The 56332-nt window shown below is 71.5% G+C and carries 53 protein-coding genes (2 of these 53 cut by a window edge); 28 read left to right on the top strand and 25 right to left on the bottom strand.

Annotation, left to right across the window (positions count from 1 at the left end; genetic code table 11):
• A protein-coding gene (locus IOD14_RS27585) for a lactonase family protein (RefSeq protein ID WP_123987510.1) crosses the window boundary here: on the top strand, positions 1-333 show its final stretch. 699 nt of this gene lie to the left of the window's left edge; only the last 333 of its 1032 coding nucleotides appear in the window; its start codon lies off the left edge, out of view; it ends in the stop codon at positions 331-333.
• Positions 334-411: 78 nt separating this feature from the next.
• Here the strand turns inward: IOD14_RS27585 and IOD14_RS27580 are convergent, their stop codons facing one another.
• The 4 genes from IOD14_RS27580 to IOD14_RS27565 form a co-directional block, all read right to left on the bottom strand.
• Positions 412-1335, bottom strand: a complete 924-nt coding sequence (locus tag IOD14_RS27580; RefSeq protein WP_123987509.1) for a hypothetical protein — start codon at positions 1333-1335, stop codon at positions 412-414.
• A 95-nt stretch (positions 1336-1430) separates the two neighbouring features.
• On the bottom strand, positions 1431-2459 hold the full coding sequence (locus IOD14_RS27575) for a BadF/BadG/BcrA/BcrD ATPase family protein (RefSeq protein WP_123987508.1): 1029 nt from the start codon (positions 2457-2459) through the stop codon (positions 1431-1433).
• Complete coding sequence (locus IOD14_RS27570; RefSeq protein ID WP_123987507.1) at positions 2456-3133, bottom strand: uracil-DNA glycosylase; 678 nt, start codon at positions 3131-3133, stop codon at positions 2456-2458. Before IOD14_RS27570 ends, IOD14_RS27575 begins: the two co-directional genes overlap by 4 nt.
• A 72-nt stretch (positions 3134-3205) precedes the next feature.
• Positions 3206-4348, bottom strand: coding sequence for an exo-alpha-sialidase (locus IOD14_RS27565; protein ID WP_123987506.1), 1143 nt, complete (start codon positions 4346-4348; stop codon positions 3206-3208).
• A 228-nt stretch (positions 4349-4576) separates the two neighbouring features.
• On the opposite strand from IOD14_RS27565, the gene IOD14_RS27560 reads away from it, so the two are divergent.
• Positions 4577-5164 (top strand): hypothetical protein, encoded by a 588-nt coding sequence (locus IOD14_RS27560; protein WP_123987505.1) that lies wholly within the window; start codon positions 4577-4579, stop codon positions 5162-5164.
• Positions 5165-5214: 50 nt separating this feature from the next.
• On the opposite strand, the gene IOD14_RS27555 is transcribed toward IOD14_RS27560, so the two are convergent.
• Both IOD14_RS27555 and IOD14_RS27550 read right to left on the bottom strand, forming a co-directional pair.
• Positions 5215-7236 (bottom strand): HEAT repeat domain-containing protein, encoded by a 2022-nt coding sequence (locus IOD14_RS27555; RefSeq protein WP_212671829.1) that lies wholly within the window; start codon positions 7234-7236, stop codon positions 5215-5217.
• A 137-nt stretch (positions 7237-7373) separates the two neighbouring features.
• Positions 7374-9029: an acyl-CoA dehydrogenase family protein gene (locus IOD14_RS27550; protein ID WP_212671828.1), complete on the bottom strand. Its 1656-nt coding sequence runs from the start codon at positions 9027-9029 to the stop codon at positions 7374-7376.
• A 65-nt stretch (positions 9030-9094) separates the two neighbouring features.
• On the opposite strand from IOD14_RS27550, the gene IOD14_RS27545 reads away from it, so the two are divergent.
• Positions 9095-9853 (top strand): PaaX family transcriptional regulator C-terminal domain-containing protein, encoded by a 759-nt coding sequence (locus IOD14_RS27545; protein ID WP_212671827.1) that lies wholly within the window; start codon positions 9095-9097, stop codon positions 9851-9853.
• A gap of 63 nt (positions 9854-9916) precedes the next feature.
• On the opposite strand, the gene IOD14_RS27540 is transcribed toward IOD14_RS27545, so the two are convergent.
• Positions 9917-10720 (bottom strand): pectate lyase, encoded by an 804-nt coding sequence (locus IOD14_RS27540; RefSeq protein ID WP_212671826.1) that lies wholly within the window; start codon positions 10718-10720, stop codon positions 9917-9919.
• A gap of 59 nt (positions 10721-10779) precedes the next feature.
• Complete coding sequence (locus tag IOD14_RS27535; protein WP_212671825.1) at positions 10780-11757, bottom strand: polysaccharide lyase family 1 protein; 978 nt, start codon at positions 11755-11757, stop codon at positions 10780-10782.
• A gap of 449 nt (positions 11758-12206) precedes the next feature.
• On the opposite strand from IOD14_RS27535, the gene IOD14_RS27530 reads away from it, so the two are divergent.
• Complete coding sequence (locus tag IOD14_RS27530) at positions 12207-13499, top strand: PHB depolymerase family esterase (protein WP_249126085.1); 1293 nt, start codon at positions 12207-12209, stop codon at positions 13497-13499.
• A 140-nt stretch (positions 13500-13639) separates the two neighbouring features.
• Here IOD14_RS27530 and IOD14_RS27525 read toward each other — a convergent pair whose 3' ends face one another.
• Positions 13640-14719, bottom strand: a complete 1080-nt coding sequence (locus tag IOD14_RS27525) for an NADH:flavin oxidoreductase/NADH oxidase (RefSeq protein ID WP_212671824.1) — start codon at positions 14717-14719, stop codon at positions 13640-13642.
• A gap of 161 nt (positions 14720-14880) precedes the next feature.
• Between IOD14_RS27525 and IOD14_RS27520 the strand changes: the two genes are divergently transcribed.
• Entirely contained in the window at positions 14881-15234 is a 354-nt protein-coding gene (locus IOD14_RS27520) for a helix-turn-helix domain-containing protein (protein ID WP_212671823.1), read from the top strand.
• On the opposite strand, the gene IOD14_RS27515 is transcribed toward IOD14_RS27520, so the two are convergent.
• Together IOD14_RS27515 and IOD14_RS27510 are read right to left on the bottom strand one after the other, a co-directional pair.
• Positions 15154-16530, bottom strand: a complete 1377-nt coding sequence (locus IOD14_RS27515) for a nucleobase:cation symporter-2 family protein (RefSeq protein WP_212671822.1) — start codon at positions 16528-16530, stop codon at positions 15154-15156. The two genes, IOD14_RS27520 and IOD14_RS27515, sit on opposite strands and share 81 nt — an antisense overlap.
• A gap of 101 nt (positions 16531-16631) precedes the next feature.
• Positions 16632-17966 (bottom strand): FAD-dependent oxidoreductase, encoded by a 1335-nt coding sequence (locus tag IOD14_RS27510; protein WP_212671821.1) that lies wholly within the window; start codon positions 17964-17966, stop codon positions 16632-16634.
• Between the two features lie 159 nt (positions 17967-18125).
• On the opposite strand from IOD14_RS27510, the gene IOD14_RS27505 reads away from it, so the two are divergent.
• A complete protein-coding gene (locus IOD14_RS27505) occupies positions 18126-18590 on the top strand; it encodes a DUF6214 family protein (protein WP_212671820.1) in 465 nt (154 codons plus the stop codon).
• Positions 18591-18613: 23 nt separating this feature from the next.
• On the opposite strand, the gene IOD14_RS27500 is transcribed toward IOD14_RS27505, so the two are convergent.
• A complete protein-coding gene (locus tag IOD14_RS27500; protein WP_212673409.1) occupies positions 18614-19282 on the bottom strand; it encodes a DUF305 domain-containing protein in 669 nt (222 codons plus the stop codon).
• Between the two features lie 96 nt (positions 19283-19378).
• On the opposite strand from IOD14_RS27500, the gene IOD14_RS27495 reads away from it, so the two are divergent.
• Positions 19379-20881 carry a hypothetical protein gene (locus IOD14_RS27495; protein ID WP_123987494.1) on the top strand — a complete coding sequence of 501 codons (1503 nt, stop codon included), beginning with the start codon at positions 19379-19381 and terminating at the stop codon, positions 20879-20881.
• On the opposite strand, the gene IOD14_RS27490 is transcribed toward IOD14_RS27495, so the two are convergent.
• From IOD14_RS27490 to IOD14_RS27475, 4 genes are all read right to left on the bottom strand, one after another.
• On the bottom strand, positions 20869-21543 hold the full coding sequence (locus tag IOD14_RS27490; RefSeq protein WP_212671819.1) for a TetR/AcrR family transcriptional regulator: 675 nt from the start codon (positions 21541-21543) through the stop codon (positions 20869-20871). The genes IOD14_RS27495 and IOD14_RS27490 overlap by 13 nt on opposite strands.
• A gap of 226 nt (positions 21544-21769) precedes the next feature.
• Positions 21770-22462, bottom strand: a complete 693-nt coding sequence (locus IOD14_RS27485) for an HAD-IA family hydrolase (RefSeq protein ID WP_212671818.1) — start codon at positions 22460-22462, stop codon at positions 21770-21772.
• A 286-nt stretch (positions 22463-22748) separates the two neighbouring features.
• Positions 22749-23420: a phosphatase PAP2 family protein gene (locus IOD14_RS27480; RefSeq protein ID WP_212671817.1), complete on the bottom strand. Its 672-nt coding sequence runs from the start codon at positions 23418-23420 to the stop codon at positions 22749-22751.
• 115 nt (positions 23421-23535) lie between these two features.
• A complete protein-coding gene (locus tag IOD14_RS27475) occupies positions 23536-24066 on the bottom strand; it encodes a DUF5134 domain-containing protein (protein ID WP_212671816.1) in 531 nt (176 codons plus the stop codon).
• Between the two features lie 167 nt (positions 24067-24233).
• On the opposite strand from IOD14_RS27475, the gene IOD14_RS27470 reads away from it, so the two are divergent.
• From IOD14_RS27470 to IOD14_RS27460, 3 genes are all read left to right on the top strand, one after another.
• The gene (locus IOD14_RS27470; RefSeq protein WP_212671815.1) at positions 24234-25829 is read left to right on the top strand and encodes an FUSC family protein; all 1596 of its coding nucleotides are present in this window, start codon (positions 24234-24236) and stop codon (positions 25827-25829) included.
• Positions 25826-26365: a MarR family transcriptional regulator gene (locus tag IOD14_RS27465; RefSeq protein ID WP_123987488.1), complete on the top strand. Its 540-nt coding sequence runs from the start codon at positions 25826-25828 to the stop codon at positions 26363-26365. The genes IOD14_RS27470 and IOD14_RS27465 overlap by 4 nt, the downstream gene beginning before the upstream one ends.
• A 125-nt stretch (positions 26366-26490) precedes the next feature.
• Positions 26491-29085, top strand: a complete 2595-nt coding sequence (locus IOD14_RS27460; RefSeq protein WP_212671814.1) for a cellulosome protein — start codon at positions 26491-26493, stop codon at positions 29083-29085.
• 7 nt (positions 29086-29092) lie between these two features.
• Here IOD14_RS27460 and IOD14_RS27455 read toward each other — a convergent pair whose 3' ends face one another.
• Both IOD14_RS27455 and IOD14_RS27450 read right to left on the bottom strand, forming a co-directional pair.
• Complete coding sequence (locus IOD14_RS27455; RefSeq protein ID WP_212671813.1) at positions 29093-30415, bottom strand: diacylglycerol kinase family protein; 1323 nt, start codon at positions 30413-30415, stop codon at positions 29093-29095.
• A gap of 110 nt (positions 30416-30525) precedes the next feature.
• Positions 30526-30918, bottom strand: coding sequence for a glyoxalase superfamily protein (locus IOD14_RS27450; protein ID WP_123987485.1), 393 nt, complete (start codon positions 30916-30918; stop codon positions 30526-30528).
• Between the two features lie 71 nt (positions 30919-30989).
• On the opposite strand from IOD14_RS27450, the gene IOD14_RS27445 reads away from it, so the two are divergent.
• Positions 30990-31526: a GNAT family N-acetyltransferase gene (locus IOD14_RS27445; protein ID WP_123987484.1), complete on the top strand. Its 537-nt coding sequence runs from the start codon at positions 30990-30992 to the stop codon at positions 31524-31526.
• Between the two features lie 15 nt (positions 31527-31541).
• Here IOD14_RS27445 and IOD14_RS27440 read toward each other — a convergent pair whose 3' ends face one another.
• Positions 31542-32225 carry a glycerophosphodiester phosphodiesterase family protein gene (locus IOD14_RS27440; protein WP_123987483.1) on the bottom strand — a complete coding sequence of 228 codons (684 nt, stop codon included), beginning with the start codon at positions 32223-32225 and terminating at the stop codon, positions 31542-31544.
• Positions 32226-32496: 271 nt separating this feature from the next.
• Between IOD14_RS27440 and IOD14_RS27435 the strand changes: the two genes are divergently transcribed.
• From IOD14_RS27435 to IOD14_RS27410, 6 genes are all read left to right on the top strand, one after another.
• Complete coding sequence (locus IOD14_RS27435) at positions 32497-33894, top strand: DUF6421 family protein (RefSeq protein WP_123987482.1); 1398 nt, start codon at positions 32497-32499, stop codon at positions 33892-33894.
• Between the two features lie 35 nt (positions 33895-33929).
• Positions 33930-34679, top strand: a complete 750-nt coding sequence (locus IOD14_RS27430; protein ID WP_123987481.1) for an SDR family oxidoreductase — start codon at positions 33930-33932, stop codon at positions 34677-34679.
• Positions 34676-35746 (top strand): low specificity L-threonine aldolase, encoded by a 1071-nt coding sequence (locus IOD14_RS27425; RefSeq protein WP_212671812.1) that lies wholly within the window; start codon positions 34676-34678, stop codon positions 35744-35746. Before IOD14_RS27430 ends, IOD14_RS27425 begins: the two co-directional genes overlap by 4 nt.
• Positions 35747-35849: 103 nt before the next feature.
• The gene (locus tag IOD14_RS27420) at positions 35850-36362 is read left to right on the top strand and encodes a GNAT family N-acetyltransferase (protein WP_212671811.1); all 513 of its coding nucleotides are present in this window, start codon (positions 35850-35852) and stop codon (positions 36360-36362) included.
• Between the two features lie 61 nt (positions 36363-36423).
• Positions 36424-36996, top strand: a complete 573-nt coding sequence (locus IOD14_RS27415) for a transglutaminase domain-containing protein (RefSeq protein ID WP_212671810.1) — start codon at positions 36424-36426, stop codon at positions 36994-36996.
• A gap of 8 nt (positions 36997-37004) precedes the next feature.
• A complete protein-coding gene (locus IOD14_RS27410) occupies positions 37005-37694 on the top strand; it encodes a phenylalanine--tRNA ligase beta subunit-related protein (protein WP_123987477.1) in 690 nt (229 codons plus the stop codon).
• A gap of 87 nt (positions 37695-37781) precedes the next feature.
• On the opposite strand, the gene IOD14_RS27405 is transcribed toward IOD14_RS27410, so the two are convergent.
• The gene (locus IOD14_RS27405) at positions 37782-38510 is read right to left on the bottom strand and encodes a lysophospholipid acyltransferase family protein (protein ID WP_020137079.1); all 729 of its coding nucleotides are present in this window, start codon (positions 38508-38510) and stop codon (positions 37782-37784) included.
• A gap of 181 nt (positions 38511-38691) precedes the next feature.
• The gene (locus IOD14_RS27400; RefSeq protein ID WP_212671809.1) at positions 38692-39108 is read right to left on the bottom strand and encodes a DUF4395 domain-containing protein; all 417 of its coding nucleotides are present in this window, start codon (positions 39106-39108) and stop codon (positions 38692-38694) included.
• A gap of 75 nt (positions 39109-39183) precedes the next feature.
• Between IOD14_RS27400 and IOD14_RS27395 the strand changes: the two genes are divergently transcribed.
• From IOD14_RS27395 to IOD14_RS27380, 4 genes are all read left to right on the top strand, one after another.
• On the top strand, positions 39184-39597 hold the full coding sequence (locus IOD14_RS27395) for a thioredoxin family protein (RefSeq protein ID WP_123992513.1): 414 nt from the start codon (positions 39184-39186) through the stop codon (positions 39595-39597).
• Between the two features lie 208 nt (positions 39598-39805).
• On the top strand, positions 39806-40315 hold the full coding sequence (locus IOD14_RS27390; RefSeq protein ID WP_123987475.1) for a flavin reductase family protein: 510 nt from the start codon (positions 39806-39808) through the stop codon (positions 40313-40315).
• Between the two features lie 226 nt (positions 40316-40541).
• Positions 40542-41330, top strand: coding sequence for an electron transfer flavoprotein subunit beta/FixA family protein (locus IOD14_RS27385; RefSeq protein ID WP_123987474.1), 789 nt, complete (start codon positions 40542-40544; stop codon positions 41328-41330).
• A gap of 71 nt (positions 41331-41401) precedes the next feature.
• A complete protein-coding gene (locus IOD14_RS27380) occupies positions 41402-42364 on the top strand; it encodes an electron transfer flavoprotein subunit alpha/FixB family protein (RefSeq protein WP_123987473.1) in 963 nt (320 codons plus the stop codon).
• Positions 42365-42422: 58 nt separating this feature from the next.
• Here IOD14_RS27380 and IOD14_RS27375 read toward each other — a convergent pair whose 3' ends face one another.
• A complete protein-coding gene (locus IOD14_RS27375; RefSeq protein WP_249126084.1) occupies positions 42423-43286 on the bottom strand; it encodes an endonuclease/exonuclease/phosphatase family protein in 864 nt (287 codons plus the stop codon).
• A gap of 220 nt (positions 43287-43506) precedes the next feature.
• Between IOD14_RS27375 and IOD14_RS27370 the strand changes: the two genes are divergently transcribed.
• On the top strand, positions 43507-44811 hold the full coding sequence (locus tag IOD14_RS27370) for an aldolase/citrate lyase family protein (protein ID WP_123987471.1): 1305 nt from the start codon (positions 43507-43509) through the stop codon (positions 44809-44811).
• Between the two features lie 121 nt (positions 44812-44932).
• On the top strand, positions 44933-46990 hold the full coding sequence (locus IOD14_RS27365; protein WP_212671807.1) for a serine/threonine-protein kinase: 2058 nt from the start codon (positions 44933-44935) through the stop codon (positions 46988-46990).
• Here IOD14_RS27365 and IOD14_RS27360 read toward each other — a convergent pair.
• Positions 46936-47736: a hypothetical protein gene (locus IOD14_RS27360; protein ID WP_212671806.1), complete on the bottom strand. Its 801-nt coding sequence runs from the start codon at positions 47734-47736 to the stop codon at positions 46936-46938. The two genes, IOD14_RS27365 and IOD14_RS27360, sit on opposite strands and share 55 nt — an antisense overlap.
• 7 nt (positions 47737-47743) lie before the next feature.
• Positions 47744-48793: a LacI family DNA-binding transcriptional regulator gene (locus IOD14_RS27355; RefSeq protein ID WP_123992512.1), complete on the bottom strand. Its 1050-nt coding sequence runs from the start codon at positions 48791-48793 to the stop codon at positions 47744-47746.
• Between the two features lie 195 nt (positions 48794-48988).
• On the opposite strand from IOD14_RS27355, the gene IOD14_RS27350 reads away from it, so the two are divergent.
• Positions 48989-49939, top strand: coding sequence for an ROK family protein (locus tag IOD14_RS27350; RefSeq protein WP_212671805.1), 951 nt, complete (start codon positions 48989-48991; stop codon positions 49937-49939).
• Between the two features lie 80 nt (positions 49940-50019).
• On the opposite strand, the gene IOD14_RS27345 is transcribed toward IOD14_RS27350, so the two are convergent.
• Entirely contained in the window at positions 50020-52032 is a 2013-nt protein-coding gene (locus tag IOD14_RS27345; protein WP_212671804.1) for an NPCBM/NEW2 domain-containing protein, read from the bottom strand.
• Between the two features lie 155 nt (positions 52033-52187).
• On the opposite strand from IOD14_RS27345, the gene IOD14_RS27340 reads away from it, so the two are divergent.
• The 4 genes from IOD14_RS27340 to IOD14_RS27325 form a co-directional block, all read left to right on the top strand.
• Complete coding sequence (locus IOD14_RS27340; protein ID WP_123987467.1) at positions 52188-52382, top strand: hypothetical protein; 195 nt, start codon at positions 52188-52190, stop codon at positions 52380-52382.
• Between the two features lie 142 nt (positions 52383-52524).
• On the top strand, positions 52525-53565 hold the full coding sequence (locus tag IOD14_RS27335; protein ID WP_212671803.1) for an NUDIX domain-containing protein: 1041 nt from the start codon (positions 52525-52527) through the stop codon (positions 53563-53565).
• A 378-nt stretch (positions 53566-53943) separates the two neighbouring features.
• Positions 53944-54972 carry an ABC transporter permease gene (locus IOD14_RS27330; protein WP_123987465.1) on the top strand — a complete coding sequence of 343 codons (1029 nt, stop codon included), beginning with the start codon at positions 53944-53946 and terminating at the stop codon, positions 54970-54972.
• Positions 54973-55052: 80 nt separating this feature from the next.
• Positions 55053-56332: the 5' portion of an ABC transporter substrate-binding protein gene (locus IOD14_RS27325; protein WP_123987464.1), read on the top strand. The gene runs 388 nt beyond the window's last position; only the first 1280 of its 1668 coding nucleotides appear in the window; the start codon lies at positions 55053-55055; its stop codon lies beyond the right edge, outside the window.

Below are 56332 nucleotides of genomic sequence, written 5' to 3'. Positions count from 1 at the left end.
GGCGAGACCCAGGTGCTGGCGGGCGCCCCCTCGGGCGACGCGTACCCGTCAGGGGTCGTCACGTCCCCCGACGGCCGGTTCGTGTGGACCGTCACCCGGGGCGAGGACGTCCTGTCCACCTTCGCCGTCGAGGGCGACGACCTGCGGCTGGTCGGCACGGTCATCTGCGGCGGCCACTGGCCCCGGGCCCTCGCGGAGTCCGGGGGCTTCCTGTACGTGGCGAACGAACGCTCCGGCGAGGTCACCTGGTTCGCCGTGGACCCGGCGACCGGCCTGCCCCGCTACGAGGGGTCGATCGAGGTGCCGGCCGCGTCCTGCGTGGTCTTCGACTGAACCGGGACTCCGCACGCCGAAGGGCCCGCTCCGGAAACGGAGCGGGCCCTTTCGGTGTCGCGGTCGGGGCGCGTGCGCTCAGCGCACCGGCGCGCCCTGTGCCTGCTGCGGGGCGATGCCCAGCGCGGTCGTGTACTTGGCGAGGACGAGCTTGCCGATCGCCGGGTAGGGGCCGAGCGGCTCGGCGGCGGAACAGCCGGCCTCCCTCGCGGCCTCCTCGATGACGGCCGGGTCGATCTCGGGCCCTATCAGGTACGGCGCGAGCGCCAGCTGCTGCGAACCGGAGGACCGCAGCTGATCGGCGATGGACGCGATCGAGCCGTCCTGGTCGAGCGCGGCCGCCATCACCGGCACGGCCAGCCGCGCGGCGAGCAGCATGCCGGTGATCCCGGCCGCCTGCACGGCCTCCTCGCCGCCCACCGCGCCGAGGATGATGCCGTCCGCGGCGGTCGTCACGGCGAACAGCCGAGCGCGGTCGGCGCGGGCCAGCCCGGCCTCCGACAGCCGCACGTGCAGCGCCTCGGCGAGCAGCGGGTGCGGGCCCAGCACATCGGTGAGGTCGGCCGCGATCCGGCTGTCCATCACGGCCTGGCGGATCCGGCGCAGCAGCGCGCTGTCCGGACCGGCGAGCAGCGGCACCACGACGGCGACGGGGCCCTCGGGCTCCTTGACGTCCATCCCGGCGGCCTTGGCCTGCTCATAACGCGCGGTGCGCTCGTCGGCGGCGTGGGCCAGCACGGCCTGGAGCGTGGGGAACTCCGAGTCGTCCCCGTCCAGATACCCGATCCGCGCGTCGAGGCCGGGCAACTCGGAGCGGGCGATGCTCACGACCTCCTCGGCGAGGCTGCGCGTGGCGGCGCCTGGCGTGCCCGGCACCGCGAGGACGAGCGCGGGCGCGCCCTCGGGAGCCGCCAGGGGCTCGGGTCGGCGGTGCCGCCCGGGCTGGCGAGGTCGCGGCATTCGTACTGGCAGGCCGGACGCGGGCCCAGTGGGGGAGCTCATGGCGACGCATGTTACTGGCTTCCTGGGCTTCCCTGTTCGGGGAGGGTGCAGGTGAGCGGTATCCGTCCGGTTTTGTCTGATGAGTTACGTCCGCTTCAGCCCCTCTTTGGGGCCACCACGTACAGCATCGACGCATCACTCGGCAGGGTGAGCGAACTCCGCGCCAGTTCTGTGGCGATCTGTACGGATCCCTCCAACGGCCCGCCCGCCGCAGAGACCCGCCGCGCATGCGGCAGCCGCCGCTCCAGCTCCTCCTCCAGCGGTACGACGAGGGCGTCACCCAACCTGAACAAGCCACCGGTGAGGCTGACATGCACCTCACCCTCGGCCGGACAGACCGCCGCCGCGGACTCGGCCATGTGCCGGGCGGCCTCGCGCAGGATTCCCTCGGCGACCGGGTCGCTGCCGGCGCCGGCCGCCACCTGGGGCGCGAAGGAGGCCAGCACGGCGGGCCGGTCCGTGCGCGGGTAGAGCCTGCCGGGCAACTCCTGAGCGGGGCCGAACGACTCCTCGGCCCGGGCCAGCAGCGCCGCCGAGCCGCCGGGCCGCCCGTCGTGGGCGCGCAGCGCGGCCTCGAGCCCGGCCCGCCCGATCCAGGCGCCGCTCCCGCAGTCGCCCAGCAGATGACCCCAGCCGTCCGCCCGCCGCCAGGACCTGAGATCGGTGCCGATCGCGACAAGACCGGTGCCGGCGGCGACCACGGCACCCGGGCGCGGTCCGAGAGCACCGGTGTAGGCGGTCACCGCGTCCGCGACGAGCGCGACGGTCCGGATCCCGAACTCCCGCTCCAGCGCGCCGGGCAGCTCGGCCCGCAGGCCCTCGCCCAGCGTCGCGAGACCCGCCGCCCCGACGACGGCGGTACCCAGCCCGCTCACCCCGAGCTCGGGCAGCAACGCCCGCACCATGGGCACCAGTTGCTCCATCAGATGCCCCGGGTCGATCCCTTTCGGGCCCGTACGCACGGGCTCCCGGGACGCACGCGGGGTCGTGGTCCCACGGCCGGGGGCGCCCAGGACGACCCGCAGCCCGGACCCGCCGGAGTCGACGGCGAGGAAGCCTTCCCCCGTGTCCGCCCCCGCCGCACCCGTCCCCGACCCGGCACCGGCCCCCGTCGAACCGGTCACGGCAGACGCCAGTCGACCGGCTGTCCCCCCTGCCTGACCAGCAGGTCATTGGCCCGGCTGAACGGACGCGAGCCGAAGAAGCCACGGTCGGCCGACATGGGGGAGGGGTGGGCGGACTCCACGGACGGGAGATCTCCCAGCAGCGGACGGAGGTTGCGCGCGTCGCGGCCCCACAGAATCGACACCAGCGGCTTCCCGCGCGCCGCGAGGGCCCGTATGGCCTGCTCCGTGACTTCCTCCCAGCCCTTGCCGCGGTGCGCCGCGGGCTTGCGGGGGGCCGTCGTCAGCGCCCTGTTGAGCAGCAGCACGCCCTGCCGGGTCCACGGAGTCAGATCCCCGTTGGACGGCTGCGCCAGCCCCAGGTCGGTGTTGAGCTCTCGGTAGATGTTGATCAGACTGCCGGGCAGCGGCCGGACCTCGGGCGCGACCGAGAAGGACAGCCCCACCGCGTGTCCGGGTGTCGGATACGGGTCCTGACCGACGATCAGTACCCGCACCTCGTCGAAGGGCTGCTGGAAGGCCCGCAGGACGTTCGGCCCGGCCGGGAGGTAGGTGCGTCCCGCGGCGATCTCCGCGCGCAGGAAGTCACCCATCCGGGAGATCTGCCCGGCGACCGGTTCCAGGGCCTTCGCCCAGCCCGCTTCGACGATTTCATGCAAGGGTCGTGGTGCCACGGCGTCACCCTACTGCCGTACGGCAGACGGAGATCAACCGGTGGCCAGGGCCCCGGCGTGACCCGGTCGGGATCACGCGACCACCGCCGCCCGCACGCACAGCACGTCCGGCAGATGCGAGGCCAACTGCCGCCAGCTGTCGCCGTCGTCGGCCGAGGCGTACACCTCGCCGTTGCGGTTGCCGAAGTAGACGCCGGCCGGGTCCGCGTCGTCCGTGCACATCGCGTCCCGCAGCACGGTGCCGTAGTGGTCCCCCTGCGGCAGGCCCGCCGAGAGCGGCTCCCAGCTCTTGCCCGCGTCAGCCGTGCGGTAGACCCGGCAGCGACGGCCGGCCGGAACGCGGTCGGCGTCGGCGTTGATCGGGAAGACGTACGCCGTCTCACCGCGGTGAGGATGAGCGACCGCCGCGAAGCCGAAGGTGGACGGCAGGCCCTCGCCGATGTCCGTCCAGTGCGTCCCCGCGTCGTCGCTTCTGTACACACCCCAGTGGTTCTGGAGGTACAGACGGTCCGGATCGGCCGCGTCCCGGGCGACCTTGTGCACGCACTGGCCGAACTCCGGGTCCGGGTCGGGCAGGAACACCGCGGAGACACCGGAGTTGGACGGCTCCCAGCTCGCGCCGCCGTCCTTGGTGCGGAACACCCCCGCCGTGGAGACCGCCACCGTCACCGCGCGCGGATCGCGCTTGTCGGTCAGGACGGTGTGCAGGCCCTCACCACCGCCGCCCGGCACCCATTTCGAACGGGTCGGGTGCTCCCACAGGGGCCGGACCAGCTCGAAGCTCTCCCCGCGGTCCTCGGAGCGGTACAGCGCGGCCGGTTCCGTGCCCGCGTACACCACGTCCGGCTCGGCCGCCGCCGGGTGCAGCTGCCAGACCCGCTCCAGGGAGGCCCCGGTGTCCTTGGGGAACTTCACGGCCGGCTGGGCCGGCTCGGTCCAGGTGCGGCCCAGGTCGTCGGAGTGGAACACCGACGGCCCCCAGTGCGCGCTGTCGCCGCCTGCCAGCAGACGCGGACGCTCGCCCCGGGTGTCGATCGCGACCGAGTACACGGCCTGCGCGTTGAAGTAAGGGCTCTCGTCGAACTCCCAGGTGCCGCCGTGCTCGCGCCCGATGAACAGGCCTTTGCGCGTGCCTACGGCAAGCAGCTTCTCGGTCATGCCGATCACCTCCGTGACGTCTTTGTCCCAGACACCGGCCAGTCTGCACCCCGCCACTGACAGTCACCTCCGGGAAGGGCTCCGCCGCAGGTCAGGGCGGGGATGGTAACCGGCTGCGGCGATTGACGGGCGGCTTTGGCCAAGATGCCCGCGGCGGTGGGAGGCCGGTGGGACCGTCGTGACGGAGAACTCGCCCCGAGCCGTGAGCACCGAGGCGGCCTCCGCCGTATGGGAGGTCGGTCCGGCATGTTCGTGCGCCCGTCGCTCATGAGGAGGATGCCCTCGATGGCGTTCCGTGGTCCCAAGGTCTGGCTGTGGCGCTGGCGGCGCAATCCGCTCAGACGCCGCGCCGACGTCCTCGAGGCGTGGGTCGTGCTCGGTGCCTGGCTGCTCACCGTGGTGGCCGGGGTGCTCGCCGGTCTGGGGGTGTGCCGGGCCGTGGAGCATCAGATGGCGCGGGAGCGCGTCGAATGGCGGCCTGTCGTGGCCCATCTGTCCCAACGGGCTCCTGGCACGGCCGACCCGGGCACGTCGAGCGGCGAACGGGTGTGGGGCGAGGTGGCATGGATCGGGGCCGACGGTTCCGCCCACACGGGGCAGGTCCGCGTCGACCCCGGGAGCACCCAGGGCACCGCGGTCACCGTCTGGACCGACGCCCGGGGCCGTCTGATGACCCAGCCCGCCACCGAGGGCCAGGCCGAGATCCGGGGAGCCATGATCGGCGGCCTGGTCGGCATCAGCACCGCGGCCGTCCCCTTCGTCGGCGGCCGGGTCCTGCGCGGCCGCATGGAACGCCGCCGCCTCGAACGGTGGGACACGGACTGGGCGCACTTCGGACCGCTGTGGGGCGGCAGGCGGGCCGACGGGAGGTAGCCCCGGCGGGCTGGCCTCTCGCTCTCGGCGCGGGGGCCGCCCCCGGCCTCCTACCCGGCCCCCAGCACTTCCCCGCAAGCCCGCACCAACCGTTCGTCGTCCAGCACGTCACGGCTGCCGTGCCCACCGGACGGCGATGCCAGATGACGTCTTCGGGCGGCCAGTTCGGCACGCACGAGATCGTGCAGGGGCGCTCCGGCAGGCCCCAGGGCGGCGAGGCAGGCGGTGATCGTGCGACGCGCCGACGGGTGCTCCCTCCAGGCGGTCCGCAGGACCGGCGCGGACAGCTCCGCGTCCCCGCAGACCCGCCACACCGCGCACGCGGCGGACACCCGCTCCCACGGATCCTCGGCCCGAACCATCCGCCGCAGCTCCGGCAGTGCCCCACGGGCCTCGGCCCCGATGCGCGCCAGCGCCGCCGCGGCCGCCCGTCGCCGAGGTCTCCCGTCGCTCAACTCGGCGGTCAGCGTGGGCAGTACGGCCGACGTGTCCCCTTCCACGGACCACAGCGCGCCCGCGGCGAGTGCCGCGTACTCCGTCTCCAGCAGTTCCCGCAGCACGGGTGCCACCACGGGGGCCGCCTCCCGCCCTAACGTGGCGAGAGCGCCGACGGCGGATTCCAGCACGGCGTCCCGCGACGGCAGCCCCACCGGCACGCCCCGCAGCAGCCGCAGCACCTCGGGTACGGCCTCCGCGTCGCCCAGAGCGGTGAGCGCCGACAACAGCGGTACGGCCCGCTCGAAGGTCTCGGCGGCTCCGGGCAGGACCTCGCCCAGCCGACGGCGCAGTGCGGGCGCGAGCGGGGCCGCCGTGGGGCCCAGGTGGCCGATCACCCGGCCCAGGTCGTCGGGTACGACCGGACCGGCGAGCACCTCCGCGAGCACCGGTGCGGCTCGTGGATCGCCGCTCCGGGCAAGGGCCTTGAGCGGTCCGCCCAGCGCCGGCCCCCCGCGCTCCCGGTGTCGGACCCACAGGTCGGGCCGGGACGTCACCAGGGCGGCAAGGTCGTCGGCGGCGGGAGCGGCCAGGTCGAACAGGTCCCCCAGGACGCACACTGCGGCGTCCCGCAACCTGCCCTCCTCGGACGCCAGCTGAGCACCGATCAGGGCGACGGGCTCGGCCCAGTCGGCGCGCCACTCGCGGAACAGGCCCGCCGACATCCATACGGCGTTGCACCGGTCGAGGGCGTCCGGACTGGTCAACTGCCCTTTCAGCAGGGCGGTTCGCTCGTCGAGCCGGGCGCCGAGAGCGCGGTGCAGGGTCCGCAGCAACTGTGAGCCCTCTTCGTCCGAGGGCCGCAGCCGACGCAGCCGACGGGCGAGGGTGTCGGAGTGGGGGCAGCCGACGGCGTCGCGTCCGGCGGACCGCCGCGCGGAGCGTTCTCTGAGCAGCCCGACGGCGACGGCCACCAGGTCCGGCGGGAGCCGGTCGGGGGCGCAGCCGGCGAGCTGGCCGAGGGCGGCGAGGCGCAGCCCGGGGTCGTGCGGCGCGCTGCTCTGTGCCGTCAGCAACTCCAGCGCCCCGGCCGCGTGCCCGGGATGCCGCCGTACGAAGTGCCCCAGGCTCTCGGTGAGGGCGTGCAGGACCCGGTCGTCCCGCTCCAGCGCGCAGCGTTCCCGCAGCAGGGCCAGCACGCGGGCCGGTTCGTCCAGGAAACGCACCAGGGCCTCCGGGGCGGCCCGGCGGACGGAGGGGTCGGCGTCCCCCGCCAGCCGGACGAACACCTCGGCGCCGGCGCGCACTCCCACCCGGGCGCGCGGATGGAGACCCGACTCGTCGAGATCCTCCCGGCTCGCGCTCTCCGCCCCGATGCTGACGAGGAGTTCGACGATGCCGGCCCGGTCCGCGATCTCCCCGCTCGCCACGAGCGCGAGCAGAAACGGAACGCAGGCCAGGGTCGAGTCGTACACGTCTCCCTGGTGGTGCACGGCGCCGTACAACCCGTCCAGGGCGGTCTCCCGCTCGGCCCGGTCCGCGGAGGCGAGCCCCCGCAGCAGCCCGGGCACATCCTCCGCACTGCCGTACGCATGTCGCAGCGAGGCCCAGTCGACCTCGTCGATCCCCGTGAACACGTTGTCCTCCCCAGGCGAAGTACCAACTGACCGGAGTCTGCACCACGGGACCGACAACCAAGCGGAATCAGTGTGTGACGGTGAGCGATCCGGACAGGGAGGTGGTGCGGTTCTCGCCAGGGGGGCCTGGAACGGCCTCAGTCGTCGCCGGGCAGTGCCCTTCCGAGGACCGCGTCCACGTCCGCGGAGTCCGGCAGCGTGCCGAAGGCGTGCCCCCAGTCGCCGCCGAGCCGGGTGGCGCAGAAGGCGTCGGCGACCGCGGGCGGGGCGTGCCGGACGAGGAGCGAGGCCTGAAGTGTCAGGGCCATGTGCTCCACCAGCCGGCGCGCACTCGTCTCGGACGCCGTGGCCAGCAGGTCCTTCAGCCGGGCGACGGACCCGTCCAGACGGGCGTCCGCCCCCTGCGCCAGGGCGAGTTCGCCGAACAGTGCCTGAGCGGTGTCCGGCTCCCGGCGCAACGCCCGCAGCACGTCGAGGGCGTTGACGTTCCCGGACCCCTCCCAGATGGACAACAGGGGCGCCTCCCGGTAGTGCCGGGGCATGCCCGAGTCCTCCACGTAGCCGTTGCCACCGAGGCACTCCAGGGCCTCCGCGGTGAAGGCCGGGCCCCGCTTGGTGACCCAGTACTTGCCGACCGCGGTGGCGATACGGCGGAACGCCTGCTCCCCGGTGTCCCCGCGCACGGCCCGGTCGGCGGCGCCCGCCAGTCGCAGCGTGAGCGTGGTGGCGGCCTCGGACTCCAGCGCGAGGTCGGCCAGGACGTTGCGCATCAGCGGCTGGTCGATCAGCCGGGCGCCGAACGCGCTGCGGTGGCGGGCGTGGTGTCCCGCCTCGACGAGCGTCCTGCGCATCAGGGTCGCCGACATCATCACGCAGTCCAGCCGCGTGCAGTTGACCATCTCGATGATCGTCTTGACGCCCTGCCCCTCGGGGCCGACCAGCCAGGCGACGGTGGCGTCGAACTCGGGCTCGGAGGAGGCGTTCGACCGGTTGCCGAGCTTGTCCTTGAGGCGCTGGATGCGGAAGGTGTTGCGGCTGCCGTCCGGCAGGATCCGCGGCACGAGGAAGCACGACAGTCCGCCGGGTGCCTGCGCCAGCACCAGGAAGACGTCGCACATCGGCGCCGACGTGAACCACTTGTGGCCGCGCAGGGTGTACACCCCGGGCTCCGCGGTGGGTGTGGCCGTCGTGGTGTTCGTGCGGACGTCGGAGCCGCCCTGCTTCTCGGTCATCCCCATGCCCGCGAGCAGGCCCGGCTTCTCGGTCGGCACCCTGAGCTCAGGCTCGTACTCCCGGCCGGTCAGCAGGGGCTCGTAGACCTTGGCCAGCTCCGGCTCCTTGCGCAGCGCCGGGATCGCCGCGTACGTCATCGAGGTGGGGCAGCCGTGGCCCGCGTCCGTGTGGCCCCACACCAGGCCGCCCGCCGTACGGGCGACATGGGCGCCGCCGCGGTCCTCCGACCAGGGCGTGCCGGCCAGTCCCTCGGCGACGGCGGTCCGCATCAGGTGGTGCCAACTCGGATGGAAGTCGACCTCGTCGACCCGGTTGCCGTACCGGTCGTGGGTGCGCAGCACCGGCTCGTGCCGGTTGGCCAGATCCGCCCACTCCTGCGCCTCGGCACTGCCGGCCCGCAGACCCAGGCGCCGGATGCCCTCCTCGGCCCAGTCGGCGCCCTCGCGGCGCAGCCCCTCCAGCAGGACGGGGTCGTCGGAGGCGTCGTACGGGGCCAGGGGAGGGGGCTGGTTGGTGACGGCGTGGGTGGCGGACTGTTCCGGCGCGGGGAGGGAGGCCATGGAGTCCATGTTGCACTTATTCTGCGGACGTAGCAATAGTGCAACACGACGTACAGTGACTGCCCATGCGGAGGAACGTGTCGGTGCAGCCCGGTGAGGTCGACCTGCGGCCGTTGTCCGCGCGGTCCGTCGTGCTGAGCCTGCTCCTGGGCGCCCATCCGCCGGAGATGCCGGTGAAGGACCTGATCCGCGCGGTGGAGCCGTTCGGGGTCGGCGGCTCCACGCTGCGTGCCGCGCTCAGCCGCATGGTGAGCGCCGGCGACCTGCGACGCGCCGACACCGTCTACGGCCTGAGCGAGCGGCTGCTCGCCCGTCAGCGCCGCCAGGACGACGCCGTGCACCCCTCCACGCGCGCGTGGAACGGCGACTGGGAGACGGTCGTGATCACGACGACCGGCCGCGGTCCCGCGGAACGTGCCGAACTGCGCGCGGGGCTGACCGCTCTCCGGCTCGCCGAACTCCGGGAGGGCGTCTGGATGCGCCCCGCCAATCTGCTGCGGCCTCTCCCGGACGGCCTCGACGCGGTCGCCCTGCGCTGCACCACCCGCCCCGAACGCCCGGCGTCCGAGCTCGCCGCCGCGCTGTGGCCCCTCGACGCCTGGGCGGCCGACTCCCGGGCGCTGCTCGCCCATGTCGCCCGCGCGGAGCGGCCCGCGGACCGGCTCACCGGCTTCGCGGCGGTCGTACGCCGGCTGCTGACCGACCCGGTGCTGCCGCCCGAGCTCCTGCCGCCCGACTGGCCGGGCGCCGAACTGCGCTCCGCCTACGCGGCCTACCAGCGGGAGCTGGCGGACACGGTCCCGCAGGACCACCTGCGCCCATGACACGGCGGCCGTGCGAAGCGCCGTGCGGGGACGCTTCGTACGGCCGCCTTCACCGCCGGGCGGCTACCTGTAGGTGATGTCGGAGCTCGCGTACTTGCAGTACGTACTGTCGGGTCCCGAGCCGTTCGTGGTCGGCTCCTTGCCCGTGTTGTTCCCGATGTACTTCTGGCACGGGACGATCTTCTTGCCCGAGTCGCCCACGATCGTGATCTTCTTCAGGGTCGCGCTGTCGCCGTAGTTGGTGTTGATGCCGACCAGCTTGTTCCCCGAGTAGGTCGCCTCGATGGTGTTGAGGTTGATCGTCCGCTTGTACTGCGTCGAGCAGTTGCCGCAGGAGCGGACGAAGGTCCCGAAGTTCTGCACCGCGAAGTTCGAGATGTTGAGCGTCCCGGCGCCGTTGAACTGGAACACCTTGTCGCTGGCCGACCGGGCGCCACCGCCGGAGACGGTGTACACGTTCGACGACGAGGAGCCGCGGAAGGTCGCCGCGTCCTCGCCGACGTCCTCCCACCACACGTTCTGGAGCGTGCAGCTGCCCGCGCAGTGGATGCCGTCGGCGGCGGGGGCGCCGATGATGACGTTCTTCAGGACGGTGCCGGCGGCCAGGTTCAGGATCGGCCCCTGGTCCTCGTCCTGGCTGCCGCTGCCCAGGTCGCCCGTGCCGTACAGGCGCTTCATCCCGTAGTCCTTGGTGCCGGACAGCTGGATGGTCGAGGAGACCGCCTGGCTGCCGTTCGCGCTCGGCCAGGTGGCGGCACTCGCCGTCGGCGCATTGAGTGTCATGATCATGCCAACCGAGAGGCCGAGTGCGGCCGTGGCGCCCGTCAGTGCGCGGATACGCGCGCGTGGGCGTGCCGAAGAAGTCATGTCCCGAATCCTTCTTCCTGTGGGGGTGGACGGGTTGGGGGTGGACAGGTTGGGGGTGGTCAGAGCTTTCCGGCGCCCGCGCCGCCCGTCACCGAGGCGACGACGGAGGAGGCGGGCTCGGCGGTGTAGCTGTACGGAGCGCTGGTGAAGGTGCCGACCCTGGAGACCTCGGTGGCGGCTCCGCCGAGGTCGTTGCCGCGCAGGTTGGCGTATCCGTCGACGTCACTGCTCCGGTTCGTGGTGACACCGACTCCGGTGGCGCGGAAGACGTTGTTCTCCACGAGCATCTGGGCGCCCATGCGCGAGTGCACCGCGGTCTCGGCGCCGACGACGTAGTTGTCGTAGAAGTGCCCGGTGCCGAAGCGCAGGCTGGGAATGCGCGAGTTGACGTTGTTGAACCAGTTGTGGTGGTACGTCACCTTCAGATGGCCGGTGTCCTCGCCGGCGTTGTTGTCGCTGTGGCCGACGAGCGAGCCCTTGAAGTGGTCCTTGAAGGTGTTCCAGGACACCGTGACGTTGTCCGAGGCGTGGTTGATGTCCAGCAGGCCGTCGTAGTAGTCCTTGTCGTGATCGCGGTCCGCCGAGAAGGAGTTGTGGTCGATCCACACCTTCGTCGAGGCCTGCACCTCGATGCCGTCGGCGGGCGCCAGGGGCTTGCTGATGTTGAGGTTGCGGACCACGACGTTCGTGACCTTCTTCAGTCGCAGCCCGCCGCCGGTGAACCCGGACGACGAACCGACGCCCAGCACCGTGGTGTTGGAGCCGACGTCGACCGTGCCGCTCAGCGAGATCAGGCCGTTGACCTTGACGACCTTGACCGCGCTGCCGGTGACGGCCGTCCTGAAGGCGCTCAGCGTGGAGACGGTGACCGCGGAAGCGCTGCCGCCGCCGGTCGTTCCGGCGCCGAAACCGATGGGGGAGGTCTCGGCGGCCCCGGCCGACTGCGGGACGGCCAGGACGGCCACCGTCGCGAGCGCGGCCGCACCGGCGGCCAGAGCGGATCTTTGCGCGTGTGTACGTGGGGGGCGAGTACGCATGCGGGTGCGTCCCTTCGTGGTGCCTGCCTGGTGCTCGGTTGGACATGTACGTGAAAGATGTTCGTCATGTTGAACGCTGTACGCAGGGCAGTGCCGCAATGTGCGACCGCTGTGGGGAGGGCCGGTCACATCGCTGAACGGAACGTAGAGGGTAAGCGCTTTCTGGTCAACGCTTTGCGCAGAAGACATTCGGCCGGGCAGGTGGGGGAGGTGGAGGCGGGCGCGAGCGAATTCTTTCGACGTGTGGGAGCGCTTCCACGGTGGCCATGTGCATGCCACCATGCTCGTCCTGGGGGCACGTGCGGCCGTGGAGGGCGGGGCCGGCAGTTCGCCCCGCTGACCGGACCGGCGGTGCGCCCCGCTGACCCGGACCGACTCATCGTGCTGGTCCTCCCGAAAAGCCGATCCTCCCGAAAGAGCTGATCCTTCCGAAAGAGAGGGGCAAGGACGTGTCCATCACCCCCAGGAGACCGCTGCGTTCGGTACTGCTGGCCCTGCTGTCGTTACTCGCGGCGGCGCTCGTGGCCGCCCCCACCGCAACGGCCCGCACCGAGGCCGCTCCCACGGCGACCCTCACCGAGATCACCGGCTTCGGTACGAACCCCAGCAATCTCCAGATGTACCTGTACGTGCCGGCCAACGTCACCGCGCACCCCGCCGTCGTCGTGGCCGTGCACTACTGCACCGGCTCCGGACCGGCCATGTACAACGGCACCGAGTGGGCCCAACTGGCCGACACCTACGGCTTCGTGGTGGTCTACCCCTCGGTCACCCGCGCCAGCAAGTGCTTCGACGTGTCCTCGCCGCAGGCGCTGAGGCGGGGCGGCGGCAGCGACCCCGTCGGCATCAAGTCGATGATCGACTGGACGGTGAACACCTACTCCGCCGACACCACCAGGATCTACGCCACCGGCATCTCCTCCGGCGCGATGATGACGAACGTCCTGCTCGGGGACTACCCGGACGTGTTCGCGGCGGGCGCGGCCTTCTCGGGCGTCCCGTTCGGCTGCTTCGCCACGACGGACGGCTCGGAGTGGAACAGCGCGTGCTCGGGCGGCACGGTCACCCGCACCCCGCAGGAGTGGGGCAACCTCGTCCGCGCGGCCTACCCCGGCTACACCGGCACCCGGCCCCGCATGCAGGTGTGGCACGGCACCGAGGACGACGTGCTGCGCTACCCCAACTTCGGGGAGGAGATCAAACAGTGGACGAACGTCCTCGGCGTCAGCCAGACGCCCGCCGCCACGGACACCCCCGTGTCCGGCTGGACCCGCACCCGCTACGGCGCCACCGGTGACCGGGCCCCCGTCGAGGCGATCAGCCTCCAGGGAGTCGGCCACAACCTCTACAGCTGGGGCATGGCCGACCGCGCACTGACCTTCTTCGGCCTCAAGGGCGACGGCCCCGCGCCCCAACCCCAGCCCGGCGCCTGCAAGGTGACGGCCACGACGAACGCCTGGAGCACCGGCCTCACCGCATCGCTGACCATCACCAACACGGGCTCGACCGCGATCAACGGCTGGCAGCTGGCCTTCACCCTCCCCACCGGTCAGACCATCACCAACGGCTGGGGCGCCACGTACAGCCCGCCCTCCGGATCGGTGACGGCGACGAACGCGACGTACAACGGCACGATCGCACCGAACGCGAGCGTGTCCGTCGGGTATCAGGCGAACCACAGCGGCAACAGCGCGGTGCCGAGTGGGTTCAAGCTCAACGGGACGTCCTGCACGACGGGTTGACGGCTCGACGGGTGATCGCCCGACGGCTTGATCGCTCGACGGTCGCCAGGGCTCCACCGGCGGGATGTTCCGGCGCACGGCGCGGAACTCCCGCCGGACGGCGGCCGGGAGCGCGGCGGCCCACCCGGGCGTGACCGGCGTCAGACCGACCGGTGGTATTGGTCCGGCACATGCACGTCCCCGCCCAGTTCCCGCGCCGCATGCCGTGCCCAGGACGGGTTCCGCAGCAGCTCGCGGCCCAGCAGGACCGCGTCCGCCTCGCCGTTGGACAGGATCTTCTCGGCCTGTCCGGGGTCGGTGATGAGGCCGACCGCGGCGACCGGGAGGGCGGTCTCCGCCTTGACGCGGGCGGCGAAGGGGACCTGGTAACCGGGGCTTACCGGGATGCGGACGCCGGAGGCGTTGCCGCCGGTGGAGACGTCCAGGAGGTCGATGCCGTGGGCCCGGAGGTCGTGGGCGAAGCGGACGGTGTCGTCCGGGGTCCACCCGCCCTCCTCCAGCCAGTCGGTCGCCGAGATGCGGAAGAAGAGGGGCTTGTCGTCGGGCCAGACCTCGCGCACCGCGTCGACGACCTCCAGGGCGAAGCGCGTGCGGTTCTCGTACGAGCCGCCGTACTCGTCGGTGCGGTTGCTGTGCGGGGAGAGGAAGTTGGCGATCAGATAGCCGTGGGCGCCGTGGATCTCGGCGACTTCGAAGCCGGCGGCGAGCGCGCGGCGGGCCGCGTCCGCGAACTGCGCGACGACCTCGGCGATCTGAGCGACCGTCAGCTCGGTCGGCACCGTGTGGTCCTCGTCGTGGGCCACCGCGCTCGGGCCCAGCGGCTGCCAGCCCAGCGCGTCCGACGGGGCGAGCGGCGCGCCGCCCTTCCACGGTCGGTCGGTGGAGGCCTTGCGGCCCGCGTGAGCGAGCTGGATTCCCGGGACCGTGCCCTGGGAGACCAGGAAGCGCGTGATGCGGCGGAACGCCTCGACCTGGGTGTCGTTCCAGATGCCGAGGTCGTAGGGGGTGATGCGGCCCTCGGGGCTGACGCCGGTGGCCTCGACGATGATCAGGCCCGTGCCGCCGGCCGCGCGTGCCGCGTAGTGCGCGAAGTGCCAGTCGTTCGGGGCGCCGATCCCGGGGCCGTCCGGAGCGGCCGAGTACTGGCACATCGGCGGCATCCACACCCGGTTCGGGATCGTCACGTCGCGGAGGGTGCGGGGCTCGAAGAGTGCGCTCACGGCGGGCTCCATTCGTCACGGGACCGTTGGCGGTCGGCTCGTACGATAGGCATCGTAGTACGTCGAGTGTCAAACTACGAAAGGTCTCGTACAATGAGGCCGTCCAGGGGTCGGTCGCCCGGTCCGTGGGCCCCGGCAAGCCTGGAGAAGTGGAGCCCGCCGTGACCTCCCCCGCCGTCAGCACTCGTGCCCTCCCGCACCCGGAGCGCGGCGAGATCCGGCTGGAGGGCGTCCTGCACGCCCTCTCCGACCCGATGCGCCTCCGGATCGTGCGAGAACTCGCCGCGGCGGGCGCCGAGCTCTCCTGCTCGCACTTCGATCTGCCCGTCACCAAGTCGACGACCACCCACCACTTCCGGGTGCTGCGCGAGAGCGGTGTGATCCGGCAGATCTACCAGGGCACGGCCAAGATGAACGGGCTGCGCCGGGAGGCCCTAGAGGATCTCTTCCCGGGGCTTCTCGACGCCCTTCTCGCCGCCGCCGCCCGCCAGGCCGACCGGCTCGGGAGCGGCTGAAGCGGCTTTCGCGGGCAGGTGGTTGAAGAGCAGGTTCAGGGCGATGGCCGTCAGGCAGCCCGCGCTGATCCCGCTGTTCATCACCGTCTGGAACCAGTCGGGGAACTTCTCGTAGATCGTCGGCACCCCGACCGGCAGCACCCCCATGGCCACCGACACGGCCACCACCGTCAGATTGTGGTTGCCCCTGAAGTCCACCTGGGCGAGGGTCCGCAGGCCGCTCGCCGCGACGGTCCCGAACATCACCAGGCCCGCCCCGCCGAGCACCGGCGCCGGTATCGCCGCGACCACCGCTCCCAGCTTGGGCAGCAGTCCGAGCAGGACCAGGATGCCGCCGGCCGTGGCGACGACCCAGCGGCTGCGCACCCTGGTCATGCCGACCAGGCCCACGTTCTGGGCGTACGCCGTGTACGGGAAGGTGTTGAAGACGCCGCCGAGCACGGTCGACAGCCCGTCGGCGCGCAGGCCGTCGGAGAGGGAGCGCGGCTCGACCGCCCGGTCCGTCATCTCGCCGACCGCGATCAGGTCACCGGTCGTCTCGGTCATCGTCACCAGCGCCACGACCAGCATCGACACGATCGCCGAGAACTCGAAGGTCGGTGCCCCGAAGTGGAACGGCGTGCTGATCCCGACCCAGTCCGCGTCCCCGACCCCGCCGAAGTCCGTGAACCCGAAGGGGACGGCCACCGTCAGGCCCACCGCGATGCCGATCAGTACCGCGATCCGGCTCAGGAACGCGGGCGCGAACCGCTGCACCCCCAGCACCACCGCCAGGACGAAGACGGCCAGCGCGATGTTCTTCGGTGCGCCGAAGTCGGCCGAACCGACCCCGCCCGCCGCCCAGTTGCCCGCGACCGGGAGCAGGGAGATGCCGATGATCAGGATCACCGTGCCCGTGACCAGCGGCGGGAAGAAGCGCAGCAGCCTGCCGAAGACCGGTGCGAGCAGCATGATCGCGAGGCCCGCGACGATGACCGAGCCGTAGATCGCCGGGAGCCCGCCGCCCGTCGTGCCGATCAGGACCATCGGGGACACGGCCGCGAAGGTGCAGCCCTGCATGATCGGCAGGCGTACGCCGAAGCGCCAGAAGCCGACGCACTGGATGAGGGTGGCGATACCGCACACCAGGAGGTCGGCCGTGATGAGATACGCGAGGTCCGCCGGTGACAGCTTCATCGCGCTGCCGACGATCAGGGGGACGGCCACCGCACCGGCGTACATCGCGAGGACGTGCTGGAGGCCGAGGGCGGCGAGTTGGCGTACCGGGGGGACTTCGTCGACAGGGTGCTTGGTCATGGGAGGACCGTAAGCTCCTTGCACAGTTTGTTGATTTCGGCCGGGTTGCCGGTTCGTTGCCCGGTGCGGGTCCGCCGTGGCCGGCCGCACGGTTCCGCAGGCTAGGAGCCGCGAGCGGCGTCCAGAAGGGACTGCCAGTCGGGGAGTTTCACCGTGCCCCGGCCCAGTGACGCGCCGAGCTCCGCCTCCGCCCGCTCGATCGCGCACCAGCCCGTCCACTCCACCGCCTCGACACCGTACGCCCGCAGCGCGTCCAGCGGGTCTCCGCGCAGTTCTCCGTGCACGAGCACGGGAGCGTCCTCGAGCAGGGAGGTCACCGTCTCCTTGGCGTCCGGGCGGTTGGTGCCGATGACGCCGGTCGGGCCGCGCTTGATCCAGCCGGCCACGTACTGTCCGGGGACGGCCGAACCGTCCTGCACGACACGGCCGCCGACGTTGGGCACGGTCCCGCTCTCCGCGTCGAAGGGCAACCCCTCCACCGGCATGCCCCGGTAGCCCACCGAGCGCAGCACCAACTGCGCCTCGATCTCCTCGAACTCACCGGTGCCGCGCACCCCGCCGCGCCCGTCCGGCACCGTCCGCTCGAAGCGGACCGCGCCCACCCGGCCGCCGTCGGCGAGGACCTCGACGGGACGCAGGAAGAAGCGCAACGCGATCCTGCGGGTGGACGGTCGTGACTGCGCGGCCGCCCAGCCGCGCAGCACCTCCACGTTCCGGCGCTGCGGTGCCGACAGGGGAGAAGGGTCGAGGTAAGCCGGGTCCAGCGCCAGTTCCTCGGCGCTCACGTCCACTTCGGTGTCCGGGAGCGAACCCAGCTCGCGCAGCTCCTTGGTGGTGAAGCGGGCCTGGGAAGGGCCGCGCCGACCCACCATGTGGACCTCCCTCACCCGGCTGGCCGCCAGCGCGGTCAGTGCCGGATGCGGGATGTCGGTCGGGCTGAGTTCCGTCGTCCCGCGCGCGAGCATCCGCGCCACGTCGACCGCGACGTTCCCGACGCCGATGACCACCGCCGACCGCGCCCCGGCCACGAAGCCGTCGGCCGCGGAGTCGGGGTGCGCGCTGTACCAGGACACGAACTCCGTCGCCGACCAGCTGCCCGGCAGATCCTCGCCCGGGATCCCGAGATGCCGGTCGGTCGCGGCGCCCACGCAGTACACGACGGCGTGGTACAGCTCGCGCAGCCGAGCGGCCGGCACCCCGCCGGGGCCGATCCCGACCCCGCCGAGAAACCGCACCCGCTCGTGCTCCAGGATCGCCCGCAGGTTGTTCTGGAGCGATTTGATCTTCTCGTGGTCCGGTGCCACGCCGTAGCGCACCAGACCGTAGGGACAGGGCAGCCGGTCCAGGACGTCGACGAGCACGTCGGGATCCTGCTGTACGAGGCTCTGGGCGGTGTAGCACCCGCTCGGCCCGGAGCCGACGACGGCGACACGCATGCCTCCAGGATCGCACCGCCGCCGCTCCGCTGACAGGGTGCTGCGCGTGGCATACGCACGCGTGTCCGTTCGTATGGAATGTGATCATGCGGTTACGTTGCGTATGTGCTAGAAGCATCCTTTCTTAATCTTTCTGATCGTTGTCCGACGGACGGCAGCGTGTCCGTGTGGCCCGCGTGGGAAGTGCGGGAGGAGGACGGCGCGACGGCCTGGTGCCACGTCCGGCTGGCCTTCCCCGACGGTGCCCGGGTCGACGCGCTCGCCGTGGTGTCCGAAGGGGGCGTCTGCCTGGAGGACGTACGGGCGATGCCCGCCCTGTCCCTCGACGACCTGGGTGTCCTCGCGGACTGGATCGAGGAGCCGCTCTTCGAGGCGTGCGGAGTGGAACCCGCGACGGGGGCTGAAGCAGGGGCGGGCGCCTCGCGTCGGGCTCGCCCGGCCTGGCCGCGCGGCATGGAGGGACGGTGGCAGGTGGCGCAGGAGTATCGGGCCGCCCAGGGGGACGGCGTCGACCCGGTCCTCGCCGTGATGTGCGCGACCGGGCACAGCCGCCGCAAGTCGCTCCGGCTCATCTCCCAGGCGCGTGACGCGGGCTTCCTGACGCCACGTCACGCACGGCGCTGAAGCGACCGGTTCCCGCACGCGGTTCAGAGCATGTTCCGCATCCGGTTGATCTCGCTCGTCTGCTGGGCCACCACGTCGTCCGCCATCTCCTCGATCCGGACGTTGTTGCCCTGCCCCTTCACGTCCGTCGCCATGGTGATCGCCCCCTCGTGGTGAGTGATCATCAGGGTGAGGAAGAGCTCGTCGAAGGCCTTTCCCTTCGCCGCGCGCAGCTTCTTCAGCTGTGCCTCGGTCGCCATGCCCGGCATCGCGGCGTGCGTGTGGTCCTTGCTCTTCTCGGACTGGCCGTAGTCCTTCAGCCAGGCCCGCATCGCGGCGATCTCCGGTCCCTGGGCGGCCGAGATCCGTTCGGCGAGCGCCTTGAGTTTCGCCGACTCGGCGCGTGACGGGGCCAGTTCGGTCAGTTCCAGGGCCTGGGCGTGGTGCGTGATCATCATCCGGGCGTACGAGACGTCCGCCGAGTTGGGCGTGTCGTCGTCGGCCCGCTGCTCCTCGGCGTCCTGTGCGGACAGCGTGCGGTTCGCCTCGCCCGGTTTGCCCGGCACCAGCACCGAAGGCCCGGTCGCCGAGGCCGACTTCGGGTCCGCCTCGGATTCGCAGCCGGCGAGGGCCAGGGCTGCGAGAGCGACCAGGGCCGCTGTCATCAGGGGCGCGCGGCGGAAAAGCACAGGGGTCACCCGTGGTCCCTTCATTGCGAGTTCGTTGCCCTCTGTTGATCTGTGCATGATGAAGACGATACTGCGGTGACGCGTGAACCGTTCCACATGAACGGCACAGGGAGGAAAACAGTGATCCTGTTGAGAGAGTCCCGAACCCGGCACAGACGACTGGGAGTTGCCGCGGCCGCCGCGGGTCTCCTGGCCGCGCTGCTGACCGCCGGTCCGGCCGTCGCGACCCCCGATCCCGGGGACGGTCCGGCCACGGGCAAGGGCGTGTCGAAGAGCACCGAGGCCGAGGTGAAGGCGGCGATCGCCGACGGCGAGATACCCGGCCAGGACGAGATCGTCCACTCCGACAACATCGAGCACCTCGTCAACATCCCCAAGGACGCCCTGCCCGGCACCAATTCGGACCTGGCCTTCCAGGGCCGGTACGCCTTCTCCGGCAACTACGACGGCTTCCGCATCTTCGACATCAGCAACCCGAAGGCCCCGAAGACGGTCGCCCAGGTGCTCTGCCCGGGCTCGCAGAACGACATCTCCGTCTCCGGCAACCTGCTGTTCCTGTCCACCGACTCCTCGCGCAGCGACAGCAGTTGCAGCAGCACCACCCAGCCCGCGACCGAGAAGTCGTCGTGGGAGGGCATGAAGGTCTTCGACATCAGCGACAAGCGGAACCCGAAGTACGTCGCCGCCGTCGAGACCGCCTGCGGCTCGCACACCCACACGCTGGTGCCCGAGCGCAGGAACGTCTACATCTACGTCTCCTCGTACTCCCCGAACGCCGCCTACCCCGACTGCCAGCCGCCGCACGACGGCATCTCGGTCATCAAGGTGCCGCGCAACGCCCCCGAGAAGGCGGCGGTCGTCGGCTTCCCGGTGCTCTTCCCGGGCGAGGGCCCCGACGGCGGCGGCAACCCCGGCGGACCCACCAACCCCGGCGTCTCCAAGACCACCGGCTGCCACGACATCACGGTGCTCCCGGACAAGGACCTGGCGGCGGGCGCCTGCATGGGTGACGGCATCCTGTTCTCCATCAAGGACCCGGAGAACCCGAAGGTCATCGACCGGGTGCAGGACAACGTGAACTTCGCGTTCTGGCACTCGGCGACCTTCAACCAGAAGGCGAACAAGGTCGTCTTCACCGACGAGCTGGGCGGTGGCGGTGCGGCCACCTGCAACGCGGAGATCGGCCCGAACCGCGGTGCGGACGGCATCTACGACATCGTCGGCAAGGGGGACAAGCGCAAGCTGGTCTTCCGCAGCTACTTCAAGATCCCCCGCTACCAGGCGGACGTCGAGGTGTGCGTGGCCCACAACGGCTCGCTGATCCCGGTCAAGGGCAAGGACATCATGGTCCAGGCCTGGTACCAGGGCGGTGTCTCCGTCTGGGACTTCACCAACTCCTCGAAGCCCAAGGAGATCGGCTACTTCGAGCGCGGCCCGGTGACCACCGAGCGGCTGACCACCGCCGGCCCCTGGTCGGCGTACTACTACAACGGCTACATCTACTCGAACGACATCGCCAAGGGCTTCGACGTCCTGAAGCTCAGCGACAAGCGGACGGATCCCGCCAAGAAGGTGCGGATCGGAGAGCTCAACGTCCAGACGCAGCCGGACTACTTCGACTGATCCTCGGACTCCCGGCCCGTCTCGAAGAACCGCGACAGATCGGTGTCGCACGTCCCGCCGGGTGCCTCGGCGCCCGGCGGGACGCCCTGCTCCCAGTCGAGCCGGTAGCGCGTGAACAGCTCGGCGCGCAGGATCGTGACCGGCATCGGCACGTTGGGCACCACCATCGCGTAGACCGCGCCCATGAGCTGCGAACGCAGCATGGGGTAGTCGGTCTCGACCGTCTGGGAACCGTGCCGCTCCATCGTGTCCCGCAGCAGTTCGGCGAGGCGCTGCTGCTCGGGGCACTCCACGAAACCGTCGGTGTCCAGCAGGCCCGCCATGTGCTGGCGCATGAGCACGGTCCGGTCCCGGGCCAGGCCCAGGATCGCGTCGATGGCCCGCGCCATCCGCTCCCGGCCGTCCTCGGTGCGCGGCTCGCGTTCCAGCGCCTCCTGCAGGGTGCGGTGCATGAGCCGGTGCACGGCCGACTGCACCAGCTGACGCTTCCCGGGGAAGTAGTACGACACCAGACCGCGCGCCGAACCGGCCCGGTCCGCGATGTCGCCGAGGGTCGTGGCCTCGTAGCCGCGCTCGGAGACGAGTTCGATGGCCGCCTGCAGGAGCCGCTCCCGGGAACGGCGGCGCAACTCTTCATTGACCGAGGCGCTGCGCGGGGACATGCTGTAACTCCTGCGTTGACTGGCTATCAGCCAACTATACTCAGTGCGTCCGGACCGGCCCGCGAAAGGCCTGGTCAGGACTGCCGCCTGCTCTGGGCGACGCGGGGGATCGTCCAGGGTGGGCGAGCATACGCTCCGATGGTGTCCTCAGGCGACCTTCCAGCGGGGTGACCACCCCGTTTTCGGACACCTTTTTCTGTGTCGGTTCAGGCGTCGGCCCGGGGGCTCAGTCCACCAGGCCGAGTACCGGCCGCAACGCGTCGGGACGCTGTGCCGCCGGCAGATGGTCCACGAAGTGCACCGCGCAGCCCAGGGCTGCCGCGCCGCCGTCCGCCCGCCGGTCGTCGCCGACCATCAGGACGTCCCCCGGCTCACTGCCGAGCGCCGTGCAGGCGGTCTTGAACAGACGGGGGTCCGGCTTCTGGATGCCGTGCTCGTACGACAGCACATACACGTCGACGTACGGATCGAGCCCGTGCGCGCGGAAGACCGGGCGCAGGTCCCAGCCGATGTTGCTCACCACGCCCACCCTGATCCCCCGCTCGCGCAGTGCGTGCAGCACCTCGGCGGCGTCGGGGTACGGCTCCCAGGCGTCGGGGAGCATGTGCCGGTCGTACAGGGCGTCGTGCAGGGCGGGATCCGGCAGCGGGACGAGTCGGGAGAGACCGGTGTACGCGGCCCGGTGCAGCTCCGCGCTCTCGTCCCGGACTCCCCACACGGCGGCGAGTTCCTCCGGCATCGACACCCGGGGCGCCACCCCACCGGGCAACGCCCCCACGCTCTCCAGCTCCCGCACGGCCCGCGTCAACTCGGCCTCGGTCAGGGCGAGTCCGGCTTCGTCCAGGACGGCACGCAGCCAGGACTCGGTGGATTCGATGCGGAAGAGGGTTCCCGAGAAGTCGAACAGAACGGCAGCCATACGAAGATCCTACGGGCCGCTGTTCCGGTCGACGGGGAGCCCGGTTGGCGGGGGCGGGGTGAAGCCCACCTCACCGGCGGCCGGAAGCGCATCCCCCGCGGCCGGAAGTGCATCTCACCGGCGGCCGCCACGTCCGCGCAGGCCACGTGCTCGCTCCCGCGGGACGCCACGCGCCCGTCCGGCCAGGTGCCGAGCTCGGCGGCGGACGCGATGGTCCGGCCCCGCGCCGTCCCGCCGTCCCGCCGTCCCGCCGTCCCGTCGAGCGGAGCCCGGCCGGGACCGTCGTTCACGGCCGGTAGCGCTGGTGGACCGCCATCGCCAGGGTCACGAGCATCGCGCCCAGGAGCCAGCCGCCGAGGACGTCGGAGGGCCAGTGGACGCCCAGCCAGATGCGGGTCAGGCCGACGCCCACGACAGAGACCACGGCGAGGGTCAGAGCCGAGAACCACAGGGTGCGGCCGACGCCGTAGTGGTGGAGCAGCCACAGGAGGAGACCGCAGACGACCGTCGCCGTCAGGGCGTGTCCCGACGGGTAGGCCGCGAAGTGGGCCGTGTCCACGGGGTCGGGCCACACAGGGCGTTCGCGGCCGACCGCTGCCTTCATGACCTGCTGAACCAGTGTGCCCACTGCACATGTGGCCACCAGCCATGCGGCGGTCCAGCGGGCATTGCGCCGCCACACCAGCCAGATCGCCGCGGCCGCGGCCAGCAGGCGCATCGCCCAGGGGTCCCAGACCCAGTCCGTGAGGATGCGGAAGGCGTGGGTGAGTCCCGGCTCGTCGACCGCCCAGCGGTGCGTGGTGTCGGCGATGTCGCCGTCCACGGTGAGCAGTGGCCGCCACTCGACCACGACCAGGACGAGCAGCAGGAGCGAGCACAGGGCGAGGGCACCGGTCGCGCGGGCGGCGGTCCGGTGCTCCGGCGGACGGGGCGGGGAGTCGACGGACGGCGAGTGCATACTGCGATCCTCGCCGACCGGTGTGCCTTGAGGCGAATTCCGGTGCGGGCGGTGGATCGCCGCACCCGGCAGCCACGCAGTGAGACGCGAGCGGCGGGGGCGTGCGTCGCCCGCCTCAGAGCGTCAGCAGCATGGCCACCATCGCGATGCCCATCGACAGGCGGCAGGCGCGCGCCAGTTCGGGGCGGTCGCCCCAGCCGACGGTGCCGCCGCCGGCGGTCACCGGTATCAGGCGGGCGCCTGCCAGCAGGACGTATCCCGCGAAGTAGAGCAGGAGGACGCCCGTCACCGCGGGGACCCCGGCACCGCCGTGGTGGCCGGGGGAGGACGCCATCACCACCGCCATGTAGACCATGGCCCCCGCGCCCACCAGGTGGTGCAGATGATGGGTGCTCGTGCGCGCAGCCCACAGCGCGTGCAGCGCGGCCCCGGCGAACACGGCCGAGTAGAGCGGCCAGGCCCATGGCGGAGGTGTGAACACGGCGGCCGGTACGGCCATCGCGGCCATCCCGAAGCCCATCAGCGCCTCGCCGCCCGCGGTCCGGCGCTGCTCCTCGACGCTGCTGCGCATCCGCAGCAGGCAGTACGCCCCGGTCGCCGCGCAGAGCGCCACCAGCAGCCAGCCGGGCGAAGCCGGTCCGTGCACGCCCACCTCCCCCTCGACCCCCTCGACGGTCGGTCAAGGAATGCCCGGGCCATGCGGCGCGCAATCGAGCGCAAGGGTGTACACGGGGAGCGTGCGACGGAGCACAGCAGGTCAGGGCGCCGTTCCCGTATTTTTTACGGGTAAAACACCTGCTAAGGTTGTTGTTCATGAACGCTCGTCTCCCGCTGGCCGGTGTGCTGCGCCTGGGCAGGCCCTCCGACATCTGGTTCAAGCCCGCCCTGAGCGTGGTGGTCGCGGTCGCCCCGCCCAACCTGACCCTGCTGGCCCTCGGCCGGCTCGACCTGGCGATGTACACCATGGCCGGGTCCCTGTGCGCGCTGTACGCCCACAACCGGCCCTACGCCGCCCGGGCCCGCGCGCTGGCCGGGGTGGTGCTCGGCATGGTCGCAGGACTCGGCGTCGGCCTGGTCGCCGCCTCCCTCACCGGCAGCGCGGTCGTGCTGGTCACCGTCGGGGCGCTCGTGGCCGCCGTACAGAAGACGCTCTGCGACGCGACCCGGATCGGCCCGCCGGGTCATGTCGTGCTCACCTTCATCAGCTCCGCCTCCCTGTTCGTCCCGCAGACCCTCCCCCAGGTCCCCGGCCACCTCGCCCTGGCCCTCGCGGCGGGCGGCTGGGCCTGGCTGGTCGGCATGGCGCCGGGCCTGTTCCGGCCGCACGGCCCGGAGCGCCGGGCCACCGCCCGTGCCCTCGACGCGGCTGCCGCGCACGCCGAGAACCCGCGCTCCCCGGTGAGCGCAACCGCCCACGCCGCCGTCCAGGCCGCCTGGCAGACCCTGCTCTCCGCCGGAGCCCGCTCCGAGACCCGGCGTGCCCTCGAACGCCTCGTCGTGCGTGCCGAGGTCGCCCTCGCCGCCCCGGCCGACGCCGACCGGGCCCGCCTGCGCGCCTGGGCCCGCGCACTGCGCGGCACGGCACCGGTCCCGCGGACGGAAGGCGAGGAACTCCTCGCCGCCGACGAACTCCTCGGTGCCGAGGCCGAACTCACCGCTCCCGCCCATCCGGTGTGGCGCATGCTCGCCCCGATCGCCGTGCGCACCGCCCTGGGCTGCGCCCTCGCCGGGTACGCCGCCCTGGCGCTCGGCGTCGGTCGCCCCTACTGGGCCCTGGTCACCGCGGCCTCCCTCTACCAGGCCAATGTCACCCTCACCTGGAGCCGGGCTGTGCAGAGGGTCGTCGGCAACCTCGTCGGGGTGCTGGTGTTCGCCGCCCTGGTCCCGCTCGCCCACCTCGGGCCCGCTGCCCTCGTCCTGTGCTGCCTCGCCCTCAACTTCGGCGCCGAGGCGCTCATCGGCCGCAACTACTGGCTCGGCAGCATCTGTGTGACCCCGATGGCCCTGCTCATCACCGAGTTCGCCGGGTACCAGGAGCCGGGCCGGCTGATCACCGACCGGGTCGTGGACACCCTCGTCGGGGCGCTGGCCGGATTCGTCGCCGCCCTGGCCGTCACCAACCGGCGCGCGGGCGACCGTGTCGAGCTGTCGCTGGCCGCCGTGGAACGCGCCCGGGACCACGCGGCCCGTCTCCTGGCCGAGCCGCACCCCGACTTCGGCGCCCTGGACACCGCCCGCCGCGCCCTCGCCACCGCCCTGGTCGACCTGCGCGCGACCGTCGAGGCGGCATCCGGCGAATGGTGGCTGCGCGCCCTGCCCCTGGAGAGGGTCGTGCACGCCGAGCGGGCCGGACACCGTACGCTCGCCGCGACGATCCGGCACCACAGAGCGGAGGGCGTACGTCCATGACGGCACCGAACGGCCGACCGGCGGACCCGACGAGAAACGACACCGTCGCCGCCGTCGTCCGGCAGTGGCAGACCGTCCACCCGGGCCTCGACACCGGCCCCATGGAGATCATCGGCCGCGTCAACCGCTGCGCCGCCCTCCTCCAGCAGGCCGAGGACGCCCCCCTGCGCCGGGCGGGTCTCAGCCGCCCCGAGTTCGACCTGCTGGGCGCTCTGCGCCGCACCGGCCACGAGCTCACCCCCGGCGACCTGGCCCGCGAGACCTTCTCCTCCGGCGCCGCCGTCACCAAGCGCCTCAAGCAGCTGACCGAACGGGGCCTGGTCGAGCGCCGGGGCGACACCCGCGACCGGCGCGTGGCCCACGTCCGGCTCACCGAGGCCGGACGTGACCTGGTCGACGGGATCCTGCCCGAGCAACTGGCCTACGAGACGGCCGTCCTGGCCGTGCTGACCCCCGAGGCGCGGGACGAACTCGCCGCCCGGCTCGGCGAACTGCTCGGCCGGCTCGAGGGCAGCCTGGGCGTGCTCCGCGCCTGACGCCCCCGACCTGCGGTTTCGGAAGTTTCGAAGCCCGCCGCCTGTTGACGCGGTCCACCCGCGCTTCCTACGTTCGTCCAGGTCGGTGCGGATCATCGACTGTCGTACGGAATGTCGAACGAAGGATGGATGCCGTGGCAGCCGAAGGTCCCGCCCGCGAGAAGCTCACCATCGACCTCGGCACCGAGACCGGCCCCTTCCACGGAGGGGCGAGCGGCACGCTCTACGGCCTCTACGGCGACGGCGTGCCCAGCCGTGTGGTGGTCGAGGGCATGTACCCGCGCACGGTGACGACCAAGGCCCAGGACGGCGCCCAGCACCCCGGCGGCGACGCCCTGGAGATCCTGCCCCCGTTCGTCGCGGCGGGCGGCAAGGACGTCTACGTCTACCTGCCCGACTTCTACCGGGGGTTTCCGTACGAGTGGCCGGGCGCCACCGGTGCGGAGCGACTGGCCGGACACCTGGACGTGATCCGCCGCCAGGTCGAACACGTCCTGGCGCTGGGGGAGTCGAGGTCCCACATCGTGTACGTGCCGTTCAACGAACCTGAGGGCAACATGTTCGGCGAGGGGGAGTGGAGCTACGACCGGGTCTCCTGGCGGACCGCACCGGAGCACTACTTCGCCGCCTGGGAGGCCGCCCACCGCCTCATCAAGGACCTCGACCCGCACGCGCGCGTGGCCGGACCCAACACCTGCGTCCTGTACCCCGAGGTCAGGGACTTCCTGGAGTTCGCGAAGGCGCACGACGTGCTGCCCGACATCGTCACCTGGCATGAACTGTCCTCGCCCGCCGAGGTCCGCACCAACGTCGCCAAGTACCGGGAGCTGGAAAGGGAGTTGGGCATCGGCCCGTTGCCCGTCAACATCAACGAGTACGCGCACAACTACCACGTCTCAGTCCCCGGCCAGATGATCCAGTGGATCGCCGCGATCGAGGAGTCGAAGGTCGACGCCGACCTCGCCTACTGGAACATCGCGGGCAATCTCAACGACTCGGCGGTGGAGGCGAACAAGGCCAACGGCCAGTGGTGGCTGTACAACGCCTACGGACAGCTGAGCGGGAACACCGTGCGGGTCGTCGCCCCGCACCCCAACGTGCAGTACACGCTTCAGGGCGTCGCCACCCTCGACCGGGACAAGCGCCAGGCCCGGGCGCTGCTGGGAGGAGCGGACGGCACGGCGGACATCGTGTTCGAGGGCGTGGACGCCGAGGTGTTCGGGGACGTGGTCCACGTACGGCTCACAGAGATCCGCTGGACGGGCCAAGTGGGCGCCGGAGCACCGCCCCTGCGGCTGCGGGACGAGGAACTCCCGGTCCACGACGGCGAGGTGACGGTGCGTCTGGACGGCCTCGACGCGATGTCCGCCTACCAGGTGATCCTGTCGCCGGGCGGCAACGGGGCCGAGTCCTTGCCGCCCGCGGTGCGCTGGCGGCACACGTACGAGGCCGAGGACGCCCGCTACACGGGCGGCGGTTACGCGAGGAACGGGCCCGAGGGGTCGCCGTCCGCCGTCGACCGGTTCGCCACCTCCGGCGGCTACCACGTGGGCGGACTGCGCACCGGCTCCGACGGTGTGCTCGCCTTCGACGTCGAGGTCCCGCAGGCCGGGACGTACGACCTCATGGTGTTCGCGGGCTCGCACAACCTGGCCGACCTGGTGCGCGAACAGGGGCCCACCAACGTCTTCCTGCGCGTCGACGGCGAGAACCCGCGCGAACTGCGGCTGCCGCTCGGCTACAAGCCGGCGGTCTGGGGCCACACCGACACCCGCGCGGAGCTCACCGCGGGCCGCCACCGGATCACCCTCGCGGCCCAGGACCCCGACCTCGGGGCGACCAGGGGCGACGCGGCCGTCGACAAGCTGGACCTCGTGCTGCGGGAGGAGGACGACATCGCGCTGTACGACGCCGAGTTCGCGGACCTCGCCGGTGGCGCCCGGGTCAGCCACGCCCACCGCGGTGCCTCGGGACCCGGGGTCGCCGTGCTCCCGCGGGGAGGCACCGTCACCTTCTGGGTGCACGCGACCGACGACGGCGAGGCCTCCGTGACCGTCGACGCGCTCGGGCCCGGGGAGGGCGTGCTGAGCGTCAACGGCGAGGAGACCGGGCGTGTCGAGCGCGGCGCGGTACCGCTCTTCCTGGCCGGAGGCGTCAACAAGGTGACCGTCACCGGGACGTCGGACCGGCTGATCGTCGACCGGCTGCGGATCGGCCCCTCGCGCGGTCTCCTGCCGGCCACCGTGTACGCCGCCGAGGAAGGCGTCATGACCGGCGCGGCGAGGGTGGCCGGGTTCCCGTACGCCGTGGGCGGCAAGGCGGTCGACGGCGTCGGTGCCGGACCCGCGAACGCGCTCACCCTGACCGTCACGGCGGACCGCGCCGGCCGCCACGCGCTGACGATCCGCTACTCCAACGGCGAGCAGCCCCCCTCCACCCACTACAACCCGGACCCGGTCTGCCGTCACGCCGACATCGGCGTCAACGGGGCGCCCGCCCGGCGCGTCCTGTTCCCGACCACCTTCCACTTCAACAACTTCTGGAACCTGTCCGTGCCCGTCACCCTGCGGCCGGGCCCGAACACGCTCACCTTCACCGCGGACGAGCTCCCGGACTTCGCCGGCGACGTCGGGGACACCAGGAACGGGTTCGGCCGGCGCTCCGCCTACGCCCCCGTCATCGACCAGGTCACGGTGACACCGCTGGCCCTCGGGGACTGAAAGCCCGTCACCCCCGGCCGGCCGGCGCCGCCAGCTTGCGCAACCGCCGCCAGTTCAGGCGCGGTTGCCTGGCCGGCACACCTGGTCGCTTCCTCGGGACACGGACCCTTAGCGCCCCGGGCGCGATGCGGCAGTGGACCGGGGTGGGCAGCACCAGGGCCTCGCCGTCGACGCCGACCTCGATCTCCGGACGGTCGGCGTCGACGACGACCTCCCGGGCGGACAGGACCGCCAGACCCTCCGGATCGGGGTCGAGGAGCAGGGCCGCCGCCTCGGCGGCGCTGTCCACCCTGACGCCGAGGATGCCGAGCAGCCCGGAGTCGAGCCGCTCACGGCGGCCGAGGCCCACCGGGTCGCCGGTGCGGTAGGCGTTGTTGCTCACCAGTACGGCCTGCGGACCGTCGATCGTGGTGGCGTCGACCCGCGCGGTCAGATGCGGGCCGCGCTGCCGGGTGAGCAGGTCGGGGAGCAGCTCCAGAGTCGTGCCGATCTTGTCGTCGCGGTAGGCGGGACTCTGGACGACGGCCGCGTACGCGCCGAAGGAGGCGTTGTTGACGAACGGGTGGTCCGCGACGAAGCCGAGATCCACGCGGAGTTCGACACCGTCGGTGAGCGCCTCCAGACAGGTCGCGGGGTCGGTGCGGTCGAGACCGAGGTCCATGGCGAAGTGGTTGCGGGTGCCGGCGGAGACGACGAGGAACGGCAGGTCGTGTTCGGCGGCGACGGCGGCCACCAGCGCCTGGGTGCCGTCCCCGCCCGCGACGCCCAGCAGGTCGGCGCCCTCGGCCACGGCCGCCCGGGCCAGCGCGGTCACGTCCTGCTGCTCCTCCGGGTCGAGCAGGACGACCCGTGCGCCCAGCCGTTCGGCCTTCTCCCGCAGCCCGAACTGCTCGACCTTCCCGCCTCCGGAGCGGGGGTTCATGATCAGGAAGGGCCGCCGCACGGACCGCGCCCGGTGCTCCTTCATGCGCTTCGGGCGGGTACCGGCGCTGCGCAGTGCGTAGCGCCCGCTCCACACGGCCATGCTCCACAGCACCGGCGACAGCACGATCACCCATCCCAGGGTGATGACGAAGAGGACCAGGACCAGGGCGGGCGTGACGACCGCCAGCGCCGCCGCCAGCCAGCGTTCCGGGCCGCGTCGCGTCAGCGTCCACCACATCGCCGCCGCCGTGACGGCCGCGCCCGCGAGCCCGGCCGCCAGCAGCAGGACGCCGCCCAGACCGCCGTAGGCGAGGGGGAGCAGTACCGCGAGGGCGGCCGTCGCCAGGGACGTCCTGGCCGCCCATCTCTGCCTGCGAAAGGCCGGGGCGTTCACGTCCACGCTCATGTGCTCCTCCACTGCTCGACGCCCTGGGGCCACGGCGGTCGGCGGAGCATATCCAAGTGGTCGCAACGGCAGGCACCGCGCGTGATGCCGGCGGCCGGTGGACGGTGGGTTCAGATTCCCGGGCGACTGCGGATCGGATGGTCCGCCGGGACCTCCACCAGCACGATTTGCGTCCCGTCCGGGTCCGCCACCCACATCTCGACCAGTCCCCACGGCTCCTTCACCGGTGGCCGCACGATCTCGACGCCCTTGTCCAGCAGTTCCCGGTGCGCCGCGGTCACGTCGGCGACCTGGAGCCACAGCCGGACGTCCGCGGCAGGCGGCGCCTCGGAGCGCCCGGACAGCTCCAGGAACCCGCCGCCGAGGAAGTAGACGGTGCCCCGCTCCGGCCCCGTGCCGAACTCGCGGTACACGGCGAGGCCCAGCTGATCGCCGTAGAAGACTCGGGAACGCTCCGGATCCGTGGGCCGCAGCAGGACGCGGCCGCTCAGTACGTGCACCATGCGGGCGAGCCTATCCGGGGCGCTACTCTCGAGCCTGCCCGAGTTGTGCCCCCGAAGTGGAGATGCGCCCCATGGACACCACCGCCGGCCTCACCTTCCGTGATGCCACCGACGCCGATGTGGACGCGCTGGTCGCGTTGGTCGAGTCGGCGTACCGCGGGGACGCCAGCCGGGCCGGGTGGACCACCGAGGCGGACATCCTGGAGGGGCAGCGGACGGACCCGGAGGGTGTGCTCGCGGTCATCAAGTCGCCCGACAGCCGGTTGCTGACGGTGGAGCGGGACGGACGGGTCGTCGCCTGCTGCCAGCTCGAACACCGGGGCACCCACGCGTACTTCGGGATGTTCGCGGTCAGCCCCGTGCTCCAGGGCGGCGGTCTCGGCAAGGTGATCATCGCCGAGGCGGAGCGGATCGCGCGGGAGACCTGGGGCGTCACCGAGATGCACATGACCGTGATCTCCGTGCGCGAGGACCTCATCGCCTGGTACGAGCGCCGCGGCTACCGCCGTACGGGAGAGATGACGCCCTTCCCGTACGGCGACGAGCGCTTCGGTGTGCCGCAGCGCGACGACCTTCGGTTCGAGCTGCTGGTCAAGCCGCTGGTGTGACGTTCCTGCCGCGGTTCAGGCGGTGAAGCGTCCGGTGCGTTTGATCTCCGGGTAGTCGGTCGTCGCGCCGTCCAGCTCCAGGGCCCGCACCAGCCGAAGGTGGTCCTGGGTGTTCACCACCCAGCCGATGATCCTCAGGTCCGCCTTGCGGGCCGCCTCGACGACCTCCAGGGTCAGCCTGCGGATGTTCAGGCAGACCGTCCCCGCACCGGCCTCGACGGCGCGGTCGACGATGTCGGGGCCGAACCGGCTGCCGATCAGCGCGGTCCGTACGCCGGGGACCAGCCGGCCGATCTCGGCGATCGCCTCGTCGTGGAACGAGGACACCTCGACCCGGGAGACGAGATCCCTCCGGAGCATGACCTCGGCCAGCGCACGGGCGGCCGCGATGTCCTTGATCTCGGCCTGGAGCGGCGAGCGCACCGCGTCCAGGACCTCCTCGAACGTCGGGACGCGCTCGCCGCGGCCCGCGTCCAGGGCGCGCAGTTCGGCGAGGGTCTTCTCGGCGATGGGGCCGGTTCCGTCGGTCGTGCGGTCCACGTCGGTGTCGTGCATGACGACGAGGGCGCCGTCCTTGCTCAGATGCAGATCGAGTTCGATGACGTCGAGGCCGGCCTGCTGGGCGGCGACGAAGGAACGGAGGGTGTTCTCGGGTTCGGTACCCATGACTCCGCGATGACCGATGGTAAGGAAGTTCAAGGTTCAACTCGCTTCCGTCGACGGCGGCTCGGTGCAGAGCCGCAGCCTAATGGCTACGCCGTGTGATGTACCCGTGCGTACGCGAGGGATCGCGGTGACGTACGGGGAAACGATCTCCCGTACCCGGAATCGCTGTGTTCATGGCACTCGACAGGAAAAAGTTCGGTGACCATTGGGTCGCGCAGGATAACTTCCCGTAACCGCTCTTGCTGGACGGAAGCTCGTATGTATACGGTCTCCATACGCGAGGTTCTCCTGTGGAGGATGGGACATGACGGAAATTCTTGTGCAGGCGGCGTCGGAGGACCTGGTTCCTCCCGTGACCAGGGTGGTGGAGCACCCGGCATGGCCCGTGCTCAAGGATGCCGTGGAGCGGATCCGGCCATGGCAGTCCAAGGACGGGTCGATCGACTTCGAGGCCGAGGGTGCGCCCGCGCGCGCGGACGCCGAGGAGGCCGTACGGCGTGTCGCCGACGCGGTGCAGGAGCTGTCGCCCCTGCTGCCGCACGACGCCGACTACCACTCGGCCCTGGTGAAGGACCTCGGGCGCTGGTCCGAGGGCGGCTTCGAGGTGCCCGACTTCCTCGACTCCCTGCTGGCCTTCCAGCCCGCCGCCAACCGCGCGGACGGCCTCCAGCACCTGGTCGTCTTCCCGATGTACACGCAGAACGGCAACCCGGACCGCAACCTGGAGGCGGTCGTGCTGCGCATGGTCTGGCCCGAGTGGCTGGCCGAGCTGGAGCGCACCCGCTACGACAACCCGCTGTTCTGCGGCATCAAGTTCGAGGACTTCACGGCCGGCTACGACACCAACTCGGCCGTCCTGTTCCCGGAGACCATCGCCGTGCGCGAGGCGCCGGAACGGTTCTCCTGGGGCGGTATCTTCTGCGACCGCGAGGCCGCCCGCTTCCGCCGGGTCACCGACGCCGCCGTCGACATCCTGGGCCTGGAGCTGCCCGAGGACGTCGCCGCGATGGTCCACGACCAGAAGCGCTGCGAGGAGGCCTTCGTCCTGTGGGACATGGTCCACGACCGCACCCACAGCCACGGCGACCTGCCCTTCGACCCGTTCATGATCAAGCAGCGTCAGCCGTTCTGGATGTACGGCCTCGAGGAGCTGCGCTGCGACCTCACCGCCTTCAAGGAGGCCGTGAAGCTCCAGGAGGACGGCGTTCCGCAGGCTCGTGACGTGCAGTACGCGGTCCTCTTCGACCGCATGTTCCGCTTCCCGGTCACCGGTGAGCGCGTGCGCAACTACGACGGTCTCGGCGGCCAGCTCCTCTTCGCCTACCTGCACAAGCACGACGTCGTCCGCTGGACCGACAACAAGCTGTTCATCGACTGGCAGCGCGCCCCGCAGGTCACCAACCAGCTGTGCGCCGAGATCGAGGACCTGTACCGAGCGGGCATCGACCGCCCGAAGCTGGTCCACTGGTTCGCCGCGTACGACCTGGTGTCGCAGTACCTCGCCCCGCACCCGGGCTCCAGGTGGGCCAAGGGTCCCGACGCCCTGGACCTGTCGCTGCCGCCCCGGAAACTCGTCGATGACGTGCTTCCGGACGAGTTTCCGCTGAGCATGTTCTATGAGGCCCTCTCCAAGAAGCTCAAGAACGTGATCGCCTCCACGCGGGGCATCACGGCGGAGAGTGCCGAGCGGGTCGCCGCGTGAGCGACCGCACCACAACAGCTCAGGAGGCGAAGCGCATGGTGGGGAACGGAGCTCTCAGCGGTGCGGTGATCGCGGTGGCCGGCGCGGGCGGTCCCGCGGGCCGCGCGGCGCTGCTGCGACTGGCCGAGGCGGGCGCGACCGTCGTCGGCGCGGACAACGACCCGGAGCGGCTCGCGGAGGCCGTGGACGCGGCACGCTACGCCTCGGGCGGCGCCACCGTGACCGGCGAACCGGTCGACCTGCTCGACCTGGACTCCACCCGCGACTGGGCGGCGCACATCGAGAAGGACTTCGGCCGAATCGACGGCCTGGTCCACCTCGTCGGCGGCTGGCGCGGCAGCGAGACCTTCGTCAAGTCGAGCCTGGACGACTGGGACTTCCTGGAGCTGCTGCTCATCCGCACCGTGCAGCACACCTCCCTCGCCTTCTACGAGGGCCTGCAGCGCAGCGATCGCGGCCGCTACCTCCTGATCAGCGCCGCCGGCGCGACGAAGCCCACCGCGGGCAACGCCTCCTACGCCGCCGCCAAGGCCGCCGCCGAGGCGTGGACGCTCGCCCTCGCCGACGCCTTCCGCAAGGCCGGGGGCCCCGACGGGCCGACGTCCGCGGCTGCGATCCTGGTGGTGAAGGCACTGGTGCACGAAGCCATGCGCGCCGAGCGGCCCAACGCGAAGTTCGCGGGCTTCACCGACGTCAGGGAACTGGCCGAGGCGATCGCCGGTGTCTGGGAGAAGCCCGCCGCCGAAGTGAACGGAAAACGTCTGTGGCTGACCGAGAAGCCGTGAACCCACCGAGGACCGACGCGCGTCGCCATCACGACCCGCAGGTCCGCGGCTTCGCCAGCGACAACTACGCCGGGGCCCACCCGGAGGTGCTCGCCGCATTGGCCCTCGCCAACGGCGGGCACCAGGTCGCGTACGGCGAGGACGACTACACCGAGAACCTCCAGAGGATCGTCCGCAGCCACTTCGGGGCCACGGCGGAGGCCTTCCCGGTCTTCAACGGCACCGGAGCCAACGTCGTCGCGCTCCAGGCGGTCACCGACCGCTGGGGCGCGGTGATCTGCGCCGAGAGCGCGCACATCAACGTCGACGAGGGCGGCGCCCCCGAGCGCATGGGCGGCCTCAAGCTGCTCACCGTCCCTACGCCGGACGGCAAACTCACGCCCGAGCTGATCGACAGGCAGGCCTACGGCTGGGACGACGAGCACCGCGCGATGCCGCAGGTCGTCTCGATCACCCAGAGCACCGAGCTGGGCACCCTGTACACGCCCGACGAGATCCGCGCGATCTGCGAGCACGCCCACGCGCACGGCATGAAGGTCCACCTGGACGGCTCCCGCATAGCCAACGCGGCCGCCTCCCTGGACGTCCCCATGCGCACGTTCACCAACGCGGTCGGCGTCGACATCCTCTCCCTGGGCGGGACGAAGAACGGCGCGCTGTTCGGCGAGGCGGTCGTGGTGATCAACCAGGACGCCGTCTCCCACATGAAGCACCTGCGCAAGCTGTCCATGCAGCTCGCCTCCAAGATGCGCTTCGTGTCGGTGCAGCTGGAGGCCCTGCTCGCCAAGGACCTGTGGCTGCGCAACGCCCGCCACGCCAATGAGATGGCCCAGCGCCTGGCGGAGGGCGTCCGCGCCGTCCACGGCGTCGAGATCCTCTACCCCGTGCAGGCCAACGGCGTCTTCGCCAAGCTCCCGCACGACGTGAGCGAGCGCCTCCAGAAGCGCTTCCGTTTCTACTTCTGGGACGAGGCCGCGGGCGTCGTGCGCTGGATGTGCGCCTTCGACACCACCGCGGACGACGTGGACGCGTTCGTGGCGGCGCTGAAGGAGGAGATGGCGCGCTGAGGCCTGTCCGGCGGATCGTGGCGGGTGAGGTGACGCCGGACGATCCGCCGGACCGGCCCCGGTCGCGTGCCGGGGCGGTGATCGCCTGTGCTTGCATGCCGGTGTGGACAAGACAGCGCTCCGGGTCCGGCCGAGGACCGATGAGGACGTCGAAGCATGCGTACGGGCACTGGCCGAGGTGCACCACCGTGACGGCTATCCGGTGAACTGGCCCGCCCGGCCGGGCGAGTGGCTGACGCCCGCGGCGGCACTGGGCAACTGGGTCGCCGACCTGGACGGACAGGTGGCGGGCCACGTCGGGCTCTCCCGCGCCTCCGAAGGCGATGCGGCCCCTGACCTGTGGAGCGAGCGCAACGGCGCGTGCAGGGAACAGGCCGCGGTGGTCGGGCGGTTGTTCGTCGCCCCGCGGGCGAGAGGGCACGGGCTCGGCGCGCTGCTGATGGGCCGGGTGACGGAGGAGGCACGGCACCGCGGCCTGCACCCGGTGCTCGACGTCGTCGCCTCCGACACCGCCGCGGCTGCCCTGTACGAACGGCTGGGCTGGACGAGGCTGGCCACGGTCGAGCAGCGGTGGAGCCCGTACCAGGTGGTGACCGTGCACTGCTTCTCCGCATAAATATACTGAGCTCTGTAAATAAATTGACCCCGAGGTGATCGTCTTCCTATGCTCTGCGGGCATGGAGCTGATCCAGAACACCCCGGACCTTTCCGCGTACTTGGCCTCCGACGAGGTCATCGACCATGACCACCCGGTCGTCCGCGAGGCAGCCGCACGTCTCGCCAGGGACGCCGTGGACTCGTATGCCTATGCGCGACTGGCCTTCGAGTTCGTCCGCGACGCGATCCCGCACTCCCACGACTCCGGTGACCCCCGTGTCACCTGGCGGGCCTCCGACGTCCTGGAGCAGGGCACCGGCATCTGCTACGCCAAGGCCCACGCGCTGGCCGCCCTGCTGCGCGCCGAGGACATCCCGACCGCGTTCTGCTACCAGAGGCTCGACGTGGTGCACGGTCTGGTCGCCGTGCGGTTCAACGGCGCCTGGCACCGCCAGGACCCCCGCGGCAACAAGCCCGGTGTGGACGCCCGGTTCTCGCTGGACGGCGAGCGGCTGGCCTTCACGCCCGAACCTGAGTCCAACGAGATGGACTACCCGGTCCTGTACGCTGAACCCCACCCGGTCGTCCTGAGCGTCCTCAAGGCCGCCCCCGACCGGGCGTACCTCTGGAAGACGCTCCCCACCGCACTCTGAGGCACCCGATGACTCTCTCCCTGACCGTGTCCGACGAGGTGCGCGCCCTCGCACCCGGCTTCACGCACCTCGCCGTCGAGGCCCACGGACTCGTCAACGGGCCCAGCACCGACGCCAGTTCCGCGCTCCTCGACGACGCGGCCCGCCGTCTCGCCGTACGACTGGACGGGCGCGCCCCGCACGAGGACCCGCACATGGCGGCCTGGCGGGAGGTGTACACGGCGTTCGGTTCCAAGCCGTCGCGCACCCGCAACTCCGCGGAGGCGCTGGCGAAGCGGGCCCTGTCGGACGCCGGCCTGCCCCGGATCAACCTCCTGGTCGACCTCTACAACGCGATCAGCGTCGCGCACCTCGTCCCCGTCGGCGGAGAGGACCTCGACCGCGTCCGGGGCGGGATGCGCCTCGTACGGGCCACCGGTGACGAGCCCTTCGTGACGGTGGCCGGAGGCGAGGAGATCGTCGAGCACCCCGACGCGGGGGAGGTCGTCTGGCGCGACGACGCAGGCGTCACGTGCCGACGCTGGAACTGGCGCCAGGGCCCCCGCACCAGGCTCACGGAGGAAACCGTCTCGGGAATCTTCCTGTTGGAGAGCCTGGCGCCGATGCCGGTGCGGGATGTCGAGAAGGCGGCCACCGAACTGGCCGAACTGCTGGAGAAGTTCAGCCCGGGTGCGCGCATCGAGGCAGCGGTTCGCTGACGCGCCCCGTCGGCAGCGCGGGGCCGGGCCGATGGGCGGCTCGGCCGCGGGGGCACGGCCGACCGCCACGGATCCGCGACCGGACGCCTACCGCGCCTCGGCCTCCCGTACCGCTTCCGGCGTAGGCGCCGTCCCTCCGAGGTGCGCCGGCATCCACCATGTGTCGTCCGGCCCCTTGGGCCGTACCGGGTAGGCGCGCTGAGCGGCTTCGAGGAGCTCGTTGACCCGCTCCCGGACCTGGCGCGTGATGGCTCCGGCGTACTTGTCCCGGGACGCCTCGATCGCCTCCCCGACCCGGATCGTGATCGGGATGTGGCTGCGCTTGAAGTTGCGGGGGTGCCCCTTGGTCCACAGCCGCTGCGTACCCCACACGGCCATGGGGATCAGGGGGACACCCGCCTCCTGGGCCATCCGCGCCGCGCCCGACTTGAAGCTCTTCAGCGTGAACGACTGCGAGATGGTCGCCTCCGGGAAGACCCCGACGATCTCGCCCGACCGCAGCGACTCCAGGGCGTGGGCGTACGCCGTCTCGCCCTGCTTGCGGTCGACCGGGATGTGCTTCATCCCGCGCATCAGCGGACCCGAGACCTTGTGGCGGAAGACGGACTCCTTCGCCATGAAACGCACGAGTCGTTTCTGCGGGAGCGCGGCCAGGCCGTTGAAGACGAAGTCCAGGTAGCTGATGTGGTTGCTCACCAGCACGGCGCCGCCCGAGCGCGGGATGTTCTCCGAACCCTTGCAGTCGATCTTGAGGTCCCAGGCCTTGAACAGCGCCTGGGCGAATCCGACGACGGGACGGTAAACAAGCTCTGCCATGGGCGGGGTGAGCCCTTCCTGCTCTGCGCGGGAACTCCCGGCATTAAGTTACGCAGCCGTAGGTTTACGGCATCTCGCAGATCGTGCCCGAAGAACGGGCGGGGAGCCAGTCCTGGTGCCCGGCCGGGGAGAGATTCTCGTCACGTCGGCCCTTGATCCACCTTGGGCTTTTAAGCCTCCTTTACTCCGCGCGTACCGCTACCCGCCGCACGAGCAGGTACATCTCGCATCCCAGGCAGTACCCGAACGTGGCGTTGAGGAACGCGGCCGCGAGCGCTGCTCCGGTGGCGACGAGTCCGAGCCACTCCGGCCCGATTCCGTACCCCACCAGTCCCAGGCCCGCGAAGGCGAGGCCCACCGCCTGCGCGAATCGCGGCGGTTCCGGTGCCTCGAACTCGGTCGGCGGCCCGATCCGCGGCCGTACGGCCCTGCGGAAGACCCAGCCGTACGGCGAGCGGGCCACCCCGCCGGCCGCGCCCAGCGCGAACGCCAGCGTCTGCCAGGCCAGCAGCCAGACGCTGCCCGTGATCAGAACGGCCGCCAGAACGACGGTCGTCACGGCCGCGCCGAAGCGGGGCCCGCGTGCATCAATGTCCATGAATCAAGCATTCCGCAGCGGGAAGGCAGGGGGGAGTCGGGAATCTTTGCAGTCTCGTGAATGCTTGTGCGGGTGATGACCGGACTGGTGGTGTGCGTGGCGGTGCTCGCTGTGGCGAGCGCCTTCGGAGTGCTGCAGCGGCGGCGGAGCGGGAGAGTGCGGGTGCGCGGGCGCGACGACGGAAAGCGGCTCGGCGCTGCCGAGCTGGGCGAGGACCTCGGCGAGCGTGCCACGCTCGTCCAGTTCTCCAGCGCCTTCTGCGCGCCCTGCCGGGCGACCCGGCGGGTGCTGGGCGAGGTCGCCGGCATGGTCCCGGGCGTGACCCACGTCGAGATCGACGCCGAGAAGAACCTCGACCTGGTCCGTGCGCTCGACATCCTCAAGACCCCGACCGTGCTCGTCCTCGACGCCGACGGCCGGGTCGTACGGCGGGCCACCGGGCAGCCGCGCAAGGCGGACGTCATAGCGGCGATCGGGGAGGCCGTGTGACCGAGGGCGCGCTCACGGTGAGGCATCTCCCACATCGCGGAACGTACTTGACTGCGCACCGCACGTATCGTCAGCCTGACCGTATGCCTACGGAACTCCTTCTGTTCGGGCGGGTCCACGTCGACCTCGCCCGCACCGCGAGCGCGCGCTGTCCGGCCTGTTGAGCAGCCACGGTCCCGCTCGACACTCCTCGCAGAAGGAACCCCGTATGACCGCCACGTCCGACCTCGGCAGCCCGCGTCTCGCCTCTCCCGACCTCCTGCGCTCCGTCTTCCGGCGGCACGCGGCGGGGGTCGCCGTGATCACCGCGCGCGGTGACACCGGCCCGGTCGGCTTCACCGCCACCTCCCTCGCCTCGGTGTCCGCCGAACCCCCCATGCTGTCCTTCGGGATCGGCACGGGCGCCTCCAGCTGGCCGGCGGTGTCCCGGGCCGAGCACGTGGGGGTGCACATACTCGGCGAGCACCAGGAGGAGCTGGCCGCCACCTTCGCCCGCAGCGGCGCCGACCGCTTCGGCGCGCCCACCTCCTGGCGCGAGGGACCCGAGGGCGTCCCCGTCCTCGACGACGTGCTCGCCTGGATGGTCTGCCGGGTGCACGCACGCGTGCCCGCCGGTGATCACCGCATCGTGCTCGCCGAGGTGCGGCTCGGTGACCCCGCGGGCGCCGGGCGGCCGCTGCTCTACCACCAGGGCCGGTTCAACGGCCTGCGCGACTGATCGGCTCGTCGGCTGCTCGGCCGGTGTGCGGGGCCGTCGAGTTCCGATTACGCTGCGTTGCAAAGGTCACAGTTCAAAGCGCTTGCTTAGCGGGCAGGAACTGGTTGTACTGGTGAGTAATATTGCGGTCGGAGCGCAGCCAGCCCCGACCGGGATCGGCCGCTTGGGGCGCCTATGCTGCCTGCAAGAGGCAGCCGAGAAATGACGAGGCAGTAGGAGAGCCGGCGTGAGCTTGAGGATCGTTGTCACTGTGAAGTACGTGCCCGACGCCACCGGCGACCGGCACTTCGCCGATGACCTGACCGTCGACCGGGACGACGTGGACGGTCTGCTCTCCGAACTGGACGAGTACGCGGTCGAGCAGGCGCTGCAGATCTCGGAGAACTCCGACGACGACGTCGAGGTCACCGTTCTGACGGTCGGCCCCGAGGACGCCAAGGACGCGCTGCGCAAGGCGCTGTCGATGGGCGCGGACAAGGCGATCCACGTCGAGGACGACGACCTGCACGGCACCGACGCGCTGGGCACCTCCCTGGTGCTGGCCAAGGCGATCGAGAAGGCCGGCTACGACCTGGTGGTCTCCGGCATGGCCTCCACCGACGGCACCATGGGCATCGTCCCGGCCCTGCTGGCCGAGCGCCTGGGTGTCCCGCAGGTCACCCTGCTGTCCGAGGTCTCCGTCGAGGACGGCACCGTGAAGGGCCGCCGTGACGGGGATGCCGCCTCGGAGCAGCTGGAGGCCTCCCTCCCGGCCGTGGTCTCGGTGACCGACCAGTCGGGCGAGGCGCGTTACCCGTCCTTCAAGGGCATCATGGCGGCCAAGAAGAAGCCGGTCGAGTCCTGGGACCTGTCGGACCTGGACCTGGAGGCCGGGCAGGTCGGCCTGGAGGGCTCCTGGACCACGGTCGACTCCGCCGCGGCGCGCCCGGCCCGTACCGCGGGCACGATCGTCAAGGACGAGGGCGAGGGCGGCAAGCAGCTCGCCGAGTTCCTCGCGAGCCAGAAGTTCATCTAAGGGTTCTGGCCCGCTGAGGCTCAACCCCCCTTCCGCCCCTCAGACTTCGCAATCCGCAGGAGAGCATTCCCATGGCTGAAGTTCTCGTCTACGTCGATCACGTGGACGGTGCCGTCCGCAAGCCCACCCTGGAGCTGCTGACCCTGGCCCGCCGTATCGGCGAGCCCGTCGCCGTCGCGCTGGGCAACGGCGCCGGTGACACCGCCGCCGCCCTCGCCGAGCACGGCGCGGTCAAGGTCCTCACCCACGAGGCCGCCGAGTACGCCGACTACCTGGTCGTTCCCAAGGTGGACGCGCTGCAGGCCGCCGTCGAGTCTGTGTCCCCGGCCGCCGTGCTGGTCCCCTCCTCCGCCGAGGGCAAGGAGATCGCCGCCCGGCTGGCGCTGCGCATCGGTTCCGGCATCATCACCGACGCCGTCGACCTGGAGGCCGGCGACGAGGGCCCGGTGGCCACCCAGTCGGTGTTCGCCGCCTCCTTCACCACCAAGTCCCGTGTCTCCAACGGCACTCCGGTCATCACGGTCAAGCCGAACTCGGCCGCCGTGGAGGCCGCCCCGGCCGCCGGCGCGGTCGAGGCGCTGGCCGTGACCTTCTCCGCCGCCGCGACCGGCACCAAGGTCACCGCGCGTACCCCGCGTGAGTCGACGGGCCGCCCGGAGCTCACCGAGGCCGCGATCGTGGTCTCCGGTGGCCGTGGTGTCAACGGCTCCGAGAACTTCGCGATCATCGAGGCCCTCGCCGACTCCCTCGGCGCTGCCGTCGGCGCCTCCCGCGCCGCCGTCGACGCCGGCTGGTACCCGCACACCAACCAGGTCGGCCAGACCGGCAAGTCCGTCTCCCCGCAGCTGTACATCGCCAACGGCATCTCCGGCGCGATCCAGCACCGCGCGGGCATGCAGACCTCCAAGACCATCGTCGCGGTCAACAAGGACGCCGAGGCCCCGATCTTCGACCTCGTCGACTACGGCGTCGTCGGCGACCTCTTCGACGTCGTCCCCGCCCTCACCGAGGAGATCAACTCCCGCAAGGGCTGATCCCGCTCCGGGCGCACGAGGCCCCCGCGACCGCACCGGCGGTCACGGGGGCCTCGGCTCATCCCAGGGTCACCGTGGCCTGCACCGGCAGATGGTCGCTCGGGAACTGCCCGTTCAGCGCGAAGGTGTCGATCCAGGCCCGGTGCACGGTCGTGCCGGGCGTGGCGAGGATCCAGTCGATGCGCTCACCGCCCGGAGTCAGGGGTTTGTAGCCGTGGAAGGTGGCGTACGGCTCGCCGCGTTCGGCGGCCGCGTCCCAGGTGTCGACGAGCCCCGTGGCGAGCAGGGTGTCGTACGCCCGGTTGTCGTGCGCCGCGGCGTTGAAGTCACCGGTCACCAGGACCGGTGTCGCCGGGTCGAACGCGGCGATCCGCCGGCCGAGGAACTGCGCGGAACGCTCGCGCGCGTACTGGCTCACATGGTCGAAGTGGGTGTTGAGGACGTGGAACTCCTGTCCGCCGCCCGCCCGGTCACGGAAGCGCACCCAGGTGACGATCCGGGGGAGCGCGGCGCCCCAGGTGTTCGAGCCGACGACCCTGGGCGTGTCGGAGAGCCAGTGCGTGTCGTGCTCGACGGGGACGAGGCGCCGGGTGTCGTAGAAGATCGCCGTGGACTCGTCGTGAGACCCGCCCTCGCGGCCGGTGCCGATCCAGTCGTAGTGCCGTCCGAGGTCGGAATGGATGTCGCGCAACTGCTGGTAGAGGCCTTCCTGCGTGCCCATCAGGGTGGGCGCCTGCTGACGCAGCAGTCGGCGCATCACCGGGCGGCGGACGGCCCAGCTGTTGGGTTCGGAGGTACTGGCGAAGCGCAGATTGAACGTCATGACATCGAGTCGGCGGTTGGACGGTTTGGCGGCGGAGGCTGGCAGCGTGCCCATCAGCGGCACGGTGACGGCGGCGGCCACGGCGGTTCTCAGGCCCATACGACGCGTCATTCTGTGGGTGTCCGACATGGTGTTCCCTCCCGACGGGACAGGATGAATGTTCGAACCGGAGTGCGGTAGAGGGCGTAGAGGTTCTCGGCACCTTGAATGAACGAGGTGGCTCATGCTGTGGACGGGGTGTTGACCGCCGGGAAGCTTCGCGGATAACTTCGTTCTACGGATTGTTGATTCCGTATGACGGAAAAGTGGAGGGTGTGGGATGGGTCAGGGCCAGCAGGAGCGGGTGGCGACGAGCCTCGCGGGTGCCGTCAGCGAGGAGATCAGCGCCTCCCTCGCGCCGGTCGACGCCGAACTGGAGCGCCGCTACCCCGGCGACCCCGGCACGCGCCAGCCCGTGCACACCGTCTACGTCCCCGGTGACGCCTTCGCCGCCGACACCGTCCGCTCCTGGGGCCGGAAGGCCCTGACCGCCCTCGACGAACACGCCCCGGACGCCGCGTCCTTCGCCGCCGTCCTCGGGCTGTCCGACGAACTCGCCGAACCCGTCCACGCGCGCGTGCGCGCCAAGCTGGAGCGCGAGCCGATCGAGGACCTGCGCGTCGACTTCGAGGACGGCTACGGCCCGCGCCCGGACGCCGAGGAGGACGAGACGGCGGCCCGCGCGGCCCGGCTGATCGCCGAGGCGTACGAGAACGGCACGGCGGCGCCGTACATGGGCATCCGCATGAAGTGCATGGAGGCGGCCGTCCGGGACCGGGGCATCCGGACCCTCGACGTCTTCCTCACCGGTCTGATGGCGGCGGGCGGTCTGCCCGAGGGGCTGGTGCTGACGCTGCCCAAGGTGACCTACGCCGAGCAGGTCACCGCGTTCGTACGGCTCCTGGAGGCCTTCGAGAAGGCGCACGGACTGGACGCCGGGCGGCTCGGGTTCGAGATCCAGATCGAGACCAGTCAGGCCATCCTCGCCACCGACGGCACCGCCACCGTCGCCCGGATGATCCAGGCCGCCGAGGGCCGCGCCACCGGACTGCACTACGGCACCTTCGACTACAGCGCCTGCCTCGGCGTCTCCGCCGCCCACCAGGCCAGCGACCACCCGGCCGCCGACCACGCCAAGGCGATCATGCAGGTCGCGGCCGCGGGCACCGGCGTACGGGTCTCGGACGGCTCCACGAACGTCCTGCCGGTCGGGCCGACGGCGAAGGTCCACGACGCCTGGCGGCTGCACTACGGCCTGACCCGCCGGGCCCTGGCCCGCGCCTACTACCAGGGCTGGGACATGCACCCCGGCCACCTTCCCACCCGGTACGCGGCCGTGTTCGCCTTCTACCGCGAGGGCTTCGAGCAGGCCGCCGGCCGGCTCACCCGGTACGCCAACCGCACCGGCGGCGACGTCATGGACGAGCCCGCCACCGCCAAGGCGCTCAGCGGCTATCTGCTGCGCGGGCTCGACTGCGGGGCCCTCGACATCGGCGAGGTCGCCCGGCTGACCGGCCTGACCCGGGCCGACCTGGAGGGATACGCCGCACCCCGGCGCGGGGATCTGACCGCCTCCGCGAAATAGTCTCCACGAAGTGGCGGAAGACGTAGCGGCCCTGTCACAGTCGCAACCATCGGCCGGAGTTGTCACTCCTGCCCCGTAGTCTGTACCGCACACACTGACGGGTCACAGGAACGGGGCAACAGTGTCTTCGGGGGAGACCAACGAAAAGGGCCAGGACGAGGCCGGTCGGCTGCTGGCCGGGCGTTACCGGGTCATGGCACAGCTCGGGCGCGGCGGCATGGGTGTGGTCTGGAGGGCCGTCGACGAGGTCCTCGGCCGTGAGGTCGCCGTCAAGGAACTGCGCACCTACACCGACGCCGACGGCCCCGAACTCGCGGATTTGCGGCTGCGGATGCAGCGCGAGGCCCGTGCGGCCGCCCGGGTCCGCCATCCCGGTGTCGTCGCCGTGCACGACGTGGCCGAGGTCGACGGGCGTCCGCTGATCGTCATGGAGATGGTCGACGGCCCCTCCCTGGACGCCGTGCTCCGTAAGCGCGGCCCCTTGGACCCGCGTGAGGCGGCCGAGATCGGCGCCAAGGTCATGGACGCGCTGGCCGCCGCCCACGCGGCCGGCGTGCTGCACCGGGACGTCAAGCCCGGCAACATCCTGCTCGACCGCTCGGGCCGCGTCCTGCTCACCGACTTCGGCATCGCCACCATGGAGGACCCGGGCGACGGCTCGGCCACGAACCTCACCCGCACCGGCCATCTCGTCGGCTCCCTCGACTACATGGCGCCCGAGCGCGCCCAGGGGGCCGATCCCGGACCGGCCTCCGACGTGTGGGCCCTGGGCGCCACCCTGTACGCGGCCGTCGAGGGGGCCTCGCCGTTTCGCCGTACGTCGACGTTCTCGACGCTCACCGCGATCGTGGGCGAGCCGCTCCCCGAGTCCCACCGTGCCGGCCCCCTCGCGCCCGTGCTCCGGCGCCTGCTGGACAAGCGGCCCGAGGCCCGTCCCGGGGCCGAGGAGGCGCGCGGGCTGCTGCAGGCGGTGGCGGACGGCGCCGCGCCCGCGGCGGACAGCGCCACGACGACCTTGCGGGACACGGCGGGAGCGGCGGGGCCGGCCGGGACCGTCCCCCACGCTCCGACGGCGCCGGTGACGGCGGACGGTCCCGGGCCGGTGGATCCGACGGGGTCGGCGCCCGCAGCTTCCTCGCAGGAGACGCCGGGGGCCGCGCAGCCGACCGGGCCCGCGACGGCTCCAGTGACCGCGCATCCCGGGCAGGGCTCGCCGGGCGTGGAAGACAGCGGTGCCATCGGGCAGCAGGGCCAGGGCCGGCCTGTCGAGGGTGCCACGGGGCAGGCCGAACCGCCGGCGCCCTGGTGGGTGGCATCCGCTCCGCAGAGCGGTGGTCCGGCACAGGCCTCGGAGACATCCGCCGTCGCTCAAGGTCCTGGCCCTGTTCCGGGACAGGTTGTTCCTCAAGGCCCTGTTCCGGGTCAGCCCGGACCTGCGGCGCACAGCTACGAGACGTCCGTCGTTCGCGACACGAGGGCCGTGGACGCCTCCCGCGCGCCCCGTCGCAACAGACGCGTCCTGCTCGCCGCGGCGGCCGTCGCGGTTGTTCTCGCGGTGGCCGGCACGGCCGTCACCTTGATGAACAACTCGGGCAAGGCCGAGGCCGACGCCCGGCCGATCGCGTCCGGCACCAGTGAGTCCGCCACCGCCTCCGCCTCGGCGCGCACCGACGACAACCCCTCGGGCAGCGCCGCGCTGACGGACGGGGACGCCGGGAAGAGCCCGAGCGCGAAGGGGAAGCCGGGCGAGGACGGCAGCTCCGAACCCACGAACCGTCCCTCCGCGTCCTCGACGGCGCACTCCTCCGGCGGTGGCTCCTCCGACGACGACGCGGGCGGCGGCTCCGGGGACGGCGGTACCGGCGGGGACAGCGACCCGAGCACCCCGGCACCGGCCCCGGCCTGCACCGCCATCGGCGGCGGCAAGTACAACTGCACCGTCTGGAAGACCGCCACGTCCTACACGGCCTCCGGCGACGAGGCCGGAATCCTCAAAGCGGGCACCAACTACTTCTTCTGCCAGTCGAACCTGGGCCGCCGCGAGACGTCCGGCGCGTGGACCAACGTCTGGTGGGCGAAGACCGACGACGACAGCGGCAACACCGGCGTCTACGTCAGCGACGTCTACATCAAGGGCGGCAACAACGACGAGCCGGTGCCCGGACTCCCGGTCTGCTGAGGCGTCACGTACCGCTCCAGGCCGGACTCCGTCACCCGTTTCTCGTCGGCGAACAGCCGGGTCCCCGCCGCGCACAGCAGCCGGTCGGCGCGGGCCCGTGCCACGAACTCCTCCGGTGTGACGCCGAACAGCTCCCGCAACCGGGCCGACCCCACCAGGAGTTCGGTCAGCAGCTCCCGCTGACCGGGGTGGGTGCGCGGAGCCCCGGTGCCGTCGTGCAGGACGCCGTGGCGGTTGACGTACGAGTGGACGCCCGGCAGCGTGCGGCCGCCGGGCAGTTCGACCCGCACCTCCGGTGCGGGCAGCCAGGCGCGCCCGTAGTTGCCGTCCGACAGCGGCACCCCCTCGCTCGCGTCGACGACCGCGAGCTGCTCGGCGTCCAGCCAGATGACGAACAACTCCCGTACGGCGTCCGGTGCCTGGAAGGGCGAGGCGGACACGTATCCCATGCGGCTCACGTGCGCGGAGACACCAACGTCGACTCCGGTCACCCGGGCCCGCACCATCGGGATCGGCGAGGTGATCCCGAACTCGGCCATCTTGTGCCGCAGTTGGGCCGGACTGGCGTTGGAGCCGACCGTGAGGACGGGGGCGCGGTCCTCGTGCCACCACAGGTCGCGGGAGAGCGGGACCAGTCGGTCGCCGTCGAGCAGGGCGGAGCTCGCCGGCCAGGCGCCGGGATAGCTCAGCGGGTGATCGCGAGGAGCCTCGGCCAGGCCCAGTGCCTCCAGGGTGAACTCCGCCATCGGCCGCTCAGTCCGCCGGCGGCAGCTCGCCCGAGCCCCGGGTGATCAGTCGGGTCGGCAGCTCGATCCGCTCCGGTGTCAGCAGGGTGCCGTCCAGCTGCCGGAACAGGCGCTCGGCGGCTGTTCTCCCCAGCGCCGCCGCGTCCTGGGCGACGACCGTGACGCCCGGTTGCAGCAGATCGGCGAGTTCGATGTCGTCGAAGCCGACGAGGGCCACCCGGCGGGTGTGTTCGGCGAGGACCCGGATCACGGTCACCGTCACCCGGTTGTTGCCGGTGAAGATCGCGGTCACGGGGGAGGGGCCGGAGAGCATCTCCTCGGCCGCCCGGCGCACCCGCTCCGGGTCGGTGACGCCGAGCGACGTCCAGGCGTCCGCCACCTCGATGCCGGCGTCCTCCATGGCGGCCCGGTAGCCGCGCAGTCGCTCGGCGGCGGTGTGGATGCGGGGCATGTCGCCGATGAAGCCGATCCGCCGGTGACCGTGGGCGATGAGATGGGCCACGGCGTCGCGGGCACCGCCGAAGTTGTCGGAGAGGACGACGTCCGCGTCGATCCGGCCCGCCGGACGGTCCACGAACACCGTGGCGACGCCCGCCTTGAGCTCCGGTTCCAGATAGCGGTGGTCGTCACCGGCCGGGATCACCACCAGGCCGTCCACCCGCCGGGCGCACAGGGCCAGCACCAGCTCCTGCTCGCGGTCCGGGTCCTCGGCGCTGGAGCCGTTGATGAGCAGGGCGCCGTTGGCCCGGGCCACCTCCTCGACCGCACGGCTCAGGGGGCCGTAGAACGGGTCGGCGAGATCCTCGAGGACCAGGCCGATGCTGGCGGTACGGCCCTTGCGCAGGACGCGCGCGCTGTCGTTGCGGCGGAAGCCGAGGGCCTCGATGGCCTCCCGCACCCGGTGCTCCGTCTCGGGGGTGACCCCCGGTTCGCCGTTGACCACCCGGGAGACCGTCTTGAGCCCGACGCCGGCCCGCGCGGCCACGTCCTTCATGGTCGGACGGTTGCCGTACCGGGTCGTGGCGAGGCGGTCTGCTCGGCTGTGGGTGTCGGGCACGATACGGCGTCCTGTCCTGTCGTCGACGGGGATGCGGCGGTCCATGATTTTGTATGAGGATGTGGCGTCGAGCATAGAGCCTGGACAACGTTGTCAGATGCGGGAGACACTGTCCACCGCAATCTGTCGGCCAGCGCCCCCACCGCGACACCGGCCTGTCCATCCCTCAAGGTTGACCGGGGAGAACTGACACTGATGCACACCGACCTCGTGGCTGCGCTCGACATCGGCGGCACCAAGATCGCCGGAGCGCTGGTGGACGGCCACGGCCGGATCCTGCTCCGGGCGCAGCGCGCCACGCCCGCGCAGGAGGACGGCGAGAGCGTGATGCGCGCCGTCGAGGCGACCCTCGGCGAGCTCACCGGCTCGCCGCTGTGGGGGCGCGCCACCGCCCTCGGCATCGGCAGCGCGGGTCCGGTGGACGCCTCCAGGGGCACCGTGAGCCCGGTGAACGTGCCCGGCTGGCGCGACTACCCGCTGGTCCGCAGGGTCCGGGAGGCGGCCGGCGGGCTTCCCGTCGAGCTGATCGGCGACGGGGTGGCCATCACGGCGGCGGAACACTGGCAGGGCGCCGCGCGCGGGCACGACAACGCACTGTGCATGGTCGTGTCGACCGGCGTCGGAGGCGGTCTGGTGCTGAACGGCCGGCTGCACGCCGGGCCCACCGGCAACGCCGGTCACATCGGGCACATCAGCGTCGACCTCGACGGCGACCCGTGCCCGTGCGGTGCGCGCGGCTGCGTGGAGCGCATAGCCAGCGGCCCGAACATCGCCCGGCGCGCGCTGGAGAACGGCTGGCGGCCCGGTCCCGACGGCGACACCTCCGCCGCCGCGGTGGCCGAGGCGGCCCGCGGCGGTGACCCGGTCGCCGTGGCCTCCTTCGCCCGGGCGGCCCAGGCGCTGGCCGCCGGTATCGCGGCCACGGCCACCCTCGTGGAGATCGACATCGCGGTAATCGGCGGCGGGGTCGGCAAGGCGGGGGACGTCCTGTTCGAGCCGCTGCGCAAGGCCCTGGGCGACTACGCGACCCTGTCCTTCGTCCAGCGGCTGACGATCGTGCCCGCGCAGATGGGCACCGACGCCGGGCTGGTCGGGGCGGCCGCGGCGGCGCTGGCGAAGCGTCCCGACCCGGCCGCCGCGGTCTGACGACGGCCGGGCCCAGGACCGGGAGAAACGTTCACGTGGCGGCCGGGCGGAACCCGGCCGCCACGTGCGTACGGCGGCTCTCAGCAGCTCAGCCGCGCGTCCCCCCAGTCGGCGTGGTCCGAGTCGATGCCGTCGCCCGCGTCGGTGACGACCAGCCGGACCAGCCGGGCGCCGGTGACGTCCGCGGTGAGCGGCTGGGCCGGCATGGCGTTGGTGAGGACGCCGGTGGACGCCACCTTGGTGCCGTCGGCCCACACCTCGAAGGCGACCGTGCCGTTCGCGCCCTTCTCGTCGTCGACGCCGACCTGCGCGGTGACCGTCTCGCAGGCCGCGCCCGTGTAGTACTCGACGGAGCTCTCCGCGTGCACACCGAGACCCTTGGCGTACACCACCCCGCCGATGGTGATCGGATGTCCGTCGCCCGCGGCGCTCTCCCCGTTGCTGGTGTTGCGTTCGACGGGACCGTAGCCGTTGGTGGCCGACAGCCACGGCAGGTCACCGAGGCCCGAGGTGCCCGCGGGCGGCGGGACCACCACGGTCGCGGTGAAGGGCAGTGTGCTGTCGACCCGGACACCGGCCGGTGAGCGGTATCCCGCCTCGAGCGTGAGGTCGTACGACCCCGTCGGCGTCCCCGGGGGAGCGGTGACCGACCACTTCGTGCGCAGCGAACGGCCCGTGGACAGGGCCGCGGCCGAGGTCGGCGACGTCGCCCTCACGGCCCAGCCCTCGGGACCGGACAGCCGCACGGAGACCTTCCTGGCCGGAGTGCGTCCCAGGTCCGTGACCGTCGTCGTCAGCGCGGCGGGAAGGCCCGCCTGGACCAACGGGCTGCCCTCCAGGCCGAGTTCGACGGCAGGCGGGTGCTGATGCCACCTGCGGTCGGGGAAGACCCGTACGAGAACCGTTCCGTGCGCGGGGACGGTCGCCGAGATCGAGCCCGCGGTGTTGTAGCTCCTGTGCTGCCACAGGTCGCGCAGGGTGTAGGCGTCGGCGCCGGGCAGCCCTACGGCCGTCGCGGTCGTGGCGACGCGCTGCGGGCTGCTCGACTCGTTGAACAGGGCGACCGTACGGCTGCCGTCCTTCATCTCCTTGGCGACGACCCAGCGCCCGCCCTCGGAGGAGACCACGGCGCCCTGTTTGCCCAGCGGGTCCTGGTCGACGGCGATGACCTCCTTGTTGCCGAGGATCTCGAAGGTCTCGGCGGAGGCCGAGCGCAGGTCGCTGCCGATGAGCAGGGGGGCGGCCATGACCGACCACATCGAGAAGTGCGAGCGGTACTCGGTGTCCGTCATGCCGCCGTTGCCGACCTCCAGCATGTCGGGGTCGTTCCAGTGGCCGGGGCCGGCGTGGGGTGCCAGGGGGAGGTTCTGCTTCAGGATCGAGAGCATCGAGCCCCAGGTGTCGCTGATGTCGCCGGTGGTGCGCCACAGGTGTCCGACGTCGGCGGCCCACTCCCAGGGCTTGTTCTGGCCCCATTCGCAGATGCTGTAGACGATGGGTCTGCCGGTCGCCCGAAGGGCGTCACGCATGGTCGTGTAGCGCTGCCTGGCGTCCACGCCCTGGTTGTTGCAGTTGTCGTACTTGAGGTAGTCGACGCCCCAGTCGGCGAACTGCCGGGCGTCGCTGTACTCGTGGCCCAGCGCGCCCGGGAAACCGACGTCGCTGCACGTCTTGGTGCCCGCGCTGGTGTAGATGCCGAGTTTGAGGCCCTTGGCGTGCACGTAGTCGGCGACGGCCTTGATCCCGTTCGGGAATCTGGCCGGGTCCGGGACCAGTTGTCCGTCGGCGTCCCGGTCCGGCAGGGCCCAGCAGTCGTCGAGGTTGACGTACTGGTACCCGGCGTCCTTGAGGCCCTTGTCGACGAAGATGTCCGCGATCCCCTTGACCATGGACTCGTTGAACTCGGCCCGGCAGTGGGTGGAGTTCCAGTTGTTGAAGCCCATGGGCGGGGTGAGGGCCAGGCCGTCGGCCAGGGCGGGCGAACCCGTGCCCGCCTCGTCGGCGACGGCGGGAGCCCCGGGCACCGCGAACAGCAGCACCGTGAGTGCGGCGACCATCCTTCGGCGGGTCGTGCGGGTGTGAAGGTGACGCATCGTTACGTTCCTCCGAACCGGCGGAAGGGTGCGATGACGACATGTACGCGTCATCGTGTTGGGCGTTTACGTTAGGACGTGTTCGACTGTGGTGGAAGGGAGCGGTATGGCACACCGCAGCGTGACCCAATCCGTCCGGTGACGTTGATCAGCTCATGAAGAAGCGCAGCATGCTCGCCATCGCCTCCCTCGCCACCGGCTTCGTCGTCGCGGCGGTCACGCCCTCGCACGCCCTGGGCGAGGACCTCAACCACATCGACGTCGACAAGACCCTCAGCACCCTCGACCACACCGTCGCCAGCGACAGCCTGGACGGCCTGGACGAGAGCGCCCTCGGGCAGAACGGCTGACGGGAACCGCACGAACGCGGCTCGGGGGCCCCTCGTCGCGAGGGGCCCCCGAGCCGCGTTCGTGCGCCCTCATCTGCGGCTGGTTTCCGTGGCAGGGTGGAACGGGCAAGCCTCAGGGGGCCAAACAGAAGAGGGGGAGTCCGTGATCGTCTGGATCAACGGCGCGTTCGGTGCGGGGAAGACCACCACCGCACGAGAACTGATCGAACTGATCCCGAACAGCACGCTCTTCGACCCCGAGGACATCGGCGCGGCGGTCGTGCGTCTCCTGCCGCCCAAGCACCTCGCCGAGGTCGGCGACTTCCAGGACCTGCCGATCTGGCGACGACTGGTGATCGACACGGCGGCCGCGATGCTCGCCGAACTCGGCGGGACCCTGGTGGTTCCCATGACCCTGCTGCGCCAGGAGTACCGCGACGAGATCTTCGGCGGCCTCGCCGCCCGTCGGATCAGCGTCCGCCACATTCTCCTCGCCCCGGCGGAAACGATCCTGCGCGAACGAATATCAGGCCGGGAGACCCCACCGGCCCTGTCGCCCGGCGAGCCGGGGCAGGGGCACTGGGCGTACGAGCACCTCGAGCCCTACCGGGCCGCCCTCTCCTCCTGGCTCACCGCCGACGCCCACCTGGTCGACACCGGCGCGCTCACCCCGTACGAGACAGCCGCCCGCATCGCCGAGGACCTCGGCGCCGGGCGCGTGCCCGTGTGCGACATCGTGCAGACCCCCGAGCCCACCGCCGAGACCGTGGCCGCCGGGGTGCTCCTCTTCGACGAGCAGGACCGGGTGCTGCTCGTCGACCCCACCTACAAGGCGGGCTGGGAGTTCCCCGGCGGAGTCGTCGAGCCCGGCGAGGCGCCCGCGCGGGCCGGGATGCGCGAGGTGGCCGAGGAGACCGGCATCCGCCTCGACGAGGTACCCCGCCTCCTCGTCGTCGACTGGGAGCAGCCCGTCCCTCCCGGATACGGCGGACTGCGCCTCCTGTTCGACGGGGGCCGGCTCGACTCCACCCGGGCGGGGGCGGTACTGCTGCCCGGCCCCGAACTGCGCGGCTGGTGCTTCGCCAGCGAGGAGGAGGCCGCGGAACTGCTGCCACCGGTGCGCTACGAGCGGTTGAGGTGGGCGCTGCGGGCCCGGGAGCGGGGAGCGGCGCTGTACCTGGAGGCTGGGGTTCCGATCGGCTGACGTACGGGTGAGACCCCGAGCAGGCCCCGACGGCGCGCACCGCCGTCGGGGCCTCGCTCTGTCCGGGCATGTTCGAGTCAGGCAAGCGGAGGGCGAGAACCCGCCAAGGGAATCGTCGCGATACCTCCATGTCAGAGCTAACGAAACGTCCCGCCCTCGTCAACTCTTGGCAACGAGCGCAAACAATCCCCTTTTCGGTCATTTTCTGCCTTGACCGGTCTCTCGGCGTGTTGCGACAGTCCGCTCAGTCTCACGGCGCCGACAACGGCCGGCGACCGACACCTTTCCTCCAGAGAACTGCCTCATGACGAGACCCTGTCCGTCGGCGCCGGCGAAAACCCCGCGCCGGCCCCAGCACATACCCGGGACGTCCGCACGATGACGACGCAACAGCAGCCGATGCCCGCCGACACCGGCACCCCGCACGCCGGTGAACCGTCGCCGGAACCGCGGAGCGACGGCACGGTCATCACCGGGCGTTCGCCCGCCCGCATGGCCTGGCGGCGCATCAGACGGGACAAGGTCACCATGGCCGCGTTCGTGATCACGGTGCTCTTCGTCCTGATCGCGCTGCTGGCCCCGCTCCTGACGGCGATCACCGGCTGGGGGCCGATCACCCCCGACGGCAAGGCGATCGACCCGGACACCGGCAACTTCCCGCGCGGAGCGCTGGGCGGCATCAGCCTCACGCATCTGCTGGGCGTCGAACCGGGCACCGGCTACGACCTGTTCGCCCGGATCGTCCACGGCCTGCGCACCTCGCTGCTCGTCGGCTTCGCCTCGGCCGTGCTGTCCACCGTCGTCGGAGTCGTGGCCGGACTCGCCGCGGGGTACTCCGGCGGCTGGGTCGACAACGTGCTGTCACGGATCATGGACGTGATGCTGGCCTTCCCGCAGCTGCTGTTCATCATCGCCCTGACCCCGGTCATCCAGAACGCGATGCAGACCAACAGCCACGGCGGCACCGACGAGAACCTCCGGCTGCTGGTCCTCGTCCTGAACATCGCGGTGTTCGCCTGGGCCTACACCGCCCGGCTGGTGCGCGGACAGGTCCTGTCCCTGCGCGAGCGGGAGTTCGTCGACGCGGCGCGGATCATGAGCGCCGGGAAGTGGCACATCCTCTTCCGGCAGCTGCTGCCGAACCTGTGGGCCCCGGTCCTGATCTCCTTCGCGCTGGCCGTCCCGCAGAACATCACCACCGAGGCGGCCCTGTCCTACCTCGGCGTGGGCGTCATCCCGCCCAACCCGGACTGGGGGGCGCTGCTCTCGGACGCCTCCCAGTACTTCCTGCAGGACCCCATGTACCTGTTCGTCCCCGGAGTCCTGCTGCTGATTCTCGTCCTGGCGCTGAACCTCCTCGGCGACGGCGTCCGGGACGCCCTGGATCCCCGCGCGGCCCGCGGCTGACGCGGTCCCCCTCAACACCGGCGCGTGCGGCCCCATTCGAGCCGTCGTCGCCGAGCCGTACAAGAACGGAGTGTTACCTCATGACGCGCAGAAGGCGCTCGATCGTGCTCACGGCCACCGCCGTGGCGATCGCCCTGGGGGCCACCGCATGCGGAGGCTCCTCCAGCACCAGCGGAAGCGGCTCCCCGACCAAGGGCGGCACCCTGACCGTCCTCGACCACGCCGACTTCGACCACCTCGACCCCCAGCGCGTCTACACGACCGAGGGTTCGAGCATGGACCAGGAGCTCGTGCGCACCCTGACCGGCTGGGACGAGACCGGCTCCCAGCCCAAGCTGGTCGGCGACCTGGCCACCGACACCGGAACGCCCAGCGCGGGCGACACCGTGTGGACCTTCCACCTGCGCAAGGGTGTCACCTGGCAGGACGGTACGGCGGTCACCTCGCAGGACGTCAAGTACGGCGTCGAGCGGACCTTCTCGCCCGACATCAACGGCGGCCCGCCGTACGCCAGTCAGTGGCTGGTCGGCGGCTCCTCGTACAAGGGCCCCTACTCGGGCAAGGAACTCGCCTCCATCCAGACGCCGGACGCGTCCACCATCGTCTTCCACCTCGACCAGCCCGTGGCCGACTTCAACCAGACGACCGCGATGCCCGGCTGGTCAGGGGTGCCCAAGGCCCACGACACCGGTGCCACGTACGACACGCACGTCTGGTCCGACGGGCCGTACATGATCAAGTCGTACGCCAAGAACAAGGAACTCGTCCTCGTCAGGAACACCCACTGGAAGCAGTCGACCGACCCGATCCGGCAGCAGAACGTCAACGAGATCGACGTGCAACTCGGCCAGGACCAGTCGGCGATCGACCAGCAGATCAAGTCCGACGCCGGTACCGCCCAGACCTCGATCATGCAGTGGCCGATCGCGGGCTCCGACCTGACGACGATCACCAATGACCCGTCCCTGAAGTCGCGCCTCTACAACATCCCGGCTCCCGGCATCAACTACCTCGCCATCAACACCACCCGGACCAAAGACCTGAAGGTCCGTCAGGCGATCGAGTACGCGATCGACAAGACCACCGTCCGCGGCGCGTTCGGCGGTTCGGCGTACGGCGCCTACGCGAGCACGATGCTCAGCCCCGGCATCGGCGGCTACCAGAAGTTCAACCTCTACAGCGCCAACCCCGCCGGAGACATCACCAAGGCCAAGGCGCTGATGAAGCAGGCGGGCAACCCCAAGCTCACCATGTCGCTCGCGGTGGAGAACACCCCGACCCTGGAGCACTTCGGCGACGCCGTGAAGACCTCGCTCGCGAAGATCGGCATCACGGTGAACATCACCCCGATCGACGCGGC

The sequence above is a fragment of the Streptomyces sp. A2-16 genome, from assembly GCF_018128905.1.
GTDB lineage: Bacteria > Actinomycetota > Actinomycetes > Streptomycetales > Streptomycetaceae > Streptomyces.
The sequence above is the reverse complement of the archived record's forward strand: the minus strand, read 5'-3'. Positions and strand labels throughout refer to the sequence as shown.

What these genes read in the sequence shown, in the direction of transcription:
- IOD14_RS27580 (WP_123987509.1), bottom strand. Translation starts at nt 1,335, where the DNA reads ATGAGCTCCCCCACTGGGCCCGCGTCCGGCCTGCCAGTACGAATGCCG.
- IOD14_RS27560 (WP_123987505.1), top strand. Translation starts at nt 4,577, where the DNA reads ATGGCGTTCCGTGGTCCCAAGGTCTGGCTGTGGCGCTGGCGGCGCAAT.
- IOD14_RS27550 (WP_212671828.1), bottom strand. Translation starts at nt 9,029, where the DNA reads ATGGCCTCCCTCCCCGCGCCGGAACAGTCCGCCACCCACGCCGTCACC.
- IOD14_RS27545 (WP_212671827.1), top strand. Translation starts at nt 9,095, where the DNA reads ATGCGGAGGAACGTGTCGGTGCAGCCCGGTGAGGTCGACCTGCGGCCG.
- IOD14_RS27540 (WP_212671826.1), bottom strand. Translation starts at nt 10,720, where the DNA reads ATGACTTCTTCGGCACGCCCACGCGCGCGTATCCGCGCACTGACGGGC.
- IOD14_RS27535 (WP_212671825.1), bottom strand. Translation starts at nt 11,757, where the DNA reads ATGCGTACTCGCCCCCCACGTACACACGCGCAAAGATCCGCTCTGGCC.
- IOD14_RS27515 (WP_212671822.1), bottom strand. Translation starts at nt 16,530, where the DNA reads ATGACCAAGCACCCTGTCGACGAAGTCCCCCCGGTACGCCAACTCGCC.
- IOD14_RS27510 (WP_212671821.1), bottom strand. Translation starts at nt 17,966, where the DNA reads ATGCGTGTCGCCGTCGTCGGCTCCGGGCCGAGCGGGTGCTACACCGCC.
- IOD14_RS27500 (WP_212673409.1), bottom strand. Translation starts at nt 19,282, where the DNA reads ATGAAGGGACCACGGGTGACCCCTGTGCTTTTCCGCCGCGCGCCCCTG.
- IOD14_RS27490 (WP_212671819.1), bottom strand. Translation starts at nt 21,543, where the DNA reads ATGTCCCCGCGCAGCGCCTCGGTCAATGAAGAGTTGCGCCGCCGTTCC.
- IOD14_RS27485 (WP_212671818.1), bottom strand. Translation starts at nt 22,462, where the DNA reads ATGGCTGCCGTTCTGTTCGACTTCTCGGGAACCCTCTTCCGCATCGAA.
- IOD14_RS27480 (WP_212671817.1), bottom strand. Translation starts at nt 23,420, where the DNA reads ATGCACTCGCCGTCCGTCGACTCCCCGCCCCGTCCGCCGGAGCACCGG.
- IOD14_RS27470 (WP_212671815.1), top strand. Translation starts at nt 24,234, where the DNA reads ATGAACGCTCGTCTCCCGCTGGCCGGTGTGCTGCGCCTGGGCAGGCCC.
- IOD14_RS27465 (WP_123987488.1), top strand. Translation starts at nt 25,826, where the DNA reads ATGACGGCACCGAACGGCCGACCGGCGGACCCGACGAGAAACGACACC.
- IOD14_RS27460 (WP_212671814.1), top strand. Translation starts at nt 26,491, where the DNA reads ATGGATGCCGTGGCAGCCGAAGGTCCCGCCCGCGAGAAGCTCACCATC.
- IOD14_RS27455 (WP_212671813.1), bottom strand. Translation starts at nt 30,415, where the DNA reads ATGAGCGTGGACGTGAACGCCCCGGCCTTTCGCAGGCAGAGATGGGCG.
- IOD14_RS27450 (WP_123987485.1), bottom strand. Translation starts at nt 30,918, where the DNA reads ATGGTGCACGTACTGAGCGGCCGCGTCCTGCTGCGGCCCACGGATCCG.
- IOD14_RS27445 (WP_123987484.1), top strand. Translation starts at nt 30,990, where the DNA reads ATGGACACCACCGCCGGCCTCACCTTCCGTGATGCCACCGACGCCGAT.
- IOD14_RS27435 (WP_123987482.1), top strand. Translation starts at nt 32,497, where the DNA reads ATGACGGAAATTCTTGTGCAGGCGGCGTCGGAGGACCTGGTTCCTCCC.
- IOD14_RS27430 (WP_123987481.1), top strand. Translation starts at nt 33,930, where the DNA reads ATGGTGGGGAACGGAGCTCTCAGCGGTGCGGTGATCGCGGTGGCCGGC.
- IOD14_RS27415 (WP_212671810.1), top strand. Translation starts at nt 36,424, where the DNA reads ATGGAGCTGATCCAGAACACCCCGGACCTTTCCGCGTACTTGGCCTCC.
- IOD14_RS27410 (WP_123987477.1), top strand. Translation starts at nt 37,005, where the DNA reads ATGACTCTCTCCCTGACCGTGTCCGACGAGGTGCGCGCCCTCGCACCC.
- IOD14_RS27405 (WP_020137079.1), bottom strand. Translation starts at nt 38,510, where the DNA reads ATGGCAGAGCTTGTTTACCGTCCCGTCGTCGGATTCGCCCAGGCGCTG.
- IOD14_RS27400 (WP_212671809.1), bottom strand. Translation starts at nt 39,108, where the DNA reads ATGGACATTGATGCACGCGGGCCCCGCTTCGGCGCGGCCGTGACGACC.
- IOD14_RS27395 (WP_123992513.1), top strand. Translation starts at nt 39,184, where the DNA reads ATGACCGGACTGGTGGTGTGCGTGGCGGTGCTCGCTGTGGCGAGCGCC.
- IOD14_RS27390 (WP_123987475.1), top strand. Translation starts at nt 39,806, where the DNA reads ATGACCGCCACGTCCGACCTCGGCAGCCCGCGTCTCGCCTCTCCCGAC.
- IOD14_RS27380 (WP_123987473.1), top strand. Translation starts at nt 41,402, where the DNA reads ATGGCTGAAGTTCTCGTCTACGTCGATCACGTGGACGGTGCCGTCCGC.
- IOD14_RS27375 (WP_249126084.1), bottom strand. Translation starts at nt 43,286, where the DNA reads ATGGGCCTGAGAACCGCCGTGGCCGCCGCCGTCACCGTGCCGCTGATG.
- IOD14_RS27370 (WP_123987471.1), top strand. Translation starts at nt 43,507, where the DNA reads ATGGGTCAGGGCCAGCAGGAGCGGGTGGCGACGAGCCTCGCGGGTGCC.
- IOD14_RS27360 (WP_212671806.1), bottom strand. Translation starts at nt 47,736, where the DNA reads ATGGCGGAGTTCACCCTGGAGGCACTGGGCCTGGCCGAGGCTCCTCGC.
- IOD14_RS27350 (WP_212671805.1), top strand. Translation starts at nt 48,989, where the DNA reads ATGCACACCGACCTCGTGGCTGCGCTCGACATCGGCGGCACCAAGATC.
- IOD14_RS27345 (WP_212671804.1), bottom strand. Translation starts at nt 52,032, where the DNA reads ATGCGTCACCTTCACACCCGCACGACCCGCCGAAGGATGGTCGCCGCA.
- IOD14_RS27340 (WP_123987467.1), top strand. Translation starts at nt 52,188, where the DNA reads ATGAAGAAGCGCAGCATGCTCGCCATCGCCTCCCTCGCCACCGGCTTC.
- IOD14_RS27330 (WP_123987465.1), top strand. Translation starts at nt 53,944, where the DNA reads ATGACGACGCAACAGCAGCCGATGCCCGCCGACACCGGCACCCCGCAC.